49 protein-coding genes, 4 tRNA genes and 1 pseudogene (1 of these 54 running past the window's edge) are annotated in these 56,087 nt (G+C 72.2%); 29 read left to right on the top strand and 25 right to left on the bottom strand.

The genetic code is table 11. The features are described 5' to 3' along the window. Positions 1-97: 97 nt before the first annotated feature. Genes ACIOGZ_RS35980 through ACIOGZ_RS35990 form a run of 3 tightly spaced genes read right to left on the bottom strand, consistent with a single transcriptional unit; the run spans position 98 to position 2,244 of the window. Positions 98-862, bottom strand: a complete 765-nt coding sequence (locus ACIOGZ_RS35980; protein ID WP_400989026.1) for a maleylpyruvate isomerase family mycothiol-dependent enzyme — start codon at positions 860-862, stop codon at positions 98-100. A gap of 12 nt (positions 863-874) precedes the next feature. Then, positions 875-1,777: a hypothetical protein gene (locus ACIOGZ_RS35985; protein ID WP_400989028.1), complete on the bottom strand. Its 903-nt coding sequence runs from the start codon at positions 1,775-1,777 to the stop codon at positions 875-877. Beyond that, complete coding sequence (locus ACIOGZ_RS35990; RefSeq protein ID WP_400989030.1) at positions 1,774-2,244, bottom strand: hypothetical protein; 471 nt, start codon at positions 2,242-2,244, stop codon at positions 1,774-1,776. The genes ACIOGZ_RS35985 and ACIOGZ_RS35990 overlap by 4 nt, the downstream gene beginning before the upstream one ends. A gap of 198 nt (positions 2,245-2,442) precedes the next feature. On the opposite strand from ACIOGZ_RS35990, the gene ACIOGZ_RS35995 reads away from it, so the two are divergent. Beyond that, positions 2,443-3,207 carry a hypothetical protein gene (locus tag ACIOGZ_RS35995; RefSeq protein WP_400989032.1) on the top strand — a complete coding sequence of 255 codons (765 nt, stop codon included), beginning with the start codon at positions 2,443-2,445 and terminating at the stop codon, positions 3,205-3,207. 76 nt (positions 3,208-3,283) lie between these two features. Here the strand turns inward: ACIOGZ_RS35995 and ACIOGZ_RS36000 are convergent, their stop codons facing one another. The 4 genes from ACIOGZ_RS36000 to ACIOGZ_RS36015 form a co-directional block, all read right to left on the bottom strand. Beyond that, the gene (locus ACIOGZ_RS36000; protein ID WP_400989034.1) at positions 3,284-4,489 is read right to left on the bottom strand and encodes a Shedu anti-phage system protein SduA domain-containing protein; all 1,206 of its coding nucleotides are present in this window, start codon (positions 4,487-4,489) and stop codon (positions 3,284-3,286) included. Between the two features lie 176 nt (positions 4,490-4,665). After that, a complete protein-coding gene (locus tag ACIOGZ_RS36005) occupies positions 4,666-4,950 on the bottom strand; it encodes a hypothetical protein (RefSeq protein WP_400989036.1) in 285 nt (94 codons plus the stop codon). A gap of 357 nt (positions 4,951-5,307) precedes the next feature. Then, positions 5,308-5,505 carry a hypothetical protein gene (locus ACIOGZ_RS36010; protein WP_400989038.1) on the bottom strand — a complete coding sequence of 66 codons (198 nt, stop codon included), beginning with the start codon at positions 5,503-5,505 and terminating at the stop codon, positions 5,308-5,310. Beyond that, positions 5,498-7,879 (bottom strand): N-6 DNA methylase, encoded by a 2,382-nt coding sequence (locus ACIOGZ_RS36015; RefSeq protein WP_400989040.1) that lies wholly within the window; start codon positions 7,877-7,879, stop codon positions 5,498-5,500. Before ACIOGZ_RS36015 ends, ACIOGZ_RS36010 begins: the two co-directional genes overlap by 8 nt. Positions 7,880-8,528: 649 nt before the next feature. Between ACIOGZ_RS36015 and ACIOGZ_RS36020 the strand changes: the two genes are divergently transcribed. Beyond that, entirely contained in the window at positions 8,529-9,020 is a 492-nt protein-coding gene (locus ACIOGZ_RS36020; protein ID WP_363579742.1) for a hypothetical protein, read from the top strand. Between the two features lie 49 nt (positions 9,021-9,069). Here the strand turns inward: ACIOGZ_RS36020 and ACIOGZ_RS36025 are convergent, their stop codons facing one another. Continuing rightward, positions 9,070-10,029: an aldo/keto reductase gene (locus tag ACIOGZ_RS36025; protein ID WP_400989042.1), complete on the bottom strand. Its 960-nt coding sequence runs from the start codon at positions 10,027-10,029 to the stop codon at positions 9,070-9,072. A 165-nt stretch (positions 10,030-10,194) separates the two neighbouring features. Between ACIOGZ_RS36025 and ACIOGZ_RS36030 the strand changes: the two genes are divergently transcribed. After that, positions 10,195-10,611, top strand: a complete 417-nt coding sequence (locus ACIOGZ_RS36030) for a VOC family protein (RefSeq protein ID WP_363579744.1) — start codon at positions 10,195-10,197, stop codon at positions 10,609-10,611. A 1-nt stretch (position 10,612) separates the two neighbouring features. Here the strand turns inward: ACIOGZ_RS36030 and ACIOGZ_RS36035 are convergent, their stop codons facing one another. After that, complete coding sequence (locus tag ACIOGZ_RS36035) at positions 10,613-11,320, bottom strand: helix-turn-helix domain-containing protein (protein WP_400989043.1); 708 nt, start codon at positions 11,318-11,320, stop codon at positions 10,613-10,615. 111 nt (positions 11,321-11,431) lie between these two features. Next, complete coding sequence (locus ACIOGZ_RS36040) at positions 11,432-12,955, bottom strand: MFS transporter (protein WP_400989045.1); 1,524 nt, start codon at positions 12,953-12,955, stop codon at positions 11,432-11,434. Between the two features lie 215 nt (positions 12,956-13,170). Between ACIOGZ_RS36040 and ACIOGZ_RS36045 the strand changes: the two genes are divergently transcribed. Beyond that, positions 13,171-13,923, top strand: a complete 753-nt coding sequence (locus ACIOGZ_RS36045; protein WP_363579747.1) for a TetR/AcrR family transcriptional regulator C-terminal domain-containing protein — start codon at positions 13,171-13,173, stop codon at positions 13,921-13,923. A 7-nt stretch (positions 13,924-13,930) separates the two neighbouring features. Here ACIOGZ_RS36045 and ACIOGZ_RS36050 read toward each other — a convergent pair whose 3' ends face one another. Together ACIOGZ_RS36050 and ACIOGZ_RS36055 are read right to left on the bottom strand one after the other, a co-directional pair. Continuing rightward, the gene (locus ACIOGZ_RS36050) at positions 13,931-14,704 is read right to left on the bottom strand and encodes an isocitrate lyase/phosphoenolpyruvate mutase family protein (RefSeq protein WP_400989048.1); all 774 of its coding nucleotides are present in this window, start codon (positions 14,702-14,704) and stop codon (positions 13,931-13,933) included. Further along, entirely contained in the window at positions 14,701-14,862 is a 162-nt protein-coding gene (locus tag ACIOGZ_RS36055; RefSeq protein WP_363627835.1) for a hypothetical protein, read from the bottom strand. The genes ACIOGZ_RS36050 and ACIOGZ_RS36055 overlap by 4 nt, the downstream gene beginning before the upstream one ends. A 177-nt stretch (positions 14,863-15,039) precedes the next feature. Here ACIOGZ_RS36055 and ACIOGZ_RS36060 point away from each other — a divergent pair, with 177 nt between their 5' ends. After that, entirely contained in the window at positions 15,040-15,726 is a 687-nt protein-coding gene (locus tag ACIOGZ_RS36060) for a winged helix-turn-helix domain-containing protein (RefSeq protein WP_363619506.1), read from the top strand. A 171-nt stretch (positions 15,727-15,897) separates the two neighbouring features. Here the strand turns inward: ACIOGZ_RS36060 and ACIOGZ_RS36065 are convergent, their stop codons facing one another. Both ACIOGZ_RS36065 and ACIOGZ_RS36070 read right to left on the bottom strand, forming a co-directional pair. Beyond that, the gene (locus ACIOGZ_RS36065) at positions 15,898-16,695 is read right to left on the bottom strand and encodes a VOC family protein (RefSeq protein ID WP_400989050.1); all 798 of its coding nucleotides are present in this window, start codon (positions 16,693-16,695) and stop codon (positions 15,898-15,900) included. Between the two features lie 140 nt (positions 16,696-16,835). Beyond that, complete coding sequence (locus tag ACIOGZ_RS36070; protein ID WP_400989051.1) at positions 16,836-19,238, bottom strand: germacradienol/geosmin synthase; 2,403 nt, start codon at positions 19,236-19,238, stop codon at positions 16,836-16,838. A gap of 345 nt (positions 19,239-19,583) precedes the next feature. Between ACIOGZ_RS36070 and ACIOGZ_RS36075 the strand changes: the two genes are divergently transcribed. Continuing rightward, positions 19,584-20,219 carry an HhH-GPD-type base excision DNA repair protein gene (locus ACIOGZ_RS36075; protein WP_350876398.1) on the top strand — a complete coding sequence of 212 codons (636 nt, stop codon included), beginning with the start codon at positions 19,584-19,586 and terminating at the stop codon, positions 20,217-20,219. 133 nt (positions 20,220-20,352) lie between these two features. On the opposite strand, the gene ACIOGZ_RS36080 is transcribed toward ACIOGZ_RS36075, so the two are convergent. Beyond that, positions 20,353-21,873, bottom strand: a complete 1,521-nt coding sequence (locus tag ACIOGZ_RS36080) for an MFS transporter (protein WP_400989053.1) — start codon at positions 21,871-21,873, stop codon at positions 20,353-20,355. 123 nt (positions 21,874-21,996) lie between these two features. Here ACIOGZ_RS36080 and ACIOGZ_RS36085 point away from each other — a divergent pair, with 123 nt between their 5' ends. Beyond that, positions 21,997-22,962, top strand: coding sequence for a YafY family protein (locus tag ACIOGZ_RS36085; RefSeq protein ID WP_363579929.1), 966 nt, complete (start codon positions 21,997-21,999; stop codon positions 22,960-22,962). Between the two features lie 542 nt (positions 22,963-23,504). On the opposite strand, the gene ACIOGZ_RS36090 is transcribed toward ACIOGZ_RS36085, so the two are convergent. Continuing rightward, positions 23,505-24,023, bottom strand: coding sequence for a YbhB/YbcL family Raf kinase inhibitor-like protein (locus tag ACIOGZ_RS36090; RefSeq protein ID WP_400989055.1), 519 nt, complete (start codon positions 24,021-24,023; stop codon positions 23,505-23,507). Between the two features lie 264 nt (positions 24,024-24,287). Between ACIOGZ_RS36090 and ACIOGZ_RS36095 the strand changes: the two genes are divergently transcribed. Then, the gene (locus tag ACIOGZ_RS36095; RefSeq protein ID WP_400989057.1) at positions 24,288-25,454 is read left to right on the top strand and encodes a hypothetical protein; all 1,167 of its coding nucleotides are present in this window, start codon (positions 24,288-24,290) and stop codon (positions 25,452-25,454) included. 31 nt (positions 25,455-25,485) lie between these two features. Here the strand turns inward: ACIOGZ_RS36095 and ACIOGZ_RS36100 are convergent, their stop codons facing one another. Then, positions 25,486-27,051, bottom strand: a complete 1,566-nt coding sequence (locus ACIOGZ_RS36100) for a helicase HerA-like domain-containing protein (RefSeq protein WP_363619500.1) — start codon at positions 27,049-27,051, stop codon at positions 25,486-25,488. Positions 27,052-27,253: 202 nt separating this feature from the next. Between ACIOGZ_RS36100 and ACIOGZ_RS36105 the strand changes: the two genes are divergently transcribed. Beyond that, positions 27,254-27,550, top strand: a complete 297-nt coding sequence (locus ACIOGZ_RS36105; protein WP_063348635.1) for a type II toxin-antitoxin system VapB family antitoxin — start codon at positions 27,254-27,256, stop codon at positions 27,548-27,550. Positions 27,551-27,803: 253 nt separating this feature from the next. Then, positions 27,804-28,484, top strand: coding sequence for a LytR C-terminal domain-containing protein (locus ACIOGZ_RS36110; RefSeq protein WP_400989087.1), 681 nt, complete (start codon positions 27,804-27,806; stop codon positions 28,482-28,484). Between the two features lie 77 nt (positions 28,485-28,561). Here ACIOGZ_RS36110 and upp read toward each other — a convergent pair whose 3' ends face one another. Further along, entirely contained in the window at positions 28,562-29,197 is a 636-nt protein-coding gene (gene upp / locus ACIOGZ_RS36115) for a uracil phosphoribosyltransferase (protein ID WP_350876411.1), read from the bottom strand. Positions 29,198-29,361: 164 nt separating this feature from the next. Here upp and ACIOGZ_RS36120 point away from each other — a divergent pair, with 164 nt between their 5' ends. From ACIOGZ_RS36120 to ACIOGZ_RS36200, 17 genes and pseudogenes are all read left to right on the top strand, one after another. Next, complete coding sequence (locus tag ACIOGZ_RS36120) at positions 29,362-29,598, top strand: hypothetical protein (protein WP_063348632.1); 237 nt, start codon at positions 29,362-29,364, stop codon at positions 29,596-29,598. A 303-nt stretch (positions 29,599-29,901) separates the two neighbouring features. Beyond that, a complete protein-coding gene (locus ACIOGZ_RS36125) occupies positions 29,902-30,438 on the top strand; it encodes a tRNA adenosine deaminase-associated protein (protein WP_363579757.1) in 537 nt (178 codons plus the stop codon). Between the two features lie 51 nt (positions 30,439-30,489). Next, positions 30,490-31,017 carry a tRNA adenosine(34) deaminase TadA gene (gene tadA, locus ACIOGZ_RS36130; RefSeq protein ID WP_400989058.1) on the top strand — a complete coding sequence of 176 codons (528 nt, stop codon included), beginning with the start codon at positions 30,490-30,492 and terminating at the stop codon, positions 31,015-31,017. 93 nt (positions 31,018-31,110) lie between these two features. After that, a tRNA-Ser gene (locus ACIOGZ_RS36135) sits at positions 31,111-31,197 on the top strand. Positions 31,198-31,649: 452 nt separating this feature from the next. Continuing rightward, the gene (locus ACIOGZ_RS36140; RefSeq protein ID WP_167745863.1) at positions 31,650-31,814 is read left to right on the top strand and encodes a hypothetical protein; all 165 of its coding nucleotides are present in this window, start codon (positions 31,650-31,652) and stop codon (positions 31,812-31,814) included. A 92-nt stretch (positions 31,815-31,906) separates the two neighbouring features. After that, positions 31,907-32,200, top strand: a complete 294-nt coding sequence (locus ACIOGZ_RS36145; protein WP_063348630.1) for a Dabb family protein — start codon at positions 31,907-31,909, stop codon at positions 32,198-32,200. 338 nt (positions 32,201-32,538) lie between these two features. After that, positions 32,539-33,321 carry an RNA polymerase sigma factor SigF gene (locus ACIOGZ_RS36150; RefSeq protein ID WP_244293642.1) on the top strand — a complete coding sequence of 261 codons (783 nt, stop codon included), beginning with the start codon at positions 32,539-32,541 and terminating at the stop codon, positions 33,319-33,321. 144 nt (positions 33,322-33,465) lie between these two features. Continuing rightward, positions 33,466-34,359: an RNA polymerase sigma factor SigF gene (locus tag ACIOGZ_RS36155; protein ID WP_363579759.1), complete on the top strand. Its 894-nt coding sequence runs from the start codon at positions 33,466-33,468 to the stop codon at positions 34,357-34,359. Between the two features lie 799 nt (positions 34,360-35,158). Beyond that, a complete protein-coding gene (locus ACIOGZ_RS36160; RefSeq protein WP_363627842.1) occupies positions 35,159-37,510 on the top strand; it encodes a hypothetical protein in 2,352 nt (783 codons plus the stop codon). A gap of 114 nt (positions 37,511-37,624) precedes the next feature. Continuing rightward, entirely contained in the window at positions 37,625-39,139 is a 1,515-nt protein-coding gene (gene pelF, locus ACIOGZ_RS36165) for a GT4 family glycosyltransferase PelF (RefSeq protein WP_350876425.1), read from the top strand. Further along, positions 39,136-39,291 (top strand): hypothetical protein, encoded by a 156-nt coding sequence (locus tag ACIOGZ_RS36170; RefSeq protein ID WP_400989060.1) that lies wholly within the window; start codon positions 39,136-39,138, stop codon positions 39,289-39,291. The genes pelF and ACIOGZ_RS36170 overlap by 4 nt, the downstream gene beginning before the upstream one ends. Next, positions 39,288-40,805, top strand: a complete 1,518-nt coding sequence (locus tag ACIOGZ_RS36175; protein WP_363579762.1) for a hypothetical protein — start codon at positions 39,288-39,290, stop codon at positions 40,803-40,805. Before ACIOGZ_RS36170 ends, ACIOGZ_RS36175 begins: the two co-directional genes overlap by 4 nt. Positions 40,806-40,988: 183 nt before the next feature. Then, the gene (locus tag ACIOGZ_RS36180) at positions 40,989-41,981 is read left to right on the top strand and encodes an SDR family NAD(P)-dependent oxidoreductase (RefSeq protein WP_363579763.1); all 993 of its coding nucleotides are present in this window, start codon (positions 40,989-40,991) and stop codon (positions 41,979-41,981) included. A gap of 74 nt (positions 41,982-42,055) precedes the next feature. After that, positions 42,056-42,757, top strand: a pseudogene (locus ACIOGZ_RS36185) (NDP-sugar synthase); the annotation flags it as partial. Between the two features lie 125 nt (positions 42,758-42,882). After that, positions 42,883-43,800: an NAD(P)-dependent oxidoreductase gene (locus tag ACIOGZ_RS36190; RefSeq protein ID WP_363627844.1), complete on the top strand. Its 918-nt coding sequence runs from the start codon at positions 42,883-42,885 to the stop codon at positions 43,798-43,800. Beyond that, positions 43,797-44,492 (top strand): spherulation-specific family 4 protein, encoded by a 696-nt coding sequence (locus ACIOGZ_RS36195; RefSeq protein ID WP_363579765.1) that lies wholly within the window; start codon positions 43,797-43,799, stop codon positions 44,490-44,492. The genes ACIOGZ_RS36190 and ACIOGZ_RS36195 overlap by 4 nt, the downstream gene beginning before the upstream one ends. Positions 44,493-44,514: 22 nt before the next feature. Further along, the gene (locus ACIOGZ_RS36200) at positions 44,515-45,555 is read left to right on the top strand and encodes an endo alpha-1,4 polygalactosaminidase (protein ID WP_363579766.1); all 1,041 of its coding nucleotides are present in this window, start codon (positions 44,515-44,517) and stop codon (positions 45,553-45,555) included. Between the two features lie 75 nt (positions 45,556-45,630). Here the strand turns inward: ACIOGZ_RS36200 and ACIOGZ_RS36205 are convergent, their stop codons facing one another. Further along, complete coding sequence (locus ACIOGZ_RS36205) at positions 45,631-45,840, bottom strand: hypothetical protein (RefSeq protein ID WP_350876437.1); 210 nt, start codon at positions 45,838-45,840, stop codon at positions 45,631-45,633. Between the two features lie 154 nt (positions 45,841-45,994). Between ACIOGZ_RS36205 and ACIOGZ_RS36210 the strand changes: the two genes are divergently transcribed. Continuing rightward, positions 45,995-46,960, top strand: a complete 966-nt coding sequence (locus ACIOGZ_RS36210) for an aldo/keto reductase (RefSeq protein WP_363579767.1) — start codon at positions 45,995-45,997, stop codon at positions 46,958-46,960. 530 nt (positions 46,961-47,490) lie between these two features. Here ACIOGZ_RS36210 and ACIOGZ_RS36215 read toward each other — a convergent pair. The 6 genes from ACIOGZ_RS36215 to ACIOGZ_RS36240 form a co-directional block, all read right to left on the bottom strand. Continuing rightward, positions 47,491-48,513 (bottom strand): C40 family peptidase, encoded by a 1,023-nt coding sequence (locus ACIOGZ_RS36215; protein ID WP_363627846.1) that lies wholly within the window; start codon positions 48,511-48,513, stop codon positions 47,491-47,493. Next, complete coding sequence (locus ACIOGZ_RS36220) at positions 48,510-49,796, bottom strand: SPFH domain-containing protein (RefSeq protein ID WP_363627847.1); 1,287 nt, start codon at positions 49,794-49,796, stop codon at positions 48,510-48,512. The genes ACIOGZ_RS36215 and ACIOGZ_RS36220 overlap by 4 nt, the downstream gene beginning before the upstream one ends. 194 nt (positions 49,797-49,990) lie before the next feature. Beyond that, positions 49,991-53,086 carry an Ig-like domain-containing protein gene (locus tag ACIOGZ_RS36225; protein WP_400989061.1) on the bottom strand — a complete coding sequence of 1,032 codons (3,096 nt, stop codon included), beginning with the start codon at positions 53,084-53,086 and terminating at the stop codon, positions 49,991-49,993. 277 nt (positions 53,087-53,363) lie between these two features. Then, positions 53,364-53,439, bottom strand: a tRNA-Arg gene (locus tag ACIOGZ_RS36230). 31 nt (positions 53,440-53,470) lie between these two features. After that, positions 53,471-53,546, bottom strand: a tRNA-Arg gene (locus ACIOGZ_RS36235). Positions 53,547-53,782: 236 nt separating this feature from the next. Further along, positions 53,783-53,873, bottom strand: a tRNA-Ser gene (locus ACIOGZ_RS36240). A gap of 178 nt (positions 53,874-54,051) precedes the next feature. Between ACIOGZ_RS36240 and ACIOGZ_RS36245 the strand changes: the two genes are divergently transcribed. Beyond that, positions 54,052-56,087 carry the 5' portion of a PAS domain-containing protein gene (locus ACIOGZ_RS36245; protein ID WP_400989063.1) on the top strand. 1,441 nt of this gene lie beyond the right edge of the window, so 2,036 of the gene's 3,477 nt are visible here — the first part of the coding sequence; its start codon is at positions 54,052-54,054; its stop codon lies off the right edge, out of view.

The raw sequence follows: 56,087 nt of genomic DNA on the forward strand, positions 1-56,087 counted from the left end.
GGTCCGATATCCGCTCACTCGCAGGCGCCTTGACCTGCCCCACCCTCGCCACACCACAACCAACGAGACACCGACCACAAAGTCACCGGCATTGGTCCTAGCCCCAGTTCTGCAGTTGCTGGAGCAGGTCGGCGTCGCCCTCCATCCGCAGCGAGCCGGCCGGGATGCGCATGTACGTGAGCAGGGCCATCTCGCTCGCCGTGCCGTAGATGGCGGCGGTGGGCTTGCTCTCGGCGGCCTCCGCCGCGGTGAGGCGGGTGAAGCGGGAACCGGCGGCGTCCACGGTCTGGCGCCAGGAGCCGGCCTCGGCTGCGTGGTAGTCCATGGTGGCGGGCTCGCCCGGCCACGGGACCGTGACGGTGCAGACGGTGGCGAGGAACTCCTCGATGGCGTCGACCGCCTCGGTCGTCGGCAGCTCCTGCGTGGTACCGGAGGCCAGCTGGGCGTCGTAGGTGTGGATCAGCGACTCCGGGACGCGGCGGCGGGCCGCGGCGCCCACTGTGTGCGGCGAGGCCAGCGGCTCCCACCAGGCCCAGCAGCCCCGGTCCGGGCCGGCCTCGCGCAGGGCAGTAAGCAACTGCTCCGTCGAGTCGGCCAGCCAGGTTATGAGTGCCTCGCGCTCCCTGGGCGCCGCCAGCCCGTCCTTGCTCGGCCGCTCGTCGCCCGGCGCGGTGTTCAGCACGATGTAGGCCCAGAAGCGGTCCCCCTCACTGAGGTGGTTCGCCAGGTCGTACAGCGTCCAGCCCGGACAGGACGGGACGTCGGCGTCGAGGCTGGGGGCCGCGGCGACGGCGGCGCGGAACGCGGCGGAACGCTCGTCAATCATCCGCAGCAGGGTGGGGAAGTAGAGGTGCCCAGTCACGCAGACCTTGTATCACCCGGACCGGGACTCTCGCACTCGATTAAGCACGGTGTGGACCCGAACGCGGGGAAGGCGGTGCCAGCGTTCGAGCACCGCGTCGTCCAGCGGTGCATCGCAGACCAGGACGTGCAACGGCTCGGTGATGCGGGCCAGGGCGGCGTCGACGGTGGCGAGGTCCTTGTACGGCCACCAACCGCCGACCAGGCACACGGCCGTCGCACCGGTGGGAATGGTGAAGGCGGAGCGGGCGCCCTGGCGTTCGGCCTCGGTGAGGCGCCGGCCGTCGTCGACCGCGAACGCCCGCACCCAGCCGGGCAGATGGGGGAAGCCCTGCTGGACCTGATCGCGGACCGCAGTGGTCGGGTACAGCGCGACCACGCGCTTCTCGCCCTGGCCTGCGAGCCGACCCAGCCAGCGGACCGGTCGGTCCTCGGTGGTGACGAGCTCGCGAATGAACCGCAGGTGTCGGCCGCCGCCGAGCAGGGCGGCCATGCCGTGCGGGGCCTCGCTCGCGCCGAGAATCACCACCGCCCCGGGCTGCGGGGCGAGGTGGCGGGCGGTGCGAAGGCATGCGGCCTCGGTCAGGCAGCGAGCGATCAGGGTGACCTGGCGCGGCAGCCGACGCAGGCCCAACGGCCAGCTGCGCGAGGCGAAGAGCCGCTGACCGGCGGTCGAGACGCGTGCCGCCGCTCGCGCACCGGCCAGCAGAGCCTTCGCCGCCGGGCGCACAGGGCCTGCGGCGATGCAGGCGCCGGCCCGCAGCAGCGGACCGGGCCCGCCTGCGATCCCCTGCGGAGTGATGACCACGGAGCCTGGGCGGGCGGCAGCGAGCGCGGTCAGCGTGCGCTGGTGGTGCCCGCCGCCGAGGTGGGCGTACGGCTCGATCAGGACCAGCGGCCCGGTCCTGGCGCTCATCCGGCGATCGCCTGCTCGTCGTGCAGCGCGGTGAAGTGCCGGTGCAGCCAGGTCGGGTCGTTGAGCGCCTCGAGCCGCTTGGGGTCGCGCGCCGTTAGGTGGGCGAAGTCGTACCCGTCGCGGGCGCCGGCTGCCGCGTAGTGGGCGAAGTCGCCGTCCTTGCCGGCCGTCCAGGCCAGGATGCGTTCCTGGGCGGAGGTGTCGGTCATGCCGTACTCGCTGCCGCGCGCGAGCATCGCGCACTCGCGGAAGCCTGCCTTCCAGGCATGGAACGGGGTCTGGTTGAACAGCGTGGTGCCAGCGGTCTGCTCGCTGAACTCGACGCGTCCGGGCAGCCCGGCCAGCACGTCGACCGCCTGGCCCATCTCGCGCAGCGCGCTGGTGCGGATCAGCTTGAGGCCGCCGTAGCCGTAGGTAAGGCCGTTGACCGGGTTGACGGCACGCCAGACCCGCATCGACACCCCCATCGGCCGGCGACTCCACCTCGGCAGCGGGGAACGCGGGGTCGATGACGAAGTCCCCGTCGGCGAGGAAGAACTGGTCGGTGTCGACCAGTTCGGCAGTCAGTCGGTAGGCGCGTCGCATCCCGCGGACCCCGTGCAGGCGCTTGACGGTGCCGCCCAGCACCCAGGCCAAGCGGGTGTGCAGGGAGCTACCGGCTGGCGATGCGCCGGCTGCTGCGGAACACCGGCAGCGAGCCGATCTCCCGCTACCTGATCCGAATCAGCGTCGACCGCTACCCCAGCGAGCCGGAGCGCTCCAACGCGCGCTACCGCGAACACCCGCTGACCCGGGACGAACTCGCGCTGACCGCGACCTGCCGTGGGGAGGCGATGAACTGGCAGGCCAAGCACGACCGCGACGCGTTCGAGGAGGTCTGGCTGCTCTTCGAGAACGAGCACGGCCGCTTCCCGCTGTACCTGGGCGAGTCAGTATGGATCGAGTACGCCTACTCGGTCGGCGAAGAGAAGTGGGGTCGCTGGTTCCAGCGGGCGGTCCGCCTGCCCACCGAGCAGCTGGAAGTCAGGACGTCTCCGGCTGCCGCCGGATGGCCGGACGGACAGTTGGAAAGCGTGTTGGGGGCAACCCCTCACGAGTTCGAATCTCGTATCCTCCGCTGGCCGAAGGCCCGGACTGCTGCAAGGCGGTCCGGTCTTTCGTCGTTGCCGGGCTGTCCCCACCCGCATCATGGCTACCGCTGGCGCAGGTGGCGAGAGGCCGCCAAGCAGGAGGACAGCCAGGTTGCCTCTGGTTGGTTGATGATCAGGCCGCTGACGGTGATCATCCCGTCCATGCCCTCGCCAACCCGGATCGAGTGGTCGCCGACGCGGAACAACTGCCAATCCGCATCGCTGTGCCAGAGGCGCGCCGTCTTCTCCCCTCGACGCTGGGCGAAGACGAGTTCCTCGCCGTACTCGTTCAGGAAGTAGCCCACGTAGTCCTTCGCGGTGATCAAGCCACCGCACAGGCGAGCCAGGAGTGGTTCGATCGAGGGCTGGGCATCAGTCATGCGTCGGGCTCCTCAGTCGCTTCCGAGTCCTGTTGCTCGGCTGACAGCGCAAGCATCCGGCTGGCCGAATCGAGCAGGGTCTCGTAGGTGATCACTTCTATCCGGGTGGCGTGCGTGTTGTAGGTACGCAGGGTCTCCGCGACTTCCGTCGGCGCAATACCCCCTCCCACATAGCGAGAGTGGCCGATCACAATGGTGGCCGAGGCCCTGCGACTGTCGACTCCGTAGTCGGCCAGGATGGTCCGCCGGTTCTCGTCCAGTGTCCGCAGGTAGTTCTGCGCCTGGGAGACCGCTTGGTGGGGTGGCGCGCCCAGCATCAGATGGCCGCTGCGGCGAATGACCAAGCTCCCGATGTTGGCGCGCTTGAGCTCGACGACGTGCAGGGAACCATCGGCACGCAGGAGCGGGATGTCCAGGATGGTATCCGGGGTGTACTGGCGGCGCGCCAGCTCACCCACATAGGCCCCGCCGAAGATCCACGCCTGATTCTTCAGGCAGGCGTGAAGCGCGCTCTCGGAACTGGCCGGATCGTCCACCGCAGCCCTCAGGGCCGCGAGGCCGACCCGCCTGGCCTTGAGCTCAAGGAACTGGGCCAACAGCCCCGCGTCGGCATCCGCCAGGACATCACCCAGCAACCGGGCAGACTCCGCAGAGACCGGACGCGGCAGACTTCGCAGAACCAGCTCAAGGTGGCCGTACTGCTGGAGTCGCCTCACCTCCCGCGTGGACAGCCGGACCCCACCCTCGCCAGCCTCGACTCCCAGGTGGTCGGCGGACTGGGCAATGCCACGGAAGAGGTCACGGGCATCCGCGGCCGTCGCGTCCGGATTGTCACGGCAGAGCACGTCAAGCGCGGCAACCGCCCGGTCGGCACCAATAGCGGCCATCCTCCGATGGAACTCCTCACCACGCTGCTGAGCGTCCTCGTCGTAGTACCCCTCCACAACTTCGAGGAACAGCTCTCCGTCGGCGTAGCCGGCGAATCGTTGAAAGCGCTGGGCAAGCCCGAAGTCCCCACAGAGGATGGCCCCTTGGGCCACATCGTTCAGGGCGTCCACCAACGGCCGGCCCTTGCCATACGTACGGCCCGTCCCCATGATGCGCAACACCGTGTCGATTCGCTGCTGGACGACTGCGTGCTCGGTGAGCCCCTTTGCCGCCTCCACCATGCGCAGGAGCGAGAAGCTGGATCTGAATCCCATCGGGCCAGCCTAAGATCGGGTACTGACAGCACAGCCTTGCCAGCTGATTGGTCAGGGGTCGCCGACCAACAGACTGCCAGGTACCGCTGAACCAGGGGACGTCGCGTTGACCGGCATTGCTCTGGTGGTGGAGGACGATGTTGCCGTCGGTCTGCATGACCGCGTGCGCGCCCCAGTTAGGCCAGGTTCCGGAGTTCCAGAGGGCCCTGGCGCCTATCGGGCGCCATCAGGTACATGACCAGATTGCCGTCCCGCCGCATGACCATGCTGACCCCGGGGACACTCAGGCGGTGACCGGCGTGAGCTCCTCCCACGCCAGAAATGATGTAGTCGGACGACGGGTTGTGCGGCTTCGGCGTCCGGTCGACACCGACCGACGGAACGCCGAAGGCGAGCGCGGCCACGGCGAGCAGCACAGCGGCCGAACGCTTCGTGAAGCGACTGGGCGTACGAATGTTCACCCTCTGTCGGTTTGCCGCGCAGACGTAGCGGCCCTCTGTACACCTCGAGATCACGACCGGCGATAAGAGGTCCGGCCTGGCGGTGCCGTGACGGCAGGTGTACGACGCACAGAAGATCGGCTCATGGTCGTCTCAGTTCTGGTCTCATTCACCGTGGTCCAGCAACGTTCAAAGCCTGGGCACCACCCCGCTTCACCCCAGGTCAGAACCGGTACGGACCCGGCGGACAGCGCCTAGGAGAATTGGAAAGCGTGTTGGGGGCAACCCCTCACGAGTTCGAATCTCGTATCCTCCGCCGGCAGAAGGCCCGGACCGTTTCGACGGTCCGGGCCTTCGTCGTTGTACGGGCGGTCGGGTTCAGCCCAGGGCGGCCGCCAGCACTCCGAGGCAGAGCACCATGCATCCGGCAAACGCTGCGCCGCTCGCGAAGACGGCCTCGTTCCGGCTCACGCTGGCGCTTCGCTTCAGCATGAAGGCCAACAGCGCGACGATCACGGAGGCGAGCACGGCCACCGAGAGCCACAGGACTCGCATCACGACAGGCAGGTTACTCACCAGCGATTTCCTTTGCTGTGGACCGGTCAAAGTTGCAGGAGCCGCGTGGGGCTGGTCGGCGGGTGTTCCCTGAAGCCACGCCACCGACCAGGAGCATTGCCAGCTCTTCGCGAGCGGCTTCGGCCGCGGAGGCCACTCGATGATGGGCTTCGATCTGACGGTCGAGGGTGTGCAAGAGATCACCGATCCGCCGCTGTACCTCGAGCGGCGGCAGAGACACCGGGACCTGCTTCATCGCGCTGGTCTTGATTGAATCGACGGTCGTCATCGCCGCCCGGTCCTTGATCCATGCCTGTACCTCCGGCAGGGAGAGGTGGGCCAGGACGAATCGCGAGTCCACTCCTGACTTGAAGTCGTGCAACCTGAGGAGATTGCCCGAGTAGAGGTGCCCTCCTTCTTCTGATCCGACCAGGGCAACAGGCCCCACCGTCCCGGTGCGTGAACAGAGAATGTCCCCTTCACTCACCCGGAATCGCTCTAGCCTCAGGGCAACCCGCTCCGACACCTTGCTGTCCTCTCCACCGTGAAGTCGCCGGTTGCGAAGGTGTTTGGGGAGCAGCACCGGAACGTCTCCGGTCTCGGAGTACATCTTCGGATTCAGCAAGGAGGGTGACGGGCCCGCTGTCACCGAACACAGCTCTCCCAGGAGGACACTCCGCCACTCGCCCGGCCGACAGTTCTCGCCGTAACCAAGCGCTTCAGCCCGTCCCCAGAGCGAGCGCACCTCCTCATCGCGGGTTACCGCGTCCCCCTGTGCCAGGTCGAGCTCGCGGCGGGCGGCCTCCGTCCCCTCGGGCGTCGCCTCGACGTAAGTTCCGACACTGACATAGTCAACCGGACTGAGGGAGTGGCCTCGTTCCTTGATCTCCTCCACAGCAACGGATCGGCCGATCCGCCTCGCATCATCGGGGAGCGCGGTCCCGTCTCGAAGCGAGCGGTGGATCTCCCCCAGGAGCCGCACGTCGTCGGGGCTCAGCTGCCGGCGTGTCCGGGAGACCATCTCGCCCAGCTCTCGCGCGTTGATGAAGTGGACCTCAGCGCGATCGGACGGCGTCGTGAGGAACCAAGCGCAGGCCGAAACCGCTGTCCCCCTGAAGAGTTGCGGGGGAAGTGCGAGGACACATTCAACGACCCCGTCCTCGACCATGGCTCGTCTGATCGCACGTTCACGGGGCTGGTCGGACACGGCAGCGTTGTCCGCCATGATCACCCCAGCTCGACCGCCGGCCCCAAGCGTGGACAGGACATGTTGGAGCCAGGCGAAGTTGTCATTGGAGGCAGGCGGATTTCCGTAGCGCCAATTCCCGGAATCGATCCGGCCCGTATCGGCGTTGAACGGCGGATTGGTCAGAACGAAGTTCGCCCCCGGCTGTTGCAGTCTTCTATCGGCTGGTTGCAGAGCACCGCCATGGCCCTCCAGCTGTGGCGAGACACCATGGAGCATCAGGTTCATGGCTGCCATCCGCGCCATGCTCGGGTTCGTCACTCCCATCGATACTGTCAGCGCTTCGGCATCACCGCTGGCAGCCACCATGGCCGCTAGGAGCTCGCCGCCTCTCGGGTAGGGATCGCTGATCCGTCCCGACACACCCTCAGTTGCCACCAATTCGCTCAGCAGAGTCACAACCGCTGTGGGGGTGAAGGCATCACGACTCCCCACAGCCACGACATTCGCGAAGGAATCGAGCAGATCCCGGAAGGCCTCTCGACCGAGTTCTGCCACCAGGGCCAACAATCGTGGCGCGTCGGCCGCCGGCCCTGGCTCCAAGCCCTGCAGCGCGGGCCACCCGGCCGACGCCACGCCACTCTTCTGCATCGACTGGCCTGTTCGCCGCCCCACGTCGTCGATGAAGCTCTTGGGAATCACCGAAGGATGTCCCTCAGCCAGTTCTTTCAGGGCCACCCACTCCTCCTCCGCTCCCCACCTCAGAAACGTCAGGCACATGAGCAGGGAGAGGTAGGCTGCTGGCGATCGCGCGCCCCACGCCTCCTGCATCTCCCGCTGCAACAGGTCGGACAGTGCTTGCCGGGACCGCGACCGCTCCTGCTCTGAGTTTCGAGCAGGAATGGCCAGCTGCGGTGCCTGGCCGGGCGTGGATGCCCCCTCGTACTGCCCCAACGAGGCGCGAACCCTGTCTCCGAAGGTGATATCTGCAGGCTCCGCCGGGTCGCGCGACGGGCTCGGCACCCTCCGAACGTCAAGCCATCGCACGATGTCGGCCAGCCGGAACAGCTCCCTCCCGCCTTCTCGCAGCTCCTGTGGGAAGCTTCCATGGCGGCGTTCCCAGTTGGTGACCGCAGACGGCCGGACGCCGGCCAGCTCCGCGATCTCGGCTCGGGAGACGAGCCGCCCACCCCTGCTTTGCGCACTCATCGTAATCGCCTTCTCCGTTCCGAGTCGGATGCGCTGATGAAGCGAAGGTATGGAGCGGGCCAAGGGGAGTCAACTGCGCACTGAAGTGCGCACTACTCTTTCGGCCCGAATCGGCCCTGCTGGCGAGCCGCCACCATGACTCGCTGATGCCATTTCACCTGTAGTGATTTGGGTTTCGCCAGCTTCAAGCAACCCCGGACAGGCCATCCTGGAGATTTTTGTGAACTTCACAAATTCCAGGCCTTCACCCTAGACGGGGGATCCGTGGGCACACCGTCAAACAAGCCCAGGGCCTTCATGTCACGCATCGTCACGAAAAGAGACCTGCGCCTGACCACCGAGTGACACGATCGGGTCGCCGCCTTGGGCAACGCGACCGTCCACACCTTCAACCAGCTCGCGCTGGGCGCTCCCTACCCCAACGCCCGGTGTCACCCAAGGGGCGACAAGCGCGTCTTCATCCCCTCCCGCATCCACAGAGTGATGCCCACGGAGCCCGGGCGGGAACGGCCCACGGGTGCGGGCCACGAGGGGACTAACGTAGCCTTAGTCCCGGAATTAGTCCAGGTTAGTACCTGGACACCTGGAGACATGGCGTGCGAGTATCTGTCTTGCCGCCAGATAGGCGACACGTCGGAGGGGAAGAAACATGACGCAGGACAACCAGCAGTTCATCTCGGTGCCGGTGCCGGCTCAGTACGTCACGCAGGTGTACGCGTTCCTCGCGGAGCTCTCGGGAGCCGCTGCGGGGCCCGCGGTGGCGGCGCCGGCCGAGGGGGGGCCGCAGGAGGACGGCGAGTGGCCGTTCGTCGAGTGGACCGTGCAGGATCTGCGCCGGCTGACGGCCGACCCGCTGGACTCGGTGCAGGCGGTGACCGGGGTGCTCGACATCCTGGCGAAGCAGCCCGGCGAGCGGGTGAGTTACACGTCCCTGGTCGAGCTGCTCGACGTGGACCGGAAGCGGCTGCGCGGCGTGCTGTCCGCGTTCACCCGGGTCGTGCACAAGCACTACGGCCGGCGGAACTGGCCGATGAGCTGGGTGGAGGCGCTCAGTGACGGCGCCGAGTTCAAGTCGGAGTTCTTCTACACGGTGAGCGAGACCACCGCCAACCGGTGGCGGGCGGTCCGCGCGCAGGGCTGACGGCGCTCAGGACTGACGGCGCGCAGCCGGTTCGAGGCGGACGCCGCGGTCAGGCCGCGGTGTCCAGCCGTCGGCGCTGGTCCTCGTCGAGCACCAGGTCCAGGGCGGCCAGGCTCTCGTCCAGCTGGGCGACGGAGCTGGCGCCCACGACCGGGATCGTCGGCACCGGGTGGCCCAGCAGCCAGGCGAGCACCACCTGGTTGACGGTGGCCCCGGTCTCCTTCGCCACCTCGGCCAGGGCGGCCAACTGGGCCTGCACCACCGGCCACCGGTACTTCTCGGACAGCGGCCGGTCGGGCCGGCAGTACGCGCCGCCGAGCAGTGGGGAGTACGCCAGCAGCAGCAGCTCCGGCCGCCGCGCGACGTACGACAGCAGCTCCTCGTCGGCGTGCTTCTGGATGCCGAAGTCCGCGTCCGGCCGCGGCCGGAGGTAGCTGTGGCGCTGCTGGACGCACCGGTAGCCGGGCCAACTCCACTGCTCGGCGAGCTCGTTGGCGGCGGCCAGGTCCGCGGCGCTGTGGTTGCTGCAGCCGAGCCGGCCGACCTTTCCTTCGGCCACCAGCTCGGCAAAGGCCCCGAGGGTCTCCTCGACCGGGGTGGACGGGTCCGTCACGTGGGCGTAGTAGACGTCCACGCGGTCGGTGCCGAGCCGGCGCAGGCTGCCCTCGGCCGCACTGCGCAGCGCGGCGGCGGACAGCCCCTCCATGTGCGCGGGGAAGGGGAGTTCGGGCACCGGGCGGGCTCCCGCCTTGGTGGCGAGCACCAGTTCGTCGCGGTTGCGCCGGCGGGCGATCCAGCGGCCGAGCAGTTCCTCGCTCTCGTACCCCGTCCCGCCGGGGGCCCAGAAGGCGTAGTTGTTCGAGGTGTCGACGAAGGTCCCGCCGGCCTCGGTGAACCGGTCCAGGATCGCCGTCGCGGTCTGCTCGTCCACGGTGGTGCCGAAGGTCATGGCGCCGAGGCACAGCGCACTGGCCTTCGGTCCGTCAACTCCGACACTGCGGTACAGCATCAGTCATCCCTCCCAGGGGGTCGTCGGCAACGGTGGTGCGCGCCGGGATCGGGTCACCGGAATCATTACCCCGGTCATGCCCGACTCGGCCAGTGTGCAGACCAGCCGGGAGACCGTCCGATTCGTTCAAGACGGGGCGTCCGGGCGCCGCCTACCGTGACGGGCATGAACAGCACACCAGCACCGCAGTTCGCCGTCGTGGGCCTCGCCGTCTCGGACCTGGCCGCCTCGATCGCCTTCTACCGGCGGCTCGGACTCGCGTTCCCCGACGGGGCCGAGCAGGAGCCGCACGTCGAGGCCGTGCTGCCGGGCGGGCTGCGCCTGGCCCTCGACCCCGACTCCACCATCCGCTCGTTCCACCCGGACTGGCGTCCGCCGGCGGGCGGCGGCCGGACGGCACTGGCGTTCCGGTGCGCCGACCCCGCCCAGGTGGACGCGGTCTACGAGGACCTGGTCGGCGCCGGGTACCACGGCGAGCTGAAGCCGTGGGACGCCTTCTGGGGTCAGCGGTACGCCGTGGTGCACGACCCGGACGGCAACGGCGTCGACCTGTTCGCGCCGCTGCCGGACGCCGCGGACTGAGTCAACGGGGCAGCAGGACGGTCGCCGACACTCCCGCCAACTCCCGTACGTCACGCGCTAGATGGGCCTGGTCGGCGTAGCCCGTCCGGGCCGCCGTCTCGGCGAGGGGCACGCCGGAGCGGGCCAGCGCGAGGGCGCGCTGCAAGCGGAGGATCCGGGCCAGGGTCTTGGGGCCGTAACCGAAGGCGGTCAGTGAGCGGCGGTGCAGTTGCCGCGCGCCGAGGCCGACCGCCTCGGCGGTCGCCGCGACCGAGCGGCCGGCCGCCAGGGCATCGGCGACCGCCCGGACGAGCGGGTCCACCGGCCGCGCGTCGGCCGCCAGGCGCAGCGCCAACTCCTCCAGGGCCACGGCCGGGTCGGGCGCCGCGTCGATGCGTCCGGTACGGCGGCGCACCTCGGCGCCGGGCCGGAGGTCCGCCAGGTCGACCCGCCGGTCGCGCAGTTCGTACGCGGGCACGCCCAGCAGGGCGGGGGCGGCGCCGGGCGGGAGGCGGACTCCCGCCCACGGGCCGCGCAGCCCCGGTCCGAGCTGGAAGGCGCGGGTGTCCGGCCCGGCGACGAGGAGCCGGCCCTCGGTCCAGAGCAGGTCCATGCAGCCGTCGGGCAGGACGAGTCCGGCCGCGCCGCCGCCCGTGCTCCCGACGGCCCGGCGCCTCCACACGACCGCTCCCGGCAGCCTCGACGCCCGCTCCGCGTACTCGGGGGACATGGGGCCCAGGCTACGCACCGCCGCCGGGGGGGGCGCCGGGGGGCGGCGACACACCGGCGGCACGCCGACGGCCCCGGCCGCACGGGGCGGGCGGGGCCGGGGCGAGCAGGCTCAGCCCACCCGCTGGACGACCTCCGCCTCCGCCGCGTCCTCCACCGGGCCCGCCACCGGAGCGGCCTTCCGGCCGTCCCGCATCAGCACCAGGGTCAGCCCCGCGGCCGCCAGGACGGAGATCCCGCCCGCCGTGAAGGTGACGGAGGCCGCGGTGTTGAACGCGTCGCGGGCGGCGGCGGCCAGTCCGCCGTCCCCGGTGCTCGCGGCGAGGGCGAGCGCGTCGGTGATCGCGTGCTTCCCCGCCGTGGGCGCGTCGGTGGGCATCGCGCCGGTGTAGGTGCTGGACAGGACGGCGCCGAGGATGGCCACGCCCAGCGCGGAACCGGACTGCTGGATGGTGTCGTTGAGCGCGGAGCCGACGCCGGCGTGCTCGCCGGGGATCGCGCCCATCAGCGCGTTGGACGCGGCCGGCATCCCGAGGCCGGAGCCGGCGCCCAGCACCAGCATGGCCAGGGCGACCTTGACGAAGCCGTCGCCGACCGAGAGCGTGGCCAGCAGCCCGAACCCGGCCGCGATGACCAGCATGCCGACCGAGGTCAGCACCCGCGGGGCGACCTTCCTGCCGAGCGCGGCACCGACGGCGTTGAACACCAGCGAGGCGACGGCCAGCGGGATGAACGCCAGGCCGGTGTCGGTGGGCGAGAACTTCAGCACGAACTGCAGGTACTGGGTGAGGACCAGCATCAGGCCGCCGGTGGCGAAGGTCAGCAGGACGAGCGAGAAGCTGGCGCCGGTGAACACCCGGTTGCGGAACAGCCCGAGCGGGACCATCGGCGAGTCGGTCCGGACCTGGCGGACGGCGAACCCGGCCAGCGCGAGCACCCCGACGGCGAGCGTGCCGAGCGTGCCGGGGCTGGTGATGCCGTCCCGGGGCAACACGATGATCGACCAGACCAGCGCGGTCATCCCGGCCATCGAGAGCACCATGCCGGGCAGGTCGGGCCGACGCCACGGCCCCTTGGACTCCGGCATCAGCACGACCGCCGCGATGATGGCGACCGCCGCGACCGGCACGTTGAGCAGGAAGACCGCGCCCCACCAGAAGTGCGCGATCAGCGCACCGCCGAGCACCGGCCCGCCGACCAGGCCGATCATGGCCACCGCGCTCCAGGCGGCGATCGCCTTGGGCCGTTCCTCGTCGTCGAAGACGGTGATCAGGATGGAGAGCGTGCTCGGCATGACCAGGGCTCCGCCCACCCCCATCAGCACGCGTCCGGCGATGAGTTGGCCGGGGCTGTCGGCGACGGCCGCGACCAGGGAGGCGGCGCCGAACAGCACCAGCCCGATGATCATCACCTTCCGCCGGCCGAACCGGTCGGAGAGGCTGCCCGAGGTGAGCAGCAGCCCGGCGAAGACCAGGATGTACGAGTCGATGATCCACTGGATGTCCTGGGCCCCGGCCTTGAGGTCCTCCGCGATCGGCGGGATGGACACCGTGAGCACCATGTTGTCGACCACCAGCACCAGGCTGCTGAGACAGAGCACGACCAGGATGAGCCAGCGACGCGGCTGACGGTCCACCGCGGTCCCCCTTCGAAGTGAGCGCGCCGGCCGCAGCCGGACGGAAGTCGTCGCGGGCACTCCGCACCCCGTCCCCACGGGGGCGGCGCGCTCCGCTCCGCACACTGTACGGAGACCGCACACTGTTCGCAAAGCCGAACAGTGTGCGGTGCGGCTTATGCTGAACGGAACAGCCGAGCCGAGCACAGGCGGGCGAAGACCGAGAGGAGGGCCGGATGACGGCCAGGTCGAAGGGCGTGCCCGGGACACCGTGGAGCCGCCCCGAGCGCCCCCGGCGCGAGCAGCCCGCGCTCAGCCGGACCCAGATCGTCGCGGAGGCCCTCGCCATCCTGGACGGCGACGGCATCGAGGCCCTGAGCATGCGCAAGCTCGGCGCCCGCCTCAACGCCGGCGCCACCTCGATGTACACCCACGTCGCCAACAAGGACGAACTGCTCGCCCTGGTCGTCGACGAGGTGTTCGGCAAGATCTGGATCCCCACGGTCACCGACACGGACCCGGCGGACTGGCGCACCACCCTCGCCGAGTGCGCGGCCAGCACGCGTGAGGTCGTCCTGCGCCACCCGTGGATGGTGTCGGTGATCGGCGACCTGGGGCTGGTCTACTTCGGGCCCAACTGGATGCGCCTCTCCGAGGCCCTGCTCACCTTCCTGGATGCGGCCGGCTTCACCCCGACGGAGGCCAACGACGCGATGGGGGCCCTGCTCGGCTACGTCATCGGGACGGCCAGCGTGGAGGCCGCCTGGCTGAGCGCGCTGGCCCGGCAGGGCCGGGACGAGCAGGGCTGGATGGACGAGCTCGTGCCCGCCGTCATCGAGGCCACCCGGGACTTCCCGCGCCTGCACCACCTCTACACCACCGAGGTCGGCTCAGCGACCGACGGTGGCCGCGACAGCGGCTTCACCAACGGCGTCCGACTGATCCTGGCCGGCATCGAGGCCACCCGGCAGGACCGACCCGGCAGATGACGCATCGTCACTTCCTGCTCAGCTCCTGGACCTCGGCGTAGCCCGGCACCGGACCGACCTCATCGCCCGCACCGACGGCCGCCGCCGTGGCCACCGCCGCCGCCAGCGCGGAGCGGTACAGCAGCGAGCCGAGGCTGACCCGGGCCACCCCCAGCGCGGCAAGCTCGGCGAAGCCCGGACCGGTCGGCGTCCAGAGGACGTTGAGCGGGGCGGCCAGCCGTTCGACCAGCGCCACGATGGCGGCCGGATCGGCCAGCCCCGGGACGAACACGCCGTCCGCGCCCGCCTGTTGATAGGCCTCCAGGCGGCGGACCGTCTCCGGCCCGGGGTCGTGGCGCCCGGCCCAGCAGGTGTCGGTACGGGCGTTCACGAAGAGCTCCGGCACGGCCGCCTTCACCGCCGCGATCTTCGCCGCGAGGACGGCGGACGGCGCCAGGGTGCCGTCCGCCCGGCCGTCCTCCAGGTTGATGCCGACCACCCCGGCCTGCGCCAACTCGACGGCCAGGCAGGCGACTTCCTCCGGATCATCACTGAACCCGGACTCGGCGTCCACGCTCAGCAGGAACCCGCTACGGCCCAGCCGGCGGGCCAGCCGCACGGTCTCCGCGCGGGTGACGGCCACGCCGTCGGGCAGGCCGGCGGCGGCGGCCACGCCCAGGCTGGTGGTGCCGATCGCGGCGTAGCCCTCGGCGGCGAGGGCCGCTGCCGAGGCGTGGTCCCAGGCGTTCGGCAGCAGCAGCGGCCGGCCGGGGCGGTGGTGCAGGGCGGCGAAGGGGGTCATCGGGTCACCTCCGGGGAGCGGTCGCCGACGGCGCCCGCGCAGAACGCGGACCCGACGACGTGGTGGACGAGTCGGCGCAAGCCCCAGCCGGTGCCCGGCGAGTCGTCCAGGGCTGCGGTCACCTCGCCGCAGCGGGAGAACACCGTGGGATCGCCCATACCGGCCATCCTGGCTCCGGCTCGTTTCGGCCCGCGCCGAACCGTGCCGCCCCCGACCGCCCCGCCCCGCGACGCCCACGGTTCGGCCCGCGCCGAACCGTGCCGCCCCCGACCGTCCCACCCCGCGCCGCCGACGGTTCGGCCCGCGCCGAACCGTGCCGGGGCGACCATGGAGGCATGTCGCTCGCCGCCTTCGCCGCCCTGCTCGCCGACCCCACCCGCGCCGCGTTCTGCACCGCACTGCTCGACGGCCGCGCCTGGACGGCCGGCGAACTGGCCCGGCACGCGGGCGTCGCGCCGTCCACGGCCAGCGAGCACCTGTCGCGGCTGATCGCCGGCGGGCTGCTGGCCGAGGAGCGGCAGGGGCGGCACCGGTACGTCCGGCTGGCCACCCCGGAGGTCGCCACCCTGATCGAGGACCTCACCGCCTTCGCCGACCAGGGCGACCGGCCCACCCCGCACGGCCTGCGCGAGGCCACCCGGCAGAGCGCCGAGGCCCGCGCCCGCACCTGCTACGACCACCTGGCCGGCCGCCTCGGCGTGGCCGTCGCGGACGCGCTGCTCGCCCGCGGCCTGCTCACCGACGACGCCGGGCTCGCCGTCACCGGGCGCGGCCGGGCCTGGCTGGCCGCGCAGGCGATCGAGCTGCCCGAGCGGGCGGGCCGCCGGGGCGGGCGGCCGGTGGTGCGCAGCTGCCTGGACTGGACGGAGCGCCGCAGCCATCTCGGCGGGGCGCTGGGCGCGGCGCTCTGCCGGACGGCGCTGGACCGGTCCTGGGTGGAGCGGATCGGCTCCGGCCGGGCCCTGCGGGTCACCCCGGACGGCGACCGCGCACTGCGCGAGCTGCTCGGCGTCGAGCTCTGAGCGATCGGGCCGCCGGGGCGGGCCTCGGCATCAGCCGGACCTCAGGACCGGACGCTCCTCGGCCCCGGACACCCCTCGGCCCCGGGCGACCTCAGCCGTTGACTTCGCCCCGTCCAGCGCGGCAGATCGCGGTGTCCGTCCAGCGGCTCGACGAGTTCCTCCCGCTCCCCCTCAGGCGTCCGCAACCTCGGGCGGCTCGCCCGAGGTCCGGCCGAGGTCGATGATCCCGAAGGCCGCGCCCTGCTGGTCGCCGACAGCGGCGAACCGGCCGAACGGGCTGTCCATCGGCCCGAAGTGCACCGTGCCGCCGCGCGCCCGCAGCCGTTCGAGCGCGGCGTCGGTGTCGTCGACCGCGAAGTACACGCTCACGTACGAGGGCGCCTCGGGCGGCAGGAAGTCGCCCTCCGCCCCCATCCGGCCCAGCACGGGGCGGCCGTCGACCTGGAACATCCGGTAGTCGAAGTCCCCGGCGTCCATCCGCTTCACGCCGAACGGGAAGACCGCGGGGAAGAACGCGTCCGCCTTCGCGGGCTCGCGGGTCACCACCTCGGCCCAGCTGTACGCGCCGGGCTCGCCCTGCTTCTCGAAGCCCTGGTGGCGGTCGCCCTGCCAGACGCCGAACACGACCCCGCCCGGGTCCCTGGCGATCACCATGGTGCCGAAGTCGCCGATCCGCATCGGCCCCATGACCACCTCGCCGCCGTTGGCGCGGATCCGCCCGGCGGTGGCGGCGGCGTCCGGCGAGGCGAGGTACAGGCACCAGGCGGACTGCGCCTGCGCGCCGGGCATCGACGGCACGATCGCGGCGACCGCCTTGCCGTCCGAGTACGCCTGCGTGTAGTTGCCGTACTCCGACGAGCTCTCGCCGAAGGTCCAGCCCAGGACGTCACCGTAGAACGCCTTCGCGCCCTCCGGATCGGTGAACATCGCGTCGACCCAACAGGGCGTGCCCTCAGGTGGCGCTGCCATCTCCTCCGCCCTCTCGCCTGGCGACGTGCGCCCGCGATCCGGAGCGCACCCGGCCCCCGTCCGGCCACCCTAGCCAGTACCGGGCGCACCCGCGCGGGATCGGCCCGCACGGGTGCGCCGTGGGCTGGTCCGCCCGCCGGTCAGCCCAGGGCCGCCACCCCGGCGGCCGGGGCCGCACCGGCTCGCGGCACGCGCAGCGAGGCCGTGCCCAGGCCGGTCGGGCCGACCGGGAAGGCGGCGGGCCCGGGCAGTTCCTTCACCGCCGCCCCCGCTTTGAGCTCCCGCTCCGCGCCGAAGTGCCGCAGCAGGTCCTCCTCGCGGTACCGGCGGCAGTCTCGGTGCCAGACCAGGATGCCCGCGAGCCAGTTCTCCAGCTCCTCCACGTACCCGTCCAGCAGCTCCCTCGCCTCCGGCTCCAGCGCGAAGTCGTCGTACAGGACGGGGAGTTCCTTCCCCGCGACGTGCTGGAACTGGTCCAGCCGGGAGTGCATCAGGTCGTCGACGATCCGGACCGCCGACGGGTAGTCGCAGTTGAAGAAGTTCTGCACCACCAGGACGGCGTTGTGCACCTCGCCCTCGTACTCGATCTCCTTCTGGTACGAGAACAGGTCGTTCATCATGCACGCGTAGTCCGCGGCCGAGTTCTCCAGCGAGCGCATCGAGCCGTGCTCGTACACCGCGGGCGGCACGACCTGGCCGTGGGCGAGCCGGCACAGGCTCATGGTGAGGTCGGAGCCGAAGGTGGCGCGGCGCATCTCCAGGTAGTCCACCGGGTCCGGGATCCGGTTCTGCACCTGGTTGTTGAGCTCCCAGATCCAGCTCGCGGTCATGTCCTCGACGGTCTGGCGGAACTTCCGCCGGGCGTCGGCCGTCATCGGGCCGGCGGTGCGCTCCCAGATGTCGGCGAGGCCGCGTTCCAGGGCGTTGGCGGGCTCGGGCGCGGGGCTGCCGTCCACCGGCATGAACAGCGGGAGCCGCTCGGTGGCGAGCTTGGCGCCGGCCAGGTCGCGGGTGCGGCCGAAGACCACCGGGTAGTAGTCGTCGGCCCAGGTGCCCCAGGCCAACCAGGCGGAGGAGACGTCGAGTTGGTCGGCGGTGGCGTCCGGGTGGATGCCGGCCGCGCAGAGCGGGAGGTCGTAGTCCCGCATGGACTCGGCGTCCCAGATGCCGGATCCGGGGATGCCGGGCTGCTCTTCCAGCAGGCCCATCCGCGCGGCCCACTCGATCACCCGGTCCCGCGCGCCGTCCAGGTGCGGGCTCAGCGTGGCCTCGAACGGCAGCTTGAACTCCGGCAGTTGGGACGGCCCGACGGCCTGGTACGGCACGTGGCCGTGCGACCGGGCCCGCCGAACGGCCGGTCCGACGCCGCCCGGGCCGCCCGAACCGGCCGGACCGGCCGCAGGTCCACCGCCGCCCATCGCCCCGCTGCGCAGGATGTCCAGCGCCGAGGTGCCCACCCCGCCGATCGCGAACGGGTCCCACCAGTTGCCGGTGCCGGGCAGCGCGCCGCCCGTCCCCGCCGCGACGCCGCCGCCCGAACCGGCCGCCGCACCACCGCCGTTCATGTACCGGCTGGAGCGCATGTGCCACTCGTGGCCGCCGGACTGCCAGTCCTGGAGGCCCTTGACGTACGCCAGCACCCGGGCGCGGCCCTCGGGAGCGAGCCCGGTCTCGGCGAACAGCACGGGCAGTTCGGTGAACACGGTGTTCTCGAACTGCTGGAGCCGCGAGGTGAGCAGGTCGTTGACCGCCTCGGCGGCTTCCTGGGTGGAGCACTCCAGGAACTTCTCCAGCACCAGGATGCCGTTGCTCAGCTCGCCCTCGTCCTCCACCTCCCGCTGGTAGGAGAAGATGTCGTTGCGCAGGTGCACGCCGTCCGAGAAGGCGTCCATCAGCACCCGCAGCGCGCGCGAGCCGGAGACCTCCTTCGGGACCTCGGCGCTGGCCGCGTACTCGACCAGTTGGGCGGACCAGGGCGCACCGCCCACCTTGCGGCGCATCTCGATGTACTCGACCGGGTTGGAGACCCGGCCGGCGTTGATGTTGGCGAGCTCCCAGAGCGACTCGTTGAGCAGGTTGCGGGTGCTCTCGGCGAAGCGGATCCGCCAGTCCTCGCCCATCACCGGCACGGTGCGCCGCCACAGGTCGGCCAGGCCCGCCTCGACCGGGTTCTCCGGCTCCGGCATCGGGGTGGCCGGGTCGGCCGGCATGAACAGCGGCAGCCGGTCGAGGTGCGCCTTGCCGGCCTCGCGGTCGTTGGTGCGCTTGAACATGTCGAGGAAGTGGTCGTCGAAGAAGAAGACCCACACGTACCAGTCGGTGACCAGCGAGAGCGCCTCGGCGGAGGCGTCGGGGTGGGTGTAGGCGCAGAGCAGGCCATAGTCGTGGGCGTCCAGGTCGGCCTGGTCCCAGATGCCGGAGCCCTCCAGCATGCCCATCTCCCGTGCCCAGACGGAGGAATGGGCCCGGGCCTCGTCCAGGTGGGGGTTGAGGCGTGCCGGGTGCGGCACGTAGAAGGACGGCAGTTCGAACGGCTGGGTCACGGCGGGCGAGCCTTTCTGGACGCGTCGATTGCACCAAGAATGACCCGCCGGCAGGTCGCCGCACCGGCGCAACAGAAACAGTCATACAAGATGACCGACCTCCCTCCAGCCCGCCCGTGCCGCCCGCCTCCTCGCCACCCGAAGCGGGCAAAAAGTATTCCGCCAGCTCTCCCGACCGCCGGAGCTGGTATCCCAGGCGGTCGCTCCGCCAACGAACAAGCCAGCTGCGCCAAGGCCCTGGAACTCCAAGACTTCCCCTGCTACGGGCGTGTTGACCGCCCCCGCCCCCGCCCCGTCCACCAGACTGGGCGCCGACCCGACGTCAACTCCGAGGAGGGCAAGCCCATGAACGTCACCGTCCGGCTCGCACAGCAGCCCGAGGCCGACGAACTGCTCGGACGGAGTGCGCTGGCCGCGCTCGTCGGCATGTTGCTTGACCAACAGGTGCCGATGGAATGGGCGTTCACCGGTCCGCTGACCATCGCCCAGCGGCTCGGACGGAACGACCTGGACGCCCGGGAGATCGCCGTGTACAACCCGGAGGAGTTCGTCGCCCTGCTGTCCGCGAAGCCCGCCGTGCACCGCTACCCGGCCGCGATGGCCAAACGGGTCCAGCAGCTCTGCCAGTTCCTGGTGGCGCAGTACGACGCCGACGCCGCCGCACTCTGGAAGGACACCCGCACCGGCAAGGAGCTGCTCAGCCGCCTCAACGCCCTGCCCGGTTTCGGCAAACAGAAGTCGCAGATCTTCCTGGCCCTGCTCGGCAAGCAGTACGGCGTGCGGCCGGAGGGCTGGCGCGAGGCGGCCGGCGTGTACGGCGAGGAGGGCGCGCACCGCTCGGTCGCCGACATCACCGGGCCCGAATCCCTCGACCTGGTCCGGGAGTTCAAGCAGGAGATGAAGCGCGCCGCGAAGGAGGCCAAGTCCGCGGCGAAGACCACGCCCCGGACGACGGCGGTGAGCACGGCCGGGGCGCGCTGAAAGCCGATCGCCCGGCCGGCCGGGAGCCGTTGCCGAGCCGCCGAGGAGTCCACCGCCGTACGGTCCATGGCCCTCCCAGGATGCGCCGAGGGCCCCGGTCGCACCGCGCGACCGGGGCCCTCACCAGTGCCCGTCAGGCCAGGACGGGCTCCCGCTCGTCCGTCGGATCCGCCGCACCCGCCGTCGCCTGCGCATCCCCCGCACCCACCGCATCCGCGTCGGCCGGCGCGACCGCCTTGCGCCGCGGCAGCGCGAACATCAGCAGGAACACCACCAGCAGCGCCCCCGCGACCCACCACATCGCGTGGACGAACGCCCCGCCGAACGCGGTGCCCATCGCCTCCGGCGCGACCACGTCGTCCATCGCCCCGAAGAAGGCCACCGACACCAGCGCGAGCCCCAGCGCGTTCCCCATCTGCTGGACGGTGTTGATCAGCCCCGACGCCGAACCGGCGTGCGCGCGCGGCACCTCCGCCAGGATCGCGTCGGTGATCGGCGCGACGATCAGGCCCATCCCCAGGCCCATCACCACCAGTGGCAGCGCCATCTGCCAGGGCGCGATCGCCGTCCCGTACCGGTCCGCCTCCCAGATGTACGTCAGCACACCCGCCGCCATCACCAGCGCGCCGGTCTGGAGCACCCGGCGCCCGAACCGGGGCACCAGCTTCTGCACGGACAGCCCGGCCGCGGCCGAGACGGCGAGCGAGAACGGGATGCCGGTGGAACCGGCCTTGAGCGGGCTCCAGCCGAGGCCCAGCTGCATGTACAGCGTCCAGACCAGGAAGAAGATCCCGCAGACCACCCCGAAGGCCAGTTGCACGCCGATACCGGCCGCGAAGCTCTTCACCCGGAACAGCGACAGCTCGACCAGCGGCGAGCCGTCCCGCCGCGTCTTGGCCTTCTCGTACGCCACGAACAGCGCGAACACCACCAGGCTGCCGGCCATCGACAGGTAGCCCCAGAGCGGCCAGCCGGCCTCCCGCCCGTGCGTCAGCGGGTAGATCAGCATCAGCAGGCCGACGCTCGCCAGCGCCACCCCGACCAGGTCCAGCTTGAGCGCCCGCTCGGCCTTCGACTCGTCGATGAAGCGGCGGCCGAGCAGCAGCCCGGCGATGCCGACCGGCAGGTTGATCAGGAAGATCGGGCGCCAGGCCAGGCCGAACAGGTCCCACTCGGTGAGCAGCGCGCCGATCAGCGGCCCGGAGACGGCGCCCAGCCCGACCACCGCTCCGAACATGCCGAACACCTTGCCGCGCTCCTCCGCCGGGAAGGTCGCGTGGATGATCGACAGCACCTGCGGCACCATCATGGCCGCCGTGCCGCCCTGGAGCACCCGCATCCCGACCAGCATCTCGGGGCCGGAGGCCAGGCCGCACAGCGCGGACGCCACGGTGAACCCGCCGATGCCGATCAGGAACAGCCGCTTGCGGCCGTAGATGTCGCCCAGCCGGCCGCCGGTGATCAGCCCGATCGCGAAGGCCAGCGCGTAACCGCCGGTGACCCACTGGATGGCGCTGAAGGAGGCGCCGGTGTCCTCCTGGATGCTGGGGATGGCGATGTTGACGATGGTGACGTCCACCAGGTCCATGAAGGAGGCGACCATCACGATCGCCAGCGCGATCCACCTCCGTCGGTCCGCGTCCGCGGTCTTCATTCGGTACTCCTCATTCGTCCTGCTCGTCCTGCTCGCGCTGCTCGCACTGCTCGTCGGCACGTCCACGAGGGTACGGGGCATATAGGTCAGATCCTGTCCCAGTTGTCCGGCATCCTGGACGGCATGACGGACACCCCCGCACGGCTGCTGAACCTGCTGTCCCTGCTGCAGACCCCGCGCGAGTGGCCCGGCAGCGAACTCGCCGAACGGCTCGGCGTCAGCCCCCGGACGATCCGGCGCGACATCGACCGGCTGCGCGACCTCGGCTACCCGGTGCAGGCCACCATGGGCGCGGTCGGCGGCTACCGGCTGGTCGCGGGGACGGCGATGCCGCCGCTGCTGCTGGACGACGAGGAGGCCGTCGCCATCGCGGTCGGACTGCGGGCGGCCGCCGGGCACGCGGTGGTCGGCATCGAGGAGGCCTCGGTCCGCGCCCTCGGCAAGCTGCTCCAGGTGCTGCCGGGCCGCCTGCGGCACCGGGTGGGCGCGCTCAACACCGCCACCGTGCCGCTGCTCACCGGCGACGGCCCGACCGTCGACCCGGACGACCTCACCGTGCTCGCCGGCGCCGTCACCAACCGGGAACGGCTGCGCTTCGCCTACCGGGCCGGCGACGGCGCCGAGACCAGGCGCAACGTCGAACCCGAGCGGCTGGTCTCGGCCGGCCGCCGCTGGTACCTGGTCGGCTACGACCTGGACCGGGACGACTGGCGGCTCTTCCGCGTCGACCGGCTCAGCGAACCCCGCGCCACCGGCGCCCACTTCACCCCGCGCCCGCTCCCGGCCGAGGACGCCGCCGCGTACGTGGCGGGCAAGCTGCGCCGCCAGTCACCGGCCCGCGCCGTGATCGCCACCGTGCACGCCCCGGCCGCGAACGTCCGACGGCACTTCGACCGGGGGGACTCCGAGATCGAGCCGATCGACGAGCACCGCTGTCGGCTGCGCTCCCGCACGGACTCCTTGGAGTGGACGGCGGTGCGGCTGCTGACGCTGGACTGCGAGTTCGACGTGCACGAGCCCCCGGAGCTGATCACCCACCTGCGCACCCTGGCCGCCCGCGCCGACCGGGCCACCCGCGTAGACGGTTAGGCCTCGATCCGGTACCAGACAGTCCCCCGCGCGGAACCACAGCGCGCCGTCCCGGCCGTGCGCCCGCACCCGGTCGAGCGCGCCGGGCACGCTCAGCTGCCGGCGCCGGGTCTGCTTCCACTCCTCGCCGATCAGCTGGTACCAGGTCAACTCGCCGCCACTGGACAAGAAGACGCCCTGACCGCCGTGGACCGCGAAGCCGACCGGCAGCCGGACCAGGCACGGCAGGGTGGTCGACCGCCGGTCGACCGCGTCGATCCAGCAGCACCCGGCCGCCCGGCAGCAGCCCGAGGTGGTCGGGCGAGCAGGAGACGCCGGACAGCGGCACCCGCCACTCCCCCTGCGGCGCGGCCACGACCACCTCGCCGTCGAACGGCAGCCGGACCGGCGGCCAGGATCCGGCCGGCGCCAGGTGCTGCTCCGGCACCACCAGGAGGGCCGGTTCCCCGGCCGGCCCGACCGTCCAGGCCACGGCCCTGCGACCGGCCGACCGGGCCTCCTCGGGCAGCCGCCGGACCTCGACCGGATCGTGGCCCCCGTGCTCAGACCCCGTACTCGGCGGTGAGCAGCGCCCGCCCCAGCGTGTGGAAGGTCAGGTGGAAGCCGATCTGGGCCGCCGGGGTGTCGGCGGAGACGTCCAGCTTCTCGACGTCCAGGGCGTGCACCGCGAACACGTACCGGTGCGGGGCGCCGGGCGGCGGGGCGGCGCCGTCGTACTGGTGGCCGGGGAAGTCGTTGCGGCCGTGGAAGGAGGCCGCGCCGGGCAGGTCGTCGTCCGAGGAGCCGGCGCCGCGCGACAGTTCGACCGTGTCGGCGGGCAGGTTGAGGGCGAGCCAGTGCCACCAGCCGGAGCCGGTGGGCGCGTCCGGGTCGTAGCAGGTGACGGCGATGCTCCGGGTGCCCTCGGGCAGGCCCGACCAGGCCAGCTGCGGCGACCGGTTGCCTCCGGCGTGGCTGAACTCCCCGGCCAGTGTGCCGCCGTCGATGATGTCCTGGCTGGTCAGCGGGAAGGACGGCACCTGCGGCAGGAAGTCGTACGGCAGCGGCGGACGAACGCTCATGGGGTGGTCACCTCTCAACGGGCCGTGAACGGCCTCGGGCTGAAGGACGCTGAAGGACGCTGAAGGACACGGTCCGACGGGCACGCACTGTCGGACACGGCCTGACGGACACGGCTCACTGTAGTGGGGGCCCGTCCGGTCCGGCCGCCCCGATCCGGCCGCCCCTCGTTCGGGCCCGGTCCGTTCGAATTGCCAGGTATAGACCAATCAGGCGCCTGCGGCTAGCGTGGACAGCGCACCCGCCCCCAGCTCCGGAGCCGCACCGTGGAGTCGTCCGTCCTCGCCTTCGCCACCGACCTGCTCGACGAGGGCGCCGACACCTTCTTCGGCAACCTCACCGACCGCGCCGGGGTCGGCGGCGTCACCCTCGCCTCGGTCTACCACGAGGCCCGGGACGTCTTCCCGCACAACCCCCGCCGGGTGATCCGCTACCTGGAGCCGGGCGCGGCCTACTTCCGCCCCGATCCGGCCCGCTGGCAGAGCCGTCGGCTGGCGCCCGTGCCCTCCACCGCGATCGGCGACCGCGACCCCTTCGCCGAGGCCGCCGCCGAGACCCGCCGCCGGGGGCTGAAGCTGCACGCCTGGACGGTGTTCTGCCACAACGACCGGCTCGGCTTCACCCACCCGGACTGCGCCCCGGCCAACGCCTTCGGCGACCGCCACCTCACCGAGCTCTGCCCGGCCCACCCGGAGGTCCGGGAGTACGCACGGACCCTGGTCACCGAGCTGGCCCGGTACGGCGTGGACGCGATCCGGGCCGAGTCCCTGCACTTCCACGGTCTGCGCCACGGCTACCACCACGAGCGCTACTTCGAGGAGCTGGGCGCGGGCGCCGAGGCGCTGCTCGGCATCTGCTTCTGCCCGCACTGCCGCGCCGCCGCCACCCGCGCGGGCGTCCCGGCGGAGGGGGTCGCGGAGGCCGTCCGCACCGAGCTGCGCCGCCGGCTGGCCGACGAGGCGGCCGCCGCCGAACCCGCGGACCTGAGCGCGCTCGCGGACGGCGCCCTGGCCGCCTACCTGGACGCCGCCACCACCACCGTCACCACGCTGGCCGCCGAACTGACCGAGGAGGCCCGGCGCCACGGCATGCGGCTGAGCTTCATGGACGGCGCCGGCCCGGGCAAGGGCTGGCTGTCCGGCATCGACCTGCCCGCGCTCGCCAAGGCGACCGACCAGATCGAGACGCTCGGCTACGCGAAGACCCCGGAGGCCGTCCGGGAGAAGATCGCCGCGTTCGCCCTGCACGGCGTCCGCCCCCAGGACATGGCGGTGATCCTGCGGCCGATGGCCTCGGACTGCGACGGTCCGGCGAACCTCGCCGCCAAGATCGCCACCCTGCGCGAACTGGGCGTCCCCGAGGTGGAGTTCTACAACTACGGCCTGATGCGGCTGTCCTCGCTCGACCGGATCGGCGCCGCCCTGGCCGGCTAGGCGCCCACCCCCACCGTGCGGGGCCCGGCCGCTACCGCCGCCGCTTGGACGTCCCGAACAGGCTGCGCGAGATCTCCTGCCCGAGCTGCTTCCCGGCCGAACGCGCCAGGGACTTCACCGTCGGGTTGCTGAGCAGCGAATCGAGCAGCCCGCCCGCCCCCTTCGGCTCCTCCCGCCGCGGGGCGGGCTCCCGCTCCTTCGGCGCCCTGGCCGGTGCGGCGGCCTCCGGCCTGGGCGCCCGCGCCGCCCGCGCCGCCAGCTTCTCGTACGCCGACTCCCGGTCGATCGCGTCCCGGTAGCGCGCCGTCAGCGGCGAGGCGTCGACGACGGCCCGCAGCGCGCCCGCCTCGATCGGCCCCATCAGGGACTGCGGCGCCCGCAGCCGGGTGGCCGCGACCGGCGTCGGCGCGCCCTTCTCGGAGAGCACGGTCACCACGGCCTCGCCGGTGCCGAGCGAGGTGAGCACCGCGCCGAGGTCGTAGGAGGAGCGTGGGAAAGTCGAGACGGTGGCCTTGAGCGCCTTGGCGTCGTCCGGGGTGAAGGCGCGCAGCGCGTGCTGCACCCGGTTGCCCAGCTGCGCGAGCACGTCGGAGGGGACGTCGCGCGGGGATTGGGTGACGAAGAAGATGCCCACGGCCTTCGAGCGGATCAGCCGGACGGTCTGGGTGATGGCCTCCAGGAAGGCCTTGGAGGCGCCCTTGAACAGCAGGTGCGCCTCGTCGAAGAAGAACACCAGCTTGGGCTTGTCCAGGTCGCCGATCTCGGGCAGTTCCTGGTAGAGGTCGGCGAGCAGCCACATCAGGAAGGTGGAGAACAGCCGCGGCCGGTCCTGGACGGCGGGCAGTTCCAGCACCGAGACGACGCCCCGGCCGTCCGGGGCGGTCCGCAGCAGTTCGGCGGTGTCGAACTCGGGCTCGCCGAAGAACGCCCCGGCGCCCTCGTTCTCCAGCACGGTGAGCGCGCGCAGGATCACCCCGGCGGTGGCCGACGAGAGGCCGCCGATGGTCCTCAGCTCCTCCTTGCCCTCGGGCGAGGCGAGGAAGGCGATGACGGCGGTGAGGTCCTTGAGGTCGTACAGCTCCAGGCCCTTGGTGTCGGCGTAGTGGAACACCAGGCTGAGCGAGGACTCCTGGGTCTCGTTCAGGTCGAGCACCTTGGCGAGCAGCAGCGGCCCGAAGCTGGTGACGGTGGCGCGGATCGGGATCCCGGCGCCCTGCCCGCCGAGCGAGTAGAACTCGACCGGGCAGCCCTGCGGGGTCCACTGCTGCCCGACCTCGGCCGCGCGGGCGGCGGTGCGCTCGCTCGGCGCGCCGGGCGCGGCGACGCCGGAGACGTCCCCCTTGACGTCGGCGAGGAACACCGGCACGCCCTGGGCGGAGAGCTGTTCGGCGATCAGCTGGAGGGTCTTGGTCTTGCCGGTGCCGGTGGCGCCGGCGACCAGCCCGTGCCGGTTGAGCACCCCGAGCGGGATGCGCACCTGGGCGTCCGGGTAGGCGGTGCCGTCCAGCAGCACCGCGCCGAGGTCGAGGGCGGGCCCGGTGAAGGCGTACCCGTCGGCGATCTCCCGGACGGCCGGCGGGGTGGGGGCGGAGGACATCGGGGCACTCTCCTGGGCGGTGCGGGGAGGCGGGGCGGGCCCGGAACCCGGTCCCGGGCGGGCCGTGTCCCGATCGGAACCGGGCGATGTTCGCGACATTTCCCATCAAACAGCCGCAATCGCCCTCCCGCAGCTCACACCCGAGCGCGTGGCGGCGTCGCGGCGGCTGCGCCATCCGCCGCCCAAACGGTAGGCTTTCCGTGTGATCTTCAAGCGCATCGGCAATGGGCGGCCGTACCCGGATCACGGCCGGACGAGCACCCGCCAGTGGGCTGACGTCGCCCCACGCCCGGTGCGGCTCGACCAGCTGGTGACCACCAAGGGGCAACTCGACCTCGAAACCCTGCTCGCCGAGGACTCGACCTTCTACGGGGACCTCTTCGCGCACGTGGTGAAGTGGCGCGGCGACCTGTACCTGGAGGACGGACTGCACCGGGCGGTGCGGGCCGCGCTGCAGCAGCGCCAGGTGCTGCACGCCCGGGTCCTCGAAATGGAATGACGGACCCTCTGCACGGGCTCCTGGACCGCCCCCTCGCCATCCGGCGGAGGGCGGTCCGCGCGTACCCGGGTACCTCCTTTCGGGTACCGGCGTACTCCAGATGATGATCATTTAGTACCTTCGCAGCCTGACGGCACTACGCTGCTGACTACGGCCGCGACCAGGGGATCCGCCCGCACCACGGGATCCACCCGCACCAGCCGATCCGTCATCCCGACCCCGCCCTGGCACGAGGGGGAGACAAACCGTGAGCATGTTGACTCCCCAAGGCCTCAAGGGGAAGCAGTACCGCGTCACCGGCAACGCCTATCCACGACTCGGCCGGCCCCCGAGGAAGAGCCGCAAGGTGATCTCCGGGCTCGCGAGCCTGCTCGCCCTGGCCCTGATCGGCCTCGGCGGCGTCCAGCTCTACGACATCTTCAGCGGGAAGAACAAGAACTCCTCCGCCCAGGCCTGCGTGACCCCGTCGGGCAAGCCGCTGGCCGCCCCCTCCCCGGGCGCCACGCCAGGTGCTCCCACCGCCTCCGGCGCCCCCGCTGCCCCGGGCGACCCGCACGCGATCCCGCAGCCGGCCGGCGTCACGGTGAACGTCTACAACGCCACCACCAAGGGCGGCCTAGCCGGCCGGACCGCCGAGGAGCTCAAGAAGCGCGGCTTCACCATCGGCAAGGTCGGCAACGCCCCGGCCGAACTGGACAAGAAGGTGCCCGGCACCGCCCAGGTGATCGCCGGCCCGGCCGGCGCCGGCGCCGCCACCCTGCTCGGCTCGCAGATCGCCGGGGCCACCACCACCGCCGACGCCCGCACCGACGGCACCGTGGACTTCGTGGTCGGCGACAGCTACAACGCCCTGCTGGACGAGACCCAGGCGGCAGCCGCCCTCGCCCTCGCGACCAAGCCGTCCCCCACCCCGACCGTCACCGGCAGCTGCTGAGGCCGGTCGTCCCGCGCGACAACAGGAGAGCCCCCCGGCACCGCGCCGGGGGGCTCTCGTCCGTTCGGGGGATTCGCTCAGCCGGCGGTGCCGTACAGGCGGTCGCCCGCGTCGCCGAGGCCGGGCACGATGTAGCCGTTCTCGTTGAGCCGCTCGTCCAGGGCGGCGGTGACGACGGTGACCGGCAGGCCGGCCAGCTCGCGCTTCATCACCTCGACGCCCTCGGGGGCGGCCAGCAGCACCACGGCGGTGACGTCGGTGGCGCCGCGCTCGATCAGCATCTTGATCGCCGCGACGAGGGTGCCGCCGGTGGCCAGCATCGGGTCGAGCACGTAGACCTGGCGGCCGGAGAGGTCGTCCGGCATCCGGGTGGCGTAGGTGGAGGCCTCCAGGGTCTCCTCGTTGCGCACCATGCCGAGGAAGCCGACCTCGGCGGTCGGCAGCAGTCGGGTCATCCCGTCCAGCATGCCGAGACCGGCGCGCAGGATCGGCACGACCAGGGGGCGGGGGTAGCTGAGGCGGGTGCCGAGCGTGACCGCCACGGGGGTGGTGATCTCCACCTCGTCGGTGCGGACGTCCCGGGTGGCCTCGTAGGCGAGGAGGGTCACCAGCTCGTCGGTCAGGCGACGGAAGGTCGGCGAGTCGGTGCGCTCGTCGCGCAGGGTGGAGAGCTTGTGGGCCACCAGGGGGTGGTCGACGACGTGGAGACGCATGTATCGAGGTTAGCCCGGGTCTGCACGCCTGTACGACTCGCCGCGTGCCGACCGCCCCGTCGCCGGGGTGCACCCGGCCGTGCCGCGCCGTGGCGCCCCGCGAATGTCCGGACGGAAGCGCCTCCTGTGGTATCAACCGGGCTGATCTGGGAATGTCACGTCTTATGACGAGCAACCCGAACGCCGGGGACGGCTCGGCGGACGAGCCCGCAGGCCGGTCGGGCAATCGCCCCGGCCCGCCACAGGACCCCCCGGAGACCGAGGCGGACCGCCGCAGGCGGCGGGCCGTCTTCCTGCGCGAGCTCACCGAGGCCCGCGAACTCCGGGAGCGGGTCCAGCCCCGGCGGACCAAGGAACGGCGGATGCGCGAAGCCATGCGGATGCGAACCTTCCGGATCTGACGAGGATCCGAAGCGGTTCCGGCGCGGCGCCCTCCGCAGCTCCCCTCGCGGCTCCGCCGACCGGCCGGTCCGGATCCGACGGGCCCCGGGCGGTGGCGCCGGCGCCACACCGGCCGCCGGCCGGACCTTCCGACACGACCTGCAAAGACGCGCTGCCGAACACCCCCCGCAAGGGCGGGCTTTCTGTCACGATTCCGATGGGACGGTCCGAACGAGCGGACCGCCTCTGGCGCGGGGGCGGCCAGATTTTCGCGTTGCCCGAGCGCGCCGACAGCCGAGACCGAGATCTTGGGAGTGTCCCTGGTGGCGTACTTCGCTGCAGTGCTTGCTCGCACCGAGGACGGGTGGGATGTGAGCGAGACGGAGCTCGACGACGTCGAAACCCTCGCCGACCTGACCGAACTGGCCCGCGACTCCACGCAGGACGACGACAGCGTCCTGATCTTCATCGAACAGGAGGACGCCTGGTTCGCCATCGTCCGGGTGGACGGCGAGGAGGACCCGCGGATCTTCGTGTCCGACGGCGCCGCCGCCGCCCGCAGCTCCTACGGCTCCGTCCTCACCGACGAGCTGGTCGACCAGGCCGGTGAGAGCGAGTTCGGCGACCTGGACCACCTGGTCGTCGAGCTGGAGGAGGACGAGGAGACGCAGGAGCAGGACGAGGACGCCCGCAGCGGCGTCCCGGTCGGCCCGCTCGGCGACGCCCACCTGCTCACCGAGTTCGGCCTGGCCGCCGAGGAGCTGCTCGCCCTCAGCGGCGAGGGCGCCGTCCCGGGCGACGCCCTGGAGGAGATCGCCGAGGCCCTCGGCTGCGGCGAGGTCCTGGAGGCGGTCCGGTAGCGGGCGGTGACCAGGCCGGTGCCCACCGCCGGATACCCGACACTGGATGCCATGCAGTCCGCATCCGCCCCGCAGGCCGTCCCCCGCATCGCCCCGCTGCCCGCCCCCGTCCGCCCCGACCCGGTCCGTGACCGCTGGGCGGCGCCGATGCGCCTCGCCATCGCCGAGGCCGCCCTGGCGCCGGCCAACGGCGACGTCCCGGTCGGGGCGCTCGTCCTGGGCCCGGGCGGCGAGGTGGTCGGGCGCGGCCACAACGAGCGCGAGGCGGTCGGCGACCCGACCGCGCACGCCGAGGTGGTCGCGATCCGGCAGGCGGCCGAACGGATCGGGGAGTGGCGGCTCAGCGGCTGCACCCTGGTCGTCACCCTGGAGCCCTGCACGATGTGCGCCGGCGCCATCGTGCTGTCCCGGATCGACCGGGTGGTCTACGGCGCCCTCGACGAGAAGGCCGGCGCGGCCGGCTCGCTCTTCGACGTGATGCGCGACCGCCGGCTCAACCACCGCCCCGAGGTGGTCTGGGGCGTCCTCGCCGACGAGTGCGGCGAGCAGCTGCGCGAGTTCTTCGAGTCCCACCGCTGACGTCCGGCGCCGACTTCCGCCGCCGGCTCCCCCGTCGGCCGCCCGGCCATACGGATTTCGTGACCGCGCCACCCGTCCGGTAGAGTTCCCCTCGGTAGCGTGTCCGAGCGGCCAAAGGAGCACGCCTCGAAAGCGTGTGTGGGGGCAACTCCACCGTGGGTTCGAATCCCACCGCTACCGCTGTAGAGCCCGAGGGCCCGTCCGATCCGGACGGGCCCTCGGCGTTTCCGCGCACCCTCGAACGCGAAAAGGGCTCCGTACTCCGGGCTGATGACCACCAACGCCCGGAGAGTACGGAGCCTGGAAAGGGGGAGCGGCTCGGGGGGACGACCGCTCCCCCGGCGGAGTCCCACAACCGGCGCCGCGTCGGGGGGAAGCCGCGGCGCCCGGTCCCACAGCGGGGAACTCCGGATCCACGCACCGGGGATTCCTGCCAGATCCTCGGCACGTCTCCCATCCTGCCGCCCGGGACGTTTCCGGGCATCCGGAGAAAGGCCCCACTCACGGGGACCTTCGTCCCGCCGGGCGAACGCGTCGCACACTTGATAGCCCGTCCGATGGATAAGCTGCTTCCGCAGGGCCGCTCGGGGACCCGGATGGCGGCGGCCCACAGCAGGAGAGGACGACACCCGATGGCGCAGGCGAAGAAGATCGGCATGGCCCTCCTGCTCATCTTCGTCCTCTACTCGATCATCAGCTCGCCGGCCCGCTCCGCCCAGCTCGTCCAACTGGGCTTCGAGGGCATCTCGAACGCGGCCAAGGCGGTCGGCACCTTCATGACCGGGCTGATCAAGTGAGCCGTCCGGTCGCGTAGGGCCCGTCGTCCCGCCCCGGCGCACCGGCTACGGTGTGCGGGACCCTCTGTCCCCGTCCGCGAGGAGCGGCAATCGTGATCCGGCATCTGGTCCTGTTCAAGCTCAACGAAGGCGTCCGCAAGGACGACGAGCGCGCGCTCGCCGGCGCCAAGGCGTTCGCCGAGCTGGGTTCGCTGATCCCCGAACTGCGCGAGTGGGAGTGCGGCTGGAACACCACCGAGCGGGACATCGCCCACGACTACGCGATCAACAGCCTGGTCGAGGACCGCGACGCCCTGCACGCGTACCTGACCCACCCGGCCCATCAGGCCGCGGCCGGTCAGTGGCGCGAATTCGCCACCTGGGTGATCGCCGACATCGAGGTCTGACACCCGAGGCACCCGGGTCCGTCCCTCGGACGGCCCGCCGCGCCCCGTCCGGCCACCGGACGGGGCGCCTTGCTCCACCCCGGAACGATCCGTGCGGCGCCTGGGCGGGAAGCCCGGTGAAGCCCCGACCCCGCACCAACACACCTCCGCCGGGTGCTTGCCCGACCTGCGCCCGCCTTGTGATGCTATGACCGGTTTTGCCGGACATGGCGAGGTGGTGAAGCAGCCGCGACACCCGATCCGCAGGGCCCTTCGTTATCGACTGAGGGAGGGGTGACGTGTCCGACGAGGTACTGGCGTCGATCATCAGCCCGGCCGGCGAGCTCCGCCCGGACGGTCTGCGCGGCCCCGGCGGCCGCCCCGCGGTGGACGTCCGGACGCTGACCCGGGTGCTGTTCGAACGGCTCGCGGAGCTGCCCCCGGGCACCCCAGAGCGGGAGCGGGTCCGGGCCGCCCTGATCGAGGTGAACATCCCCCTGGTCCGCTACGCGGCCACCCGCTTCCGCAGCCGCAGCGAGCCGATGGAGGACGTCGTCCAGGTCGGCACCATCGGCCTGATCAACGCGATCGACCGCTTCGACCCCACCCGCGGCGTCCAGTTCCCCACCTACGCACTGCCGACCATCCTCGGCGAGATCAAGCGCTACTTCCGGGACAACGTCCGCACCATGCACGTCCCGCGCCGGCTCCAGGAGCTGTGGGTCCAGGTCAGCGGCGCGATGGAGGAGCTGACGGTGCTGCACGGCCGGGCCCCCAAGGTGCCGGAGATCGCCGCCAGCCTGCGGATCCCCGAGGAGGACGTCCGGGCCTGCCTGGACGCCGGGCGGGCCTACAACGCGGCCTCGCTGGAAGCGGCGCAGGAGCACGAGGGCGGGCTCGCCCTGCTGGACCGGCTCGGCTACGAGGACTCCGCGCTGGCCGAGGTCGAGCACCGGGACATGGTCCGCCACCTGCTGGTCCAGCTGCCCGAGCGGGAGCGGCGGATCGTGATGCTGCGGTTCTTCGCCAACCTGACCCAGTCGCAGATCAGCACCGAGCTGGGGATGTCCCAGATGCACGTCTCGCGGCTGCTCTCCCGCATCCTGACGAGGCTTCGGACCGGCAACTCCTGGGAAGACTGAGATTGCAGCGCGTTACCCTCGCGTGACATCTTGCGACGTTCGGGTTTGCCGTGGACCGTGTTCCGGTATGGAGGGGGAGGGCCCCCGCCGGGAACCTCCGTGCGACGGCCCCCGTTCAACTGTCAGTCACAAGGGGGTGGGCGCATGTCCGGAGAGCTGGGCACTGCGGAGATCCACGCTGGTCAGGCCAACGGTACGGCTGTCGCCGAGGACCGGATCCCGCTCCAGCGGGTCCCGGCCGCCGCGCCGCCCGGGCCCGAGGCGCCGCCCGGCTCCGGGCTGGACACCCGGACGCTGTCGCGCTCGCTGTTCCTGCGGCTGGCCGCCCTGGAACCGGGCAGCGCGGAGCACACGTACGTCCGCGACACCCTGATCGAGCTCAACCTGCCGCTGGTCCGGTACGCCTCGGCGCGCTTCCGCAGCCGCAACGAGCCGATGGAGGACATCGTCCAGGTCGGTACCATCGGCCTGATCAAGGCGATCGACCGGTTCGACCCCGAGCGCGGGGTGGAGTTCCCCACCTTCGCGATGCCCACCGTGGTGGGCGAGATCAAGCGCTTCTTCCGGGACACCAGCTGGTCGGTCCGGGTGCCCCGGCGGCTCCAGGAGCTGCGGCTGGCGCTCACCAAGGTCGGTGACGACCTGTCCCAGCGGCTGGACCGCTCCCCCACCGTCGCCGAGCTGGCCACCTGCCTGGGGGTCAGCGAGGAGGACGTGGTCGAGGGCCTCGCGGTGGGCAACGCGTACACCGCCAGCTCGCTCGACTCCAGCCCCAGCGAGGAGGACGGCGACGGACCGCTGGCCGAGCGGCTCGGCTACGAGGACCTCGCGCTGGAAGGCGTCGAGTACCGGGAGTCGCTGAAGCCGCTGCTGGCCAAGCTGCCGCCGCGCGAGCGCCGGATCATCATGCTGCGGTTCTTCGGCAACCTCACCCAGTCGCAGATCGGCGAGGAGATCGGCATCTCCCAGATGCACGTCTCCCGGCTGCTCACCAGGACGCTGACCCAGCTCCGTGAGGGCCTGATCAGCGAGGGCTGACAAGCCCAGGGAAGCCCTCCGTCGCCGTCCTGGCAGGCTGCGCGTCAGCCTGCCAGGACGGCGTCGTCCATCGCCCGGGCCGGCCACTGCGGTGGCGCGTTCGACGGGCGCGCTCGACGGTGCGCAGGTAGTCGGCGAGGACAGTTCCGCGGTCGGCGCCGACGGCGTGCGCGCAGCGGGCCGAACTCGTCGGTAATGACATGGTTCAGGCCATCACTGCACAGGGCCGCGGCGCCCGCCCGCCGACCGTCCAATAGCCGTCGGGATCACGGTCGTTGAGCGCACCGCGCAGTCCGGGACTGCGCCCGACCAGCGCCGTTCGACCGGTTCCGGCGCCGCTTTCCGCCCGGCCCCGATTGCACCGGACTCGGTCCGCCGATCGGCCGCACGAGCACCTCCATTGCATATTCGGACTGTCACATGGCACAGCGGTGCCCGATATTGCATGAACCTGCCCAAGGCGTCGGCAAGATGTGCAAGAGTGTCATGCGCGACGACGACAGTGTAGGTGTCCGGTGGTCCGCCCAAGCCGCACGGGCGGTAACCAGGTGTAGCTCTCAGCTTCCGCTTTTTCATTCTCAATTCATTATTTGCATGGCCGGTCCGGTTCCGGTCACAATCGGCGCCTTCATGGCTTCGCCATGAACGTTGGTAACAGGTTCGCTGCACTCTCGCCCAATTGGTCCCTCGCAGAGGCCCCCCTCGACCAGGATGGGCGCCGGGCAGCCTGCTGCCCGCGAACAGCTACAGGGCAGGCGAGCGCTGAGCAGCGAGGCGCCTACCCAAGGGGAGGATCACCATGGGTCGAGCGACCCGAAGAGTTGCCGCGTGCGCGGCGGCAGTTCTGCTGGCCAGCGGCCTGCAGACCACCCTGGCCCACGGCGACACGCCGCCCAGGATCGACCTCACCATCCTGGTCATCGACGACGGAGGCCCGTCGGTCGCGGCGATCACCGCCGAACTCAAGAACCAGGGCACCCCGTACAAGGTCGTCAACCTCAACGACACCAACCGTCCCATCATCAACTCCGCTTTCCTCAGCGACACGGTGAACGGCCAGCCCCGCGGGAAGTACCAGGGCATCGTCCTTCCCAACGAAAACCCCTTCCCCAACAGTGCGGCCGAGATGACGGCCATCGCGGGCTACGAAGCCGCATTCGGAATCCGGCAGATCGACGCGTACACGTTCGCCAGTCCTGCGGTGGGGCTGAACTACGCGGTGAATCCCGGTTACTACGGCACGCTGGACGGATTCCAGGGCGCCACCACCACGGCCGGCACTTCGGGCCCGTTCGGGTACCTGAAGGGCAGCGTTCCGTTCGAGGACAACGACCCGACCGTCAGCGAGAGTTACGGTTACCTGGCCACGCCACTGGCCAACCTGCCGGCCGGCGCCTCGTTCGTCCCGCTGGTCGACGCCGCGATCCCGAGCACCACCTCGCGCGGTTCGCTGGTCGGCGAGTACACCCACGACGGCCGCAAGGAACTGGTCGTCACGTTCGTCTACAACCAGTACCAGCAGCAGTACCGCCTGCTGGCCCGCGGCATGGTCGACTGGATCACCCAGGGCGTCCACCTCGGCTACGACCGCAACTACTTCGCGGCCCACGTGGACGACGTCTTCCTGGCCGACGACCGCTGGGACACCGTGCTCAAGTGCACCCCCGGCGACGTCACCTGCCCGCCCGGCACCCCGGACACGGCCAGCCCGATCCGGATGACGCCGGACGACGCCCAGCACCTCAAGCAGTGGCAGACCGCCAACAACTTCACCCTGGACATGGTGTTCAACGGTGGCGGCAGCGAGGACTGGAAGGCCGACCACCAGACCACGGTGGACCCCACGGCCAACCAGATGATCGCCGACCAGAACAGCTACCGCTGGGTCAACCACACCTACACCCACCCGTACCTGGGCTGCGTCCAGGACGTCACCGTGGTGCCGTGGCGCTGCACCAAGGACTCCTCGGGCAAGACCGTCTGGACCGACCAGAACACCATCTCGGGCCAGATCAAGGACAACTTCGACTGGGCCGCCAAGAACGGCCTGAAGGTCGACCCGCAGGCCCTGGTCACCGGCGAGCACTCCGGTCTGCTGACCGCCCCGCAGGAGACCAGCGACAACCCGAACCTGGCGCCGGCGCTGGCCGCCAACGGCATCAAGTTCACCGGCAGCGACGCCTCCCGCGAGCCCGCCCAGCGGACCGTCGGCTCGTCCACGCTGACTGTGCCGCGCTACCCGATGAACGTCTTCTACAACGCCGGCACGGCGAAGGAGGAGGCCGACGAGTACAACTGGATCTACACCAGCAAGGCCAACGGCGGCAGCGGCGTCTGTGAGAACAACGCCAACTCCACCTGCCTGACGCAGCCGCTGGACGTCAACACCGGATTCCAGTCGTACATCGTGCCGCTGGAGGCCCGGATCGACCTCGGGCACGTGCTGAGCAACGACCCGCGGCCACACTTCATCCACCAGTCGAACCTGTCCGAGGACCGGATCCTCTACCCGGTGCTGGAGAAGATCCTCGGCACCTACCGGTCGCTGCACGCCGACAACACCCCGATCGTGAACCTCGGCGAGCGCGAGATCGGCCTGGAGTTCCAGCGCCGCGCCGCCTGGAACTCGGCCATCTCGGCCGGCCAGGTCACCGGCTACCGGGTCGGCAACACCATCACGGTCAACGCTCCGGCCGGTGTTCAGGTCCAGGCCACCATGCCGACCGGAACTTCTCAGAAGCTGGTCATCGGATCGACCGCCTTCGGTTCGTCCTACGCCGGTACGCTCTCCGGTTGGGTGTCCCCGGGCACCCTGCAGAGCAGCGTCTCCCTGCAGCTCCCCTCGGCCGGCACCCCGGCCGCCCCGGCCGCCGTCGCCCCCGGCGTCGCGGCCAAGTCCGTCCCGGCCCCGGCCCCGGCGGACAAGAAGGTCGTCCCGCAGGGCGTCGCCACTCCCGTCCCGGTGGGCCCGAGCGACACCGGTCGTACCAGCGCCCCGACCCTGGTCCCCGGTAGCGGAACCCCGGTGCCCGGCAAGGGCGTCGCCACCGACGGCAGCGACGGCACCGCCGCTGCCGCCAAGAGCGGTAAGGCCACCGGGGGGGCGGCCTCGCTCGGCACCAGTACCACCGGACGCTCCGGCAACCGGTAGCCCGCAGCACCCGATGGCGGGGCCGGGACGGTCGCCCGGTCCGGCCCTGCCTCGGGTCCCGTTCCGGCCACCCAGACCGGACACCGAAGCAAGGAACAGGAGGGGGGACAGGAGATGCGCGTCACCCTGCTCACCGAGGGGACGTATCCGCACCAGCACGGCGGTGTGAGTGTCTGGTGCGACCAGCTCGTTCAAGGCATGCCGGACGTCGACTTCGACGTCATCGCCGTCACTGGTACCGGCCAGGAACCGCTGGCCTGGGAACTGCCCGCCAACGTGCGGTCGGTCACGACCGCACCGCTGTGGGGCCCGGCCTCCGAGGCCGGACCGCCCCGCGGCAAGGAGATGCGGCGCTTCCTCAACGCGTACGAGCGCTTCCTCCACTCCATCCTCGATCCGGTCTACACCACCCACTTCGGCACCGAGCTGTACGGCTTCGCCGACCTCGCCCGGCGCGGGCTGCTCAGCCCGGCGCTGCGCAGCGAGCGCGCCCTGCGCACCCTCCAGCACGTCTGGACCCGTGACTACCTGCCCACCGCCGTCTCCCGGCCCACCATGCACGACGCCCTGAACGCCACCGACCTGCTGGAGCACGCCCTGCGGCCGCTCTCGGTCGAACCGCCCACCGGCGGCGTCGCGCACGCCGCCAGCGGCGGGCTGGCCACCCTGCCGGGGCTGATCGCCGCCCAGCAGTACGGCGTACCGTTTCTGCTCACCGAGCACGGCATCTACCTGCGCGAGCGCTACCTCGGCTACCGCACCGGCCCGTACCGCTGGCCGGTCAAGGCGCTGCTGCTCGGCTTCTACCGGATGCTGGCCGAGGAGAGCTACCGGCAGGCCGCGCTGGTCACCCCCGGCAACCGGTACAACCGGCGCTGGGAGGAGCGCGGCGGCACGCCGTCCGCCCACATCCGCACCGTCTACAACGGCGTGGACCCGGCGGCCTTCCCGCCCGCCGGTCCCGAACCCGAGACGCCGACCCTCAGCTGGGCCGGCCGGGTCGACCCGATCAAGGACCTGGAGACGCTGATCCGGGCCTTCGCCATCGTCCACCGTGAGATCCCCGAGGCGCGGCTGCGGCTCTTCGGCGGAACCCCCAAGGGCGGCGAGGCCTACCGGGACGGCTGCATAGCCCTGGCCGCCGAACTCGGCATCGCCGACTCGGTGGCCTTCGAGGGCCGCGTCGCCGACATCACCGACGCGTACGCGGCGGGCAACGTGGTCATGCTCTCCAGCATCAGCGAGGGCTTCCCGTTCACCCTGATCGAGGCGATGTCCTGCGGCCGCGCGACCGTCTCGACCGACGTCGGCGGCGTCCGCGAAGCCGTCGGCGACACCGGACTCGTCGTCCCTCCCCGCGAACCCGAACCGATGGCGGCCGCCGCGATCGAGCTGCTGCGCGACGCCGAACGGCGCGCCCGCCTGGGCGAACAGGCCCGGCTGCGGGTCATCGAACAGTTCACGCTCCGCCAGAACATCGACGGCTTCCGGGGCATCTACACCGAACTCCTCGGCACCGCCCGCTGGATGCCGGACGGCGTGGTGGCCGTCACCGACCAGACCCCCACCACCGACTGGGACCAGCAGCTCGCCGCCGCCCAGCCCCAGCACAGCGAGGTGGGCGCGTGAACGAGCGGAGCGAGAGAACCAGCGACAGGCGCGTGTACCGCGAAGCGGCCGCCGAGCGCAGCGGGGGGCGCGTGAACGAGCGGAGCGAGAGAACCATCGAGAGGTGCGTGTACCGCGAAGCGGCCGCCGAGCGCAGCGAGGTGGCAGCATGAGTGGCCCCCTGCGGCTCGTGGAGGACGAGGGCGGCTCCGAGCGGACGATGCAGCTGCGCACCCTGCCGCTCAAGCGTCGCCGCCCCGCCCTGCCGGCCCAGCCCGAGCCCGAGGAGCAGCTCGACCTCTCCGCGGACCCGCTGGACGAGCTCGCCGAGCGGCTGCACGACATCTGCGCCGATGCCGTCCACCCGTACGAGATCGCCGCGTTCCTGGAGTCCGACGGCCTTTCCGACGAGCAGGCCGCCCTGCTGTACGGCCGCCCCGACTCGTTCACCCTCGCCGAGGAGCTGTTCGAGAAGGTCGAGCGCCGCTATCCCGGCCCGAGCTCCGAGTTCGCCAACCCGTGGCGGGCCGACCCCTGGCGCTGCGTCGTGCGCGGCCTGGTGTTCGCCCTGCCCGGGCTCGGCTACCTGCTCGGCGCCAACCTGTTCGCGGCCACCCGGATGCGGTTCGGCCTGCCCTCCGGCATGCTCGCGCTGTCCGTCGCGACGCTGGTCAGCTGGGGCTTCAACCAGGCGCTGGCACACCGCTCGTACCGCTGGCTCGGCCGGCTGCGGCGCCGCGAGGCCGCGATCTGCCTGGCCCTCGGGGCGCCGCTGGGCGCACTGGTCGCGTCCACCGCGGCGTACGTGGTCGGCGGGCCGCTGGGCGCGCTCTTCTTCGCCGCCGGGCAGTCGCTGTACCTGGGCGCGGCCACCGTCCTGCTGGTGCTGGGGCGGGAGAAGTTCCTGCTGCTGGCCCTGGTTCCGGCCTCGGTGGGCGCGGGCGTGGTGCTGGCCGCGGACGTCCCGCAGGTCGTGCGGACGGTCGTGCTGCTCGTCTCGCTGGTGCTGGCGGTCGGCCTGGCCGCCCGGGAGCTGCTGTTCTGCATCCGCGGCGGCGAGAAGGAGTCCGTCGAGCTGAAGCTGCCGATCCGCCAGGAGGTCCCGCACCTGCTGTTCGGCCTGGCCTGCGGCACCCTCACGCTGATCGCCGGCCTCGGCGAGACCATCCACCAGGCCGTGCAGACCGGCGCCGCGCACGGCGCGAAGGCCACCCCGACCGGACCGGCCATGATCGCGCTGACGCTCAGTCTCGGCCTCGCCGAGTGGCTGCTCTTCCGCTACCGGGCGATGGCCGTGGCCGCGCTGCGCACCAGTCACACCAGCGGACAGTTCACCCGCCGCACCGGCGGGATCCTGCTCGGCTGCCTGTTCATCTACCTCACCACCGTGGCCGCGCTGGACGCCGCCACGACCGTGCTGTGGCCCGGCGCCCCCGCGCTCGGCGTGCCGCAGCTCGGCGCGATGCTGCTCCTCGGCGGCTCGCTCTGGCTGGCGCTGCTGCTGAACGCCTTCGGGTTCAGCTGGAGCACCGCCCTCATCTGTCTGGCCGCCGCGGGTGCCGAGAGCGCCGGGCTGCTGACCGGTGCGGATCCGATCGTCCTGCAGCTGATCGGCTGCGGGGCGGCCGCCTTGCTCCTCACCGCCATCGCCGGGCCTGCGCTCGGCCGCACCACCCAGCACCGCTGAACACCGAAATCACGCACGCCCAATTCGCGTGCACCGCTGGACCCGCTCCACCTGAACACGCTCCACAACGCGCTTCACCGCAACACGCTTCACCCGCACACGCTTCACGGCACAGCTGAACCACCACCGGCCGGTCGCCACCGGGAGTCCGGCCGTTCCCAAAATCGAGAGAGCGAATCACGCATGAGCAGCGTCGCGGTCACCGGAGCCGAGGGCTTCATCGGCTCCCACCTCGTCGAGTCCTTGGTTGCCGACGGGCACCAGGTCCGGGCCATGGTCCAGTACAACTCCTTCTCGTCCTTCGGCTGGCTGGAGACCCTGCCCAAGGAGGTGCTGGACTCGGTCGAGATCGTCCTCGGCGACGTCCGGGACCCGGGCTCGGTCAACGGCCTGGTCAAGGGCACCGAGGCGGTCTACCACCTGGCCGCCCTGATAGCGATCCCGTACTCCTACCGGGCCCCGCACTCGTACGTCGACACCAACGTCACCGGCACCCTGAACGTGCTGGAGGCGGTGCGCCACCAGGAGATCCCGCGCCTGGTGCACACCTCCACCAGCGAGACGTACGGCACCGCGCAGACCGTGCCGATCACCGAGGACCACCCGATCAACACCCAGTCCCCGTACGCCGCCTCCAAGGCCGGCGGGGACCGGCTGGCCGACAGCTACCACGCCAGCTTCGAGACCCCGGTCGTCACCCTGCGCCCGTTCAACACCTTCGGCCCGCGTCAGTCGATGCGCGCCGTCATCCCGACCGTGATCGCCCAGGTCGCCGCCGGCGAGACCGAGATCACCCTCGGCGACCTGCGCCCGACCCGCGACTTCACGTTCGTCAAGGACACCGCGCACGCGTTCCGCACGGTCGGCACCGCTCCCGCCGAGACCGTGGTCGGCAGGACCTTCAACGCCGGCACCGGCGGCGAGATCTCGGTCGGCGACCTCGTCTCCCTGGTCGGCAAGCTGATGGGCGTCGACCTCCTGGTGAAGGAGGACGAGCAGCGCATCCGCCCGGCCAACTCCGAGGTCATGCGCCTGGTCGCGGACGCCACCCGGCTGCGCGAGGCCACCGGCTGGGCCCCCCAGTTCACCCTGGAGCAGGGCCTGGAGCAGACCATCGAGTTCTTCCGCGACCCGGCCAACCTGGCCCGCTACAAGACCGACATCTACAACGTCTGACCGCCGTAGCGATCAATGCCCGTCCTGGTAACCAAGGTTCGTGTCCTGCACATCCTTTCCGTGGGGGAAACACCATGCATGCAGTGATCCTGGCCGGCGGTAAGGGCGTCCGCCTCCGCCCGTACACCACCGCGCTTCCCAAGCCGCTCGTCCCGATCGGCGACCAGCACGCGATCCTGGAGATCGTGATGCGCCAGCTCGCCGCCGCGGGCTTCAAGACCGTCACCCTGGCCATCGGCCACCTCGGCCACATCATCCGCGCGTACGTCGGCAACGGCTCCCAGTGGGGGCTGCGGGTCGGCTACGCCGTCGAGGACAGCCCGCTCGGCACCATGGGCCCGCTGCTCACCATGCAGGACCGCCTGCCGGAGCACTTCCTGGTGATGAACGGCGACATCCTCACCGACCTGGACTTCGCCGGGGTGCTCAAGCACCACGAGGCGTCCGGGGCGCCGCTCACCATCGCCACCTACGCCCGTCAGGTGAAGATCGACTTCGGTGTGCTGACCGCCGAGTCCGGCAGCATCACCGGCTTCCAGGAGAAGCCGAGCATCGACTACCGCGTCTCGATGGGCGTGTACGGCGTGTCCCGTTCGGCACTCGCCAAGTACACCCCCGGCCTGCCGCTGGGCTTCGACGAGCTGGTGCTGGACCTGCTCGCCGCCAAGACCCCGCCCGCCGCGTACGACTTCGGCGGCTACTGGCTGGACATCGGCCGCCCGGACGACTACGACCGGGCGAACGCCGAGTTCTCGTCCATCCGACCGGTGCTGATGCCCTTCGAGTCGGCCGCCGCCGGCCAGGGCGTGGCGGAGCTGCCGATCCCGGCCGCCCGCACCGCCCCGGACGACACGGCCGAGGCTCCCGCCACCGCGGGCGCCCAGAGCGACGGACGGGCCGCGTGAGAATCCTGCTCCTCGGCGGCGACGGCTTCCTCGGCCGTCACGCCACCGCCGTCCTGCGGTCACTGCCCGGTGCCACCGTGCTGACCGCGGGCCGGCGGCCCGCCCACGACCTCCGGCTGGACCTGGCCACCGCCCAGGCCGGCCCGCTCGGCGAGGAACTCGCCGCGCTGGCACCCGACGTGGTGGTCAACTTCGCCGGCGCGGTGGCCGGCAGCGCGGTCAAGCTCGCCGAGGTGAACGCGCGCGGCCCGGCCGTGCTCTGCGAGGCGCTGCAGCTCGGCGCCCCGAAGACCCGGCTGGTGCACATCGGTTCGGCCGGCGAGTACGGCGTCTGTCCGGCGGGCAGCTCGCTGTCCGAGGACTCCGACGCCCGCCCGGTCGGCGTGTACGGCGCGACCAAGCTGGCCGGCTCCCTCGCGGTGGCCGGCTCGGCGCTGGACGCCGTGGTCCTGCGGGTGTTCAACCCGGTCGGCCCGGGGGCACCGGTGGGCTCGCTGCCCGGCCGGCTGGCCGCCGAGCTGCTCCGGGTGGCGCCCGAGGGCGCCGACGGCGTGATCACGGTCGGCGACCTCTCCGCCTACCGCGACTTCGTCGACGCCCGGGACATCGCCCGCGCGGTCGGCCTGGCCGCCGCCGCGGACCGTCCGCTCCCCCGGGTGCTCAACCTCGCCTCCGGGCAGGCCCGGCAGGTCCGGGCGATCGCGGACGGGCTGGCCGCCGCGGCCGGCTTCACCGGCCGGATCGACGAGAGCGGGGCGGGCTCCGAGCGCTCGGCCGCGGTCTCCTGGCAGCAGGCCGACGTGTCGGCCGCCGCCCGGGAGCTCGACTGGCACCCGGAGACGGACCTCGCCGACACCCTGCGCGACCTGTGGCTCAGCACCGCCCAGCCCGCCTCCCCACCGGTCGTCGCATGACCGGCGGGATCATCCCCGACGGCCGCCTGCTGGTGCCGCTGTACGTCCACCCCGCGGTGGACCCGGCGGCCTGGCAGGCGGTCGCCGCCGCCGACCCGGGCCGGATCGCCGCCGTCGTGCTCAACCTCGCCGACGGGCCCGGCGAGAACCCGGACAACGTCTTCGCCGAGGCCGCCGACCGACTCCGCGCGGCCGGAGTGCCATTGGTCGGCTACACCGACACCGACTACGGCCGCCGACCGCACGCGGCGGTGGTCGCCGACATCCTGACCTACCGTCAACGCCACGACATCACCGGCGTCTACCTCGACCAGGTGGCCACCCACCCGGGCGCCCTCGCGCACTACCGGCGGCTGGCCACGGCCGCGCGCGCGGCCGGCTGCGGCACCGTGGTCTTCGGCCACGGCGAGCACCCCGACCCGGGGTACGCCGAAGTCGGCCTGGCCGACCTGCTGGTCACCTTCGAGGGCGACTGGGACACGTACCGCGCGATGACGCTCCCGCTGTGGACCGGCCGCCACGCGGCCTCCCGCTTCTGCCACCTGGTGTACGACGTCCCCGCCGAACACGCCGAGGACGCCACCGCGCTGATCGCCGCCCGCCGGGCCGGCGTCGGCTGCGCCGTACCGGGCGCCGGGGAGAACCCCTGGCGCACCCTGCCCTACGGCCTGACCGCTGCTGAACTGACCTGACCCGATCCGGAGTTCGACTACCGTGAACCGCCGTACCCGGCTCCTGCCGGCCGCCATCACCATCGCCGCCGCCCTGCTGGCGACCTCGTGCAGCAGCTCAGGCTCGGACGACGACGGCTCCTCGGCCGACGGCTCCCCGAGCAGCCCGCCCGCGGCCACCGCCCCGACCACCCCGGACGGCAGCGCAACCCCGGGCACCCCGTCGGACGCCGGCACCACACCCCCGGCCCCCGGCACGCCCAGCGCCCCCGGCTCGCCCACCGCGCCCGCCGCCACCACGCCCCCGGGCGCCACCACCGCCCCGGGCACCCCCGGGACCCCAGGCGGAACTCCCGGCGGCACCACCGCCCCGCAGCCCGCCGGCGCCCGCTGGCAGCCCACCCCGGGCCTCGCCTGGCAGTGGCAGCTCGGCGGCACCGTCGACCAGTCCGTGGACGTCCCGGTCTACGACATCGACGGCTTCGAGAACGACGCCTCGGTGGTGGCCGCGCTGCACGCCAAGGGCCGCAAGGTGATCTGCTACATCAACGCCGGCTCCTGGGAGAACTTCCGCCCCGACTCCGCGGCCTTCGCCAAGTCCTTGCAGGGCTCCGACACCGGCTGGAAGGGCGAGAAGTGGTTCGACATCCGCAAGCTCGACCAGCTCAAGCCGCTGATGGCGGCCCGCTTCGACATGTGCAAGAGCAAGGGCTTCGACGCCATCGAGCCGGACACCATCGAGGCCTACAACCAGAACAGCGGTTTCCCGCTCACTCCTGACGACCAGATCAAGTACAACCGCATGCTGGCCCAGCTCGCCCACGAACGCGGCCTGGCCATCGGTCTGAAGAACGACCTCGACCAGATCCCGGCGCTGCTGCCGGACTTCGACTTCGCGGTCAACGAGGAGTGCTCGCAGTTCGACGAGTGCGACCGGGTCGCGCCGTTCGTCAAGGCAGGCAAGGCGGTCTTCCACGTCGAGTACAAGCTCGGCACGGACCAGTTCTGCGCCAAGGCCAAGTCGCTCGGCTTCAGTTCGATGCAGAAGAAGCTCGACCTGGACGCCTGGCGCAAGCCCTGCTGAGCACCGGCGCACCGGTTCTCGACGCACCGGTTTCCGTCGCGCGGGTGACCCTCGTCCGGGTCACCCGCGCGAGGATCACTTGACCGCCAGCCAGATGACGCCGCCCAACACGGCCAGCACGATGACGGCGACCAGCGCGATCACGCCGGTGCGGCCACCACCACCGCTGTTGCTGCGGCCGTAGGTGGAGACGGTGCCCGGCGCCTGCGGGGCCGCCGGGGTCTCGTCGACGAACGCCCGGAACATCTGGGTGCTGCCGGCGGGGTCGTAGTCGTTGTCAGCCATGGCACGGACTCTAACGAATCCGCCCACCTCACGGACACCCCGGACCCCTCCTGCGCGACCCCCACCACCCGGTCGCGCAACGGCGGTACGACATCCTCGTGAAGTCCGCCCGACACGCGGAATGCCGCCCAGTGCGATCCGGTTGAATCCGACCATGACCGGAAACCACAGCGACGCCCCGGGCCGGGTCCGCCTCGGCGCCTCCGACCTGTCCGTCTTCCCGCTCTCCCTCGGCGGCAACGTCTTCGGCTGGACGGCCGACGAGCAGCAGTCCTTCGCCGTCCTGGACGCCTACGCCGCGGCCGGCGGCAACTTCGTCGACACCGCCGACGTCTACTCGGCCTGGGCCCCGGGCAACACCGGCGGCGAGTCCGAGACCGTCCTCGGCAACTGGCTGCGCAGCCGCGGCAACCGCGACGACGTCGTGATCGCCACCAAGGTCGGCATGCATCCCGAGGCCGGCGGTCTGGGCGCGGCCAACATCAAGGCCGCGGCTGAGGGTTCGCTGCGCCGCCTGGGCGTCGAGCGGATCGACCTGTACTACACCCACCGGGACGACGACACCCCGGTCGAGGAGTTCGTCACCGCACTGGACGAGCTGGTCCGCGAGGGCAAGGTCGCCGCGGTCGGCGCCTCCAACATCGGCGCCGAGCGGCTGTCCGAGGCGCTGGCCTTCGCCGACCGCGAGGGCCTGGCCAAGTACGTCGCCGTCCAGCCGCACTACAACCTGGTCTCGCGCGGCACCTTCGAGGGCCCGCTGGCCGACGTGGTCGCCGAGCACGGCCTCGCCACCGTCCCGTACTACGCGCTCGCCTCCGGGTTCCTCACCGGCAAGTACCGCCCCGGCGGCCCCGGCGTCGACAGCGCCCGCTCCGAGGGCGCCGCCCGCTACCTGGACGACCCGCGCGGCCCGAAGGTGCTGGCAGCCCTGGACACCGTCGCCGGGGAGCACGGCGTCGCCCTCGCCACGGTCGCCCTCTCCTGGCTGGCCGGGCGGCCGACGGTCGCCGCCCCCATCGCCAGCGCCCGCACCGTCGAGCAGCTCCCGCCCCTGCTGGCAGCCACCACGCTCCGACTCACCCCCGAACAGACCGCCCTCCTCGACGCCGCCTCCGCCTGACCCCGCCCCACCCGCAGGCTGCGAACCCGCCCCCACCCGGGCCCGTTCGCAGCCTGCGCCCGTTCCCGGCGAACCCCGCCCGGTTGGGAACGCCGTCCGCAGTGATCAGACTTGGTCCACGAACGACCTGACGCGGAGCGGGACTTCAACGCCGAATCCACCACGGCGGCGGCATCGCCGGGAATCCCGCCCGGGACGGGCTCTTCGACGACGAGGACCGGAAGAAGTACGCGCGCCCGGCCCTCGATTCCGCAGACAATCCGGGCCCGGGCGGTAACACCCGCAGGATGACCGTCGGCCCCGCCGATCTGAGGGCCCGCGCCGGCACCGTCGACGAAATCCGGGCGATTTTCCGGGCGGTCGGCGAATCGGCCCGGAAAAGGACGGCCAACGCGCTTGGCGCACCGGCCCATTGGCAGATCGGGCCCGAACTGCGCACCCGATGTATCCGCGGGGACGACCAGGTGGCCACGGTCACGCTTCGGGCCCCCGACAGCGGCGTGCCGTCGGGGGCCCAGTGCGCCCCGGCGCTACGGCCGCCCGAAGTGGGTCGGGTAGTAGCCCGAGTTGAGAGTGGAGACCCGAACCGTCTTGCCGGGCCGGGGCGCCTCGACGAACTTGCCACCGCCCAGGTAGATCCCCACGTGGTGGATCCCGGAGGCCCGGCCGCTGTCCGACCAGAACACCAGGTCGCCGCGGCGCAGCTGCCCCGCGCTGATCGGCGTGGTGGCCGCGTACTGGTCGTCGGCCACCCGCGGCAGGCTGATCCCGCTGCGCCGGTAGGCCTGCTGGACGAGCCCCGAGCAGTCGTAGCCTGACGGGCCGTTGCCGCCCCAGACGTACGGCTTGCCCAGCTGGGCGAGCGCGTAGTCGATGGCCGCCTCCATGCTGCCGGAGGCCGGTGCCTGGTCCGCCGACGGCGTGGCCGCGGGCCGGGCGGGAGTGGGATCAGCGCCGCCGCCGGACTGGCCGGTGCGGCTCGCGTAGACGTCGTAGTGGCTGGTCCACCGCCACTCGCCGCTGCCGTTCTTGAACCAGTACTTCGACCCGTCCCAGCCCTGGCGCAGTCCGGAGGAGGAAGCGGAGGAGGCCGAACCGTTGGACACGGCGGCCGCCTTGCCACTGGCACCGCCCGAGCCGCCCGAGCCGCCGGACTGGCCGGTGCGGCCCGCGTAGACGTCGTAGTGGCTGGTCCACCGCCACTCGCCGCTGCCGTTCTTGAACCAGTACTTCGACCCGTCCCAGCCCTGCTTCCCGGCCGCGGCGTGCGCGGACCCGGCACCGGCCGTCAGGCCGACCACGCCGGCGCCCGCCAGCACGGTGGTTGCCAGGCAGGTACTTCGCACGGCGCGGTGTATTCGGCTGCCGCCGGTCCCCGCCGCGGGGCGGGCGGTGCGCGGCCGGGCCGCGCAGTTCGGGCAGCCGCACCCCGCGATCGCGGGGATGCTGCCGGTGCTCTCCTCGAAGCCGATCAGGCCCCGGTCGAGGGCGGCGTCGAAATCGGCGTCGAGGTCGAGGCCGGGATCGGCGTACGCGCCGGTGGCTATCCTCATGCGGGTCGTCCTTCCTTCCGCCCGGCCCGTGCGGCCGGGGGCGGTACCGAGGCGGCCACTCCGGCCGGGGCGACGAAGGCGACCAGCAACTGCTCCATCAGCGCACTGCGGGCGGCCTCGTCCAGTTCGTGGGCGGTGGCGCGCTCCAGCCGCCGGACGGCGAGCGCCGCCGCCTCGACCGCGTCGTCCACCAGCACCGTCCGCAGGCCCGCGTCCAGGTCGGCCAGCCGGCGGCGGCGCATCGACTCGGCGACCTCGGGCGCGTAGTCCAGCGCCAGCGGCTGCGCCGAGTAGACCTCCAGGCCCGCCGGGGCGACCTCAGCGGCCAGTGCTCTGGTCAGCTCGTCGGCGAACCACTGCCCGTCACGCAGCGCGGGCCCGGGCGCCGCGTTGCTGTCGCACGGCAGGATGGACGCGGTGCGGGTGAGTACCGCCTGGACCTGCTCGCGCAGGTAGCTCTCGTGGTCCTCGATCGCCAGCAGCGCCCGCGCGGTGTCCTTGACCCGCCAGACGATCAGCAGCCGGACGACGATCGGCGTGCCGGTCCGGTCGACCGCCTTGACCGGCTCGCTGCGCCAGTGCCGCAGTCGCACGTCCACCCGGCGCCGGCGCAGCAGCGGGTTGACCCAGACCAGGCCGGTGCGGCGGACGGTGCCCCGGTAGCGGCCCCAGCGGGTCAGCACCCGGGTCTCGCCGCCCGCGTTGGCCAGCAGCCCGGCAAGCGCGAACACCACGAGCAGGCCGACCGCGCTGACCGCGGCGACCGACTTGGCGTCCACCTCGGCCTGGCCGCTCGCCTGCGCGGCGGCGCTGCGCAGGTCGGGCAGCGCGTCCCAGTACGGGATGACGCCGTCGCGCAGCAGCATCAGCAGCACGCCGGCCACGCCGACCAGCACCACCAGCAGGGCGATCCAGCCGGGCAGGGCGGTGGCGCCGTGCTCGCGGACCGCCTGGTCGGCGCGCGGGGGGCGGCGGGAGGTGGCGGCCGCGGGGGCGCCGACCTGGATGGCTTCCGGGATCTCGGCGGTCTCCGGGGCGGCCGCCTCCAGCGGATCGCGCAGGTCGGCGGAGGCGCCGGAGGCCGGGCCGGGGACGACGACCAACGGAGTGGTCGCGGGGCCGCCGTCGACCGGGCCGAGCAGCTTGGCCGTCTTGGCGGCCGTGACGGTGGCTGTGGCGGTGGCCAGCGGGCTGGCGCCGGAGGCGGAACGTTCCGGCAAGGCCGGTGGGAGCGCCTTGGGCAGGTGGTCGGGTCGCTGCGAAGAATCGCGGGTGACGTCCATGCACGGATCCTCGGGGTCGGTGTGTCGCGCAACGGGCGGCCCGGATCTGACGGGCAGTGCCAAGATCAGGCTAAGTTCATACGTCATCAAATGCGACATTTGAGGTGAGGTGTGTCGACATTTGCTGACGAATCGTCCGAAGCCGACCTGACGCGCAGGCACATGAATGGATGGTCGGGATGGTTCAGCGCAGGTCAGCGCCGCCGGACACCGCCATCACGGGCGAACACCCGGCGGGTGATCAGCCCGATGGCGGCGAGCACCAGCAGGCCACCGGCGACCCCACCGCGCCAACCGCTCGCGGTGGACCGCGCGGCCGCCGCCTGCGAGGCCTCCGCGGCCGCCCCCACGGGCGACGCACTGGGCGGCGCCGGCAGCTGCCCGGCACTCTCCCCGGCGGACCCGAGCGGTTCGGCCGCCACCGGCGTCGATGACGGTGACAGTGACGGAGGCGATGACAGGGGCGGTGGCAGTGACGGTGACGGTGACGACGCCACGACGCCGACGGCCGCCCGGGACGGACTGGCGCCCAGGGACGGAACGGTACGGAGCGTCGGAGGGACGGAACCGGCGGAGGTGGTGGTGGGGGCGGTCGGGACGGTCGGGGTGACTGAAGCAGCGGACGGCCCGGCCGCTGCCGGAACGGCAATCGGCAGCACGCCCACCGGCACCGGTGCGAGCACGGACGCATCGGGCGCCGCCCCCACAACCGGGCTCGGCGACGAGGTGACCGGGATCGAAGGCGTGGACGGGAACGTGGACGCGGGCGTGGGCGACATCGCGGGACGGGACGGTACGGAGGAGGCCACCGGCGCGGAAGCACCGGCCGAGGGCAGCACCGGCACCGCCACGCTCGGACTCGGCCCGATCGGCACCGAAGCCGACGCCGACGGGCTCGGCACGGTTGCCACGGTCGACACCGAGGCCGCGGGGCTGGGCCGCACGGGAACCGACGCCCCCGAACTCGGCACCGCGGAAGTCGACGCCGACGCCGACGGGCTCGGCACGGTCGGCACGGTCGACACCGAGGCCGCGGGGCTGGGCCGCACGGGAACCGACGCCCCCGAACTCGGCACCGCGGAAGTCGACGCCGACGCCGACGGGCTCGGCGCCGCCGCGACGCGCACCGGCACCGCGTCCGCCGCCGCCCCGTTCCCCGCCAGGTCGGTCGCCGTGACGACCAGCCACTGCTGCCCGTCCGTCAGGTCCCGGTTGGCGGTGCAGGTCCAGCTGCCGTCGAGGGCCGCCGTCGCCCCGCACAGCACCGTCCGCTCGCCCGAGACCGAACCCAAGGCCGAACCCGAGGCCGAAGCCGGCCCCGAGGCCGCCGAGCCGCCCGCCCGCGCCGTGACCAGCACCTTCGAGCCCGGCTCGGCCCGCCCGGTGAACGTCGGCCGACTGACCCGCAGGGTCTCCCCGGCGGCCGGCGAGCCGAGCACCGGCTTGTCCGGCGGGACGGTGTCGACGACCAGCACGACCGCCTGCCCGGCCGTCCGGTTCCCGGCCGCGTCGACCGCGACGGGGGTGAGCAGGTGGCGCCCGTCCACCAGGTTCTCGACCGGCAGGCAGGACCACTGGCCGTCCGCCCGGACGGCGCTGCGGCACAGTTCGGCGGCCTGGTCGGTGACCGCGACGGTGCTGCCCGCCTCGCCGGTGCCGGTGAGCTGGATCCCCGGGTCGTTGGTGTACTCCGGGAGGGTGAGGACGGGCGCTGCGGGCGGCGCCGTCTTCACGGTGACCCGGACGGCCTCGCCGCGCAGCACCACACCACCGCTGGTGATCTCGACCGGGGTGAGGGAGTGCGGGCCCGCGGTGAGCGCTTCACCGGGCCGGCAGGACCAGCCGCCGCCGCGCTCGACCCGGGCCCGGCAGGCCGTGGCGTCACCGTCCCGGATCTCCACCGAGGCGCCGGCGACCGCTCCGTCGCCGTGGACCCGCGGACGGGCTTCGGCGAGGACGGCGCCGTCGACGGGTTCGGCGATCTCGGGCCGGGCGGCGCCGACGGTCAGTTTGATCCGCTGGTCGGTGACCTGCCCGGAGTCGGCGAAGCCGCCGGAGGGGACGAGTTGGCTGGCGTCGCGGGCGATCCGCAGCCGGGCCCAGGTGTCGCCGGAGCCGGCGCCGGTCGGGACGGTCCATTCCAGGGTCGCGGTGTCGGCGCCGGCCGGGATCTCGGTCTGCACCCGCTCGGCGGGGTCGAAGCGCCCGCTGTGGTCGAAGTCGATCCAGCCGGCCAGGGTCGCGGGCTGGTCGCCGACCGCCACCGGGACGGTGAGCCGGTAGTAGCGGCCGATCGCGGCCTCGGTGGGGAAGCCGATCGACGGGTCGGCGCCCTGGTACTCGCCGCGGCCGGGCTGGAGCTTGGGCGGCGGCGGGCTGGCGAAGACGCTGCGCCGGCCGGCTCCGTGGTCGAGCTGGACCAGCGGCTCGCCGGTCGGCCGGTCGGCCGTGCCCCGGTCGTCGGCGGACCGGGGGCGGGTGCGGTGCGCAGCGTTGGCGGCGTCCGCGCCGAGGAACAGGTCGGAGAGCACGTGCGAGGCGTTGCCGTAGTTCTGCGGGGCGGTGCCGAGGTCCTCGTCGACGGTGACGGTGTAGGCCTGGCGCAGGACGGGCGGGGCGGTGGTGCTGCCGGCCCGGGCGGTGGAGCGCTGCTCGATCCGGAAGACCGCGGTGCGCAGGGTGCCGACGAGTTCCAGGGTGCCCTCGGAGGCGGAGCCGGCCGCGCCGTCGGAGCTGCCGTCGGCTCCGACGGGCGCGAGGGCGTTGGCGTCGACCGTCCAGCCGGGCCAGTCGGTGCGGTTGACCAGGGTGGGGGCGGCGGGTGAGCCGCCGGTGAGGGTCAGCCGGGCCGCGGTGCTGGTGGTGCCCGACTTCCCGGTGGCGAGCGCGACCAATCCGCTGAGGTGCAGCCGGGGGTTGCGGACCGGTCGGGAGAAGGCGAGCCGGAGCGTTCCGACGGTGCGCCAGGATCCGTCCGTCTGCGGGCGGTTCTCGGTGACGCTGAAGGTCTGCGCGGGGTTCCCGGGGTGCATTCCGTCCGTGTACGGCCCGGCCGCACGCCCCCCGCCGGGGCGGTCGGCCAGTTCGCCGGCCGCGGCGGCCACCTCGGTACCCGGGGTGGCGGCGAATTCGAGCTGGACGGAGAGGCCGGAGGGCAGGACCGCCCGGTGCTCCCCCGACCAGGCGTCAGGGGACTGCTGGGCCACCGAGCGTGGGGCGTTCCAGCCGGTCAGCAGCCCGGCCACGAGGACGGTCAGGGCGACGGCCGTGCGGGGAAACTGTCGGCCCATCCGGCTCTCCTTCGCGGTCGGCTGCCGGGGTGCCGGGCAGCCTGGGCACAAGATCTGACAAAAAGGAATCACGATCCTGAGCCGGTCATACTGCGACACCTGGGCTTATAGCCGGGTCCCACCCGTTTGGCGGTCATCCGAGCGACAGGACGGGATATACCCGAAACAGATGCATTTCATCCATTAGGCCCGCAATCCAGAACGGACCAGGCACCCGGCGCCCTGTCCGGGCCCGGAAACGGGAGAAGCCCCCGGCCGGTGGCCGGGGGCTTCTCGCTGGTGCGCTCAGCAGGATTCGAACCTGCAACCTCTTGATCCGTAGTCAAGTGCTCTATCCGTTGAGCTATGAGCGCAAGGAACGGGCGAACCCGATCTTGCGGAGATTGGTGCGCTCAGCAGGATTCGAACCTGCAACCTCTTGATCCGTAGTCAAGTGCTCTATCCGTTGAGCTATGAGCGCTCGCCCTGATGAACGGTGCCAGCGGGGCGGTGCGGGGACAACATTACATGACCTGCGACGCGGGACGAAATCGATTGCTCCCTCCCTCCGGGCCGACCCCCTGGAGGCCGCTCGGGGCCCCCGACGGGCCCGGCCCGCGGGACAGGTCGGGGAGGCGGGTGGCGGGGTGGGCCCGGAACCTCCCCGGGGATGGGGAAAGCCCCGCCGACAAGATCGTCGACGGGGCTTTCCGGCTGCGGAGGCTGAGGGATTTGAACCCTCGATCAGGAATAACCCCGAAACCGCATTAGCAGTGCGGCGCCATAGACCGGACTAGGCGAAGCCTCCTCCACAGGGACCACGTCCGCGTGAGCGGACCCGTTCCGTGTGCCTGAGATGATGCCACAACCGTGGGGCTCGGCACCAACCACCGCCCACGTTACTAGGCGGGTCGACCCCGCCGCAAAGAAGAATGAGATACTGCCGTCTCCGGAGGAGCTGCCCTGAGCCGAGGAGACCTGTCGACGTGAGCAGCAGGCCGATCCGAGGCGCTGCTCGCCTCGCCGCCATACTCGACGCCCTGCCCGACGCGTTGTTGCTGGTGAACAGCAACGGCACCGTCGTGGACGCCAACAGCGCAGCCGTCCAGGCGCTCCAGACGCCCGGCACCTCGCTGGTCGGCATGGGCGTGCTGGACCTCCTGCCCGAGTTCGACCCCAGCCGGATCCCCGGCTCGATGCGCCCGGCCGCCCGCGACGGCGACGAACCCGACCGCCCGGTCCGGATGACCGCCCGGCGCACCGACGGCACCAGCTTCCCGGTCGAGGTCTCCGGCAACGACTTCCCCGACGACGGCACCGGCGAGGGCCGCGGCTACGGACTCACCTCGTACGACTCGTACCGCGAGCGCTCCCGCCCGTCCTCCGCGAGCGACCTGCTCCTGCTGCTGGTCCGCGACCTCTCCAGCCGGCTCGGCGTCGAGGCCGAGCTGCGCCGCCAGCACAAGCAGACCGAGATGATCCTGCGCGCCGCCGCCGAGGGCGTGCTCGGCGTCGACCTCGAAGGCCGCTGCGTGCTGGTCAACCCTGCCGCCGCGCACATCCTGGAGTACCGGGCGAGCGAGCTGGGCGGGCGCGAACTGCACCCGCTGATCCAGCACTCCCGGGCCGACGGCACACCGCTGGCGCTGGAGGAGTCCGCGCTGCTGGACACCCTGACCTCCGGACGCAAGCACCGGGTGCGCGGCACCGTGCTGTGGCGCAAGGACGGCCGCCCGGTCACCGTCGACCTCACCACCGCGCCGGTGCGGGACGGCGACCAACTGGTCGGCGCGGTGATGACCTTCACCGACCGCAGCCGCGAACTCGCCCTGGTCGCCCGCAACGAACACCTCACCGCCGTCCTGGAGAGCGAACTCGGCGGCGCGCTGACCGCGCTGAACCAGCGGCTGGACGCGCTCGCCGCCGACCCGGCCGGGCAGCTGTGGCCGGAGGCCAACTGGACGCTGCGTCGGCTCGCCGACGAGTGCCGCCGGTTCAGCCGGCTGATCGACGGCGTGCTCGCGCACCAGCGCTCCGAGGCCGGCGAGACCGGCGAGACCGCCCCGGCGGACGGCCCGGACGCGAAGGACGGCAAGGACGGCAAGGACCGCCGCAAGCCGACCGAGCGGCGGGTGCCGGTCGCCCTGGACAAGGTGGTCCGACGGGCCGTCGAGGCGGCCGGCGAGCTGGTCGGCCCGGGCCGGGTGCGGTTCTCGGTGCACGCCGCCGCCGTCGAGGTGATCGCCGACGAGCGCCGGCTCGCCCAGGCGCTGGCCCACCTGGTCGCCGACGTCAGCGGCATCGGCCTCGCCCTGGACGCCCCGACCGCCCCCTCCCCCGGCCTGGCCGCCCCCGGCGCGCCCGCCGCGCTGCCCTCCGGCGGCGAGCCGCCTACCGTCGTCCTGGCCGCCGCCCAGCGCGGCGAGGTCGCCCGGGTCGAGATCCGCGGGCCCGGCCTCGGCGGCAGCCCCGTCCACCTGCCGATAGCCCGCGCGGTGGTCGAGCGCCACGGTGGCGTGCTCCAGCCGCACGAGCTGCCCGGCAAGGCCGGCACCACGTACGTCGTCGAGCTGCCGTTGGACCCGGCCGCCGCGAAGGCCGCCGCCGAGCGCGCGGCCGCCGAGGGCCGCTCCGACCGGCCCAAGGAAGGCGACAGCGCCGTCCTGCCCAACCTGCCGGGCATCCCGCAGCTGCCCAGCAGCGACGAAGCCCCCGAGCCGGTCGCCGACGGCGGCGAGCAGCCCGACCGCGAGACCCCGGCCGCGGCCGCGGAGGCGGAGCAGCCCGCCGAGGAACCCGCCGCCGAGCGGCGCGGCCGCCGAGGCCGCCCCGCCGCCGAGGAACCGGCGCCGCCGACCCGGACCGCCCCCAGCGCCCCCGCCGACCAGTGGCCGAACGCCCCCGCCCGGATCGAACGGGCCGTCCCCGAACAGTGGAACGGCACCGGCAACGACCCCGCGTACGGCCGCCAGGGCCTGGCCGGTCCGGACGGCGCGCAGCGCGACCCCTGGGGCAAGGACGA

It is taken from the genome of Kitasatospora sp. NPDC088160 (genome assembly GCF_044741445.1).
Taxonomy (GTDB): Bacteria; Actinomycetota; Actinomycetes; order Streptomycetales; family Streptomycetaceae; genus Kitasatospora.

Coding starts and splice junctions, on each gene's coding strand:
- ACIOGZ_RS36050 (WP_400989048.1), bottom strand. CDS start 14,704: ATGACCCCCTTCGCCGCCCTGCACCACCGCCCCGGCCGGCCGCTGCTG.
- ACIOGZ_RS36225 (WP_400989061.1), bottom strand. CDS start 53,086: ATGGGCCGACAGTTTCCCCGCACGGCCGTCGCCCTGACCGTCCTCGTG.
- ACIOGZ_RS36085 (WP_363579929.1), top strand. CDS start 21,997: ATGACGGACACCCCCGCACGGCTGCTGAACCTGCTGTCCCTGCTGCAG.
- ACIOGZ_RS36140 (WP_167745863.1), top strand. CDS start 31,650: ATGGCGCAGGCGAAGAAGATCGGCATGGCCCTCCTGCTCATCTTCGTC.
- ACIOGZ_RS36075 (WP_350876398.1), top strand. CDS start 19,584: ATGAACGTCACCGTCCGGCTCGCACAGCAGCCCGAGGCCGACGAACTG.
- ACIOGZ_RS36180 (WP_363579763.1), top strand. CDS start 40,989: ATGAGCAGCGTCGCGGTCACCGGAGCCGAGGGCTTCATCGGCTCCCAC.
- ACIOGZ_RS36035 (WP_400989043.1), bottom strand. CDS start 11,320: ATGTCCCCCGAGTACGCGGAGCGGGCGTCGAGGCTGCCGGGAGCGGTC.
- ACIOGZ_RS36195 (WP_363579765.1), top strand. CDS start 43,797: ATGACCGGCGGGATCATCCCCGACGGCCGCCTGCTGGTGCCGCTGTAC.
- ACIOGZ_RS36025 (WP_400989042.1), bottom strand. CDS start 10,029: ATGCTGTACCGCAGTGTCGGAGTTGACGGACCGAAGGCCAGTGCGCTG.
- ACIOGZ_RS36160 (WP_363627842.1), top strand. CDS start 35,159: ATGGGTCGAGCGACCCGAAGAGTTGCCGCGTGCGCGGCGGCAGTTCTG.
- ACIOGZ_RS36110 (WP_400989087.1), top strand. CDS start 27,804: ATGTTGACTCCCCAAGGCCTCAAGGGGAAGCAGTACCGCGTCACCGGC.
- ACIOGZ_RS36090 (WP_400989055.1), bottom strand. CDS start 24,023: ATGAGCGTTCGTCCGCCGCTGCCGTACGACTTCCTGCCGCAGGTGCCG.
- ACIOGZ_RS36060 (WP_363619506.1), top strand. CDS start 15,040: ATGTCGCTCGCCGCCTTCGCCGCCCTGCTCGCCGACCCCACCCGCGCC.
- pelF (WP_350876425.1), top strand. CDS start 37,625: ATGCGCGTCACCCTGCTCACCGAGGGGACGTATCCGCACCAGCACGGC.
- ACIOGZ_RS36175 (WP_363579762.1), top strand. CDS start 39,288: ATGAGTGGCCCCCTGCGGCTCGTGGAGGACGAGGGCGGCTCCGAGCGG.
- ACIOGZ_RS36055 (WP_363627835.1), bottom strand. CDS start 14,862: ATGGGCGATCCCACGGTGTTCTCCCGCTGCGGCGAGGTGACCGCAGCC.
- ACIOGZ_RS36045 (WP_363579747.1), top strand. CDS start 13,171: ATGACGGCCAGGTCGAAGGGCGTGCCCGGGACACCGTGGAGCCGCCCC.
- ACIOGZ_RS36220 (WP_363627847.1), bottom strand. CDS start 49,796: ATGGACGTCACCCGCGATTCTTCGCAGCGACCCGACCACCTGCCCAAG.
- ACIOGZ_RS36000 (WP_400989034.1), bottom strand. CDS start 4,489: ATGGGATTCAGATCCAGCTTCTCGCTCCTGCGCATGGTGGAGGCGGCA.
- ACIOGZ_RS36030 (WP_363579744.1), top strand. CDS start 10,195: ATGAACAGCACACCAGCACCGCAGTTCGCCGTCGTGGGCCTCGCCGTC.
- ACIOGZ_RS35985 (WP_400989028.1), bottom strand. CDS start 1,777: ATGAGCGCCAGGACCGGGCCGCTGGTCCTGATCGAGCCGTACGCCCAC.
- tadA (WP_400989058.1), top strand. CDS start 30,490: ATGCAGTCCGCATCCGCCCCGCAGGCCGTCCCCCGCATCGCCCCGCTG.
- ACIOGZ_RS36155 (WP_363579759.1), top strand. CDS start 33,466: ATGTCCGGAGAGCTGGGCACTGCGGAGATCCACGCTGGTCAGGCCAAC.
- ACIOGZ_RS36205 (WP_350876437.1), bottom strand. CDS start 45,840: ATGGCTGACAACGACTACGACCCCGCCGGCAGCACCCAGATGTTCCGG.
- ACIOGZ_RS35995 (WP_400989032.1), top strand. CDS start 2,443: ATGCGCCGGCTGCTGCGGAACACCGGCAGCGAGCCGATCTCCCGCTAC.
- ACIOGZ_RS36015 (WP_400989040.1), bottom strand. CDS start 7,879: ATGAGTGCGCAAAGCAGGGGTGGGCGGCTCGTCTCCCGAGCCGAGATC.
- ACIOGZ_RS36100 (WP_363619500.1), bottom strand. CDS start 27,051: ATGTCCTCCGCCCCCACCCCGCCGGCCGTCCGGGAGATCGCCGACGGG.
- ACIOGZ_RS36020 (WP_363579742.1), top strand. CDS start 8,529: ATGACGCAGGACAACCAGCAGTTCATCTCGGTGCCGGTGCCGGCTCAG.
- upp (WP_350876411.1), bottom strand. CDS start 29,197: ATGCGTCTCCACGTCGTCGACCACCCCCTGGTGGCCCACAAGCTCTCC.
- ACIOGZ_RS36120 (WP_063348632.1), top strand. CDS start 29,362: ATGACGAGCAACCCGAACGCCGGGGACGGCTCGGCGGACGAGCCCGCA.
- ACIOGZ_RS36210 (WP_363579767.1), top strand. CDS start 45,995: ATGACCGGAAACCACAGCGACGCCCCGGGCCGGGTCCGCCTCGGCGCC.
- ACIOGZ_RS36080 (WP_400989053.1), bottom strand. CDS start 21,873: ATGAAGACCGCGGACGCGGACCGACGGAGGTGGATCGCGCTGGCGATC.
- ACIOGZ_RS36215 (WP_363627846.1), bottom strand. CDS start 48,513: ATGAGGATAGCCACCGGCGCGTACGCCGATCCCGGCCTCGACCTCGAC.
- ACIOGZ_RS36065 (WP_400989050.1), bottom strand. CDS start 16,695: ATGGCAGCGCCACCTGAGGGCACGCCCTGTTGGGTCGACGCGATGTTC.
- ACIOGZ_RS35990 (WP_400989030.1), bottom strand. CDS start 2,244: ATGGGGGTGTCGATGCGGGTCTGGCGTGCCGTCAACCCGGTCAACGGC.